Below are 55,508 nucleotides of genomic sequence, written 5' to 3' on the forward strand. Positions count from 1 at the left end.
ACGGCGCACGCGCGGGTGGCGCGCCCCGGCGCGGCGGCTCGTCCGCGCAGGGCTCGTCCGCGGGCCGCGGCGCGGGCGAGGGCCGGGAGCAGGGCGCCGGTCGTGGCCAGGCCGGTCGGGCGACCGGTGCGGGCCGCGGCGCGGCCGCCGGTCGGGGTCGCCCTGCCGCGGGTCGCGGCACGTCGGCGCCCCGCGCCGGCCAGGCGGCTGGCCGGCCGCGCCGTCCCGTGCGCGGGCAGCCCAGCGAGCCCCAGCGCGACGTGCACGTCGAGGACGGCGTGCGCCTGCAGAAGGTGCTCGCGTCGGCCGGGCTGGGCTCGCGTCGCGCGTGCGAGGACCTCATCGCGCAGGGCCGCGTCGAGGTGGACGGCGTGCGGGTCACGGAGCTGGGCGTGCGGGTCGACCCGGCGCGCGCCGTCGTGCACGTGGACGGGATGCGCCTGCAGCTCGACTCCTCGCGCGTGACGCTCGCCCTCAACAAGCCGCGCGGCGTCGTGTCGACCATGCACGACCCGGACGGCCGCCCGTCCGTCGCGGAGCTCGTCGCCGACCGGCCCGAGCGCCTGTTTCACGTGGGCCGCCTCGACGCGGACAGCGAGGGCCTGCTGCTCCTCACGAACGACGGCGAGCTCGCGAACCACCTCGCGCACCCCTCGCACGAGGTCGCCAAGACCTACCTCGTCACGGTGCGCGGCAAGGTCGCGGGCAACGTCGCGAACAAGTTCCTGCACGGGATCGAGCTCGAGGACGGGGTCGTGCAGGCGGACGCGTACCGCGTCGTCGACCAGGTCGCGGACCAGACGATGATCGAGGTCGTGCTGCACTCCGGCCGCAACCGGGTCGTCCGACGCATGTTCGAGGAGGTCGGCTACCCCGTGACGCGCCTCGTGCGCACGCGCATCGGCCCGATCGCGCTCGGCAACCTGCGCCCCGGCACGACGCGCGTGCTCGGTCGCACCGAGCTCGGCACGCTCATGGCGGGCGTCGGGCTCTAGGTCCGCGCGTCCCGCACACCACCCCGACGGACCGCCGCGAGGCGGGCCGTCCCGCACGAAGGAGCACCATCCATGCCGGTCCGGGCGATCCGGGGCGCGACCCAGCTCGACGCCGACGAGCGCGAGCACCTGTTCGCGCGCACGCGCGAGCTCGTCCAGGAGGTGCTCGACGCGAACGCCGTCGACACCGGCGCGCTCATCTCGATCCTCTTCACGTGCACCCCCGACCTGGTGGCCGACTTCCCGGCCGCCGCGGCGCGCGAGATGGGCCTCGGCGACGTGCCGCTCATGTGCGCGACGGAGATCGCGGTGCCCGGCGCGCTGCCGCGCGTGGTGCGCCTCATGGCGCACGCCGAGCTCGACGTCGACCGCGCGGCGGTCCAGCACGTCTACCTGCACGGGGCGACGGCGCTGCGCAAGGACCTGGCCCAGTGAGCGCGGGGACGCCGGGTGCGGGGGAGGGTCGCGCCGACGGCGCGCTGACGGTCGCGATCGACGGGCCGTCGGGTTCCGGCAAGTCGAGCGTGTCGAAGGGCGTCGCGCGCCGCCTCGGCCTCGCCTACCTCGACACGGGCGCGATGTACCGCGCCGCCACCTGGTGGTGCCTGCACCGCGGCGAGGACCTCGCCGACCAGGACGCCGTCGCGCACGCCGTGCGCGTCATGCCGCTCGTCATGGGCCTCGACCCGTCCGGTCCGACCGTCCACGTGGACGGGACGGACGTCGGCGAGGCGATCCGCTCGACCGAGATCTCGACGGCCGTGAGCGCCGTCGCGACCAACCTCGCGGTGCGCGCGGAGCTGCGGCGCCTCCAGCGCGCGGCCATCGAGGCCGAGCGCACGCCCGCGGGCTTCGCGGGCGGCCGCGGCGTCGTGGCGGAGGGCCGGGACATCACGACGGTCGTCGCCCCCGACGCCGACGTGCGCGTGCTCCTCACCGCGAGCGAGGAGGCCCGCCTCGCGCGCCGCTCGCTCGACGTGCACGGGACGGCCGACGCGGCCGCCGTCGAGGCGACGAAGGACCAGGTGCTGCGGCGCGACCGCGACGACGCGACGGTCTCGCAGTTCCAGGTCGCGGCCGACGGCGTCGTGACCGTCGACTCGTCGGAGCTCGACCTCGAGCAGACGATCGACGCGGTGCTCTCCGTGGTCGAGCAGGTCACCGGGCGGGCGGTCGGCCCGCGCCAGGGCTCGTGAGCCGCGGCACGGGAGACGGCGTCCCGTCGCCCGCCGGGCCGGCGTGGTCGCGCTGGGTGGGTCGCTTCCTCGCCCGTGTCGTGTGGGCGACCGAGGTCATCGGGGCGGAGCACGTCCCGGCTGACGGCCCGGTCGTGCTCGCCGCGAACCACACCGGCGTCGTCGACGGGCCGCTCGTCCTCGGGGTCGCGCCCCGCCTGCTGCACGTCCTCGTCAAGGAGGAGATGTTCACCGGGCCGGTCGGCTGGGTGCTGCGTGCCGCCGGGCAGATCCCCGTGGACCGCACCGGCGGACGCCCGGCGCTCGCGGCCGGGCTCGGCGTGCTCCGGCGCGGCGGGGCGGTCGGCGTCTTCCCCGAGGGCGCCCGGGGGCGCGGCGACGCGACGTCCGCGCGCGCCGGGGTCGCGTGGCTCGCGCTCAACGGCCACGCGCACGTGGTGCCCGTGGCCGTGCTCGGCACGCGCCGCGCGGGCGAGGGCGTCAACCGGGTCCCCGGGCTGCGCCGTCGGCTCGTCGTCCGCTTCGGCGCGCCGCTCACCGTCGAGCGCGTGCCCGGGGTGAGCGGCAAGCAGGCGCTCGAGGACGCGAACGAGCGCATCCGCACCGCGCTCGCCGAGCTGGTCGCCGACACCGTCGCGCTGACCGGTGTGGCGCTGCCGCTGGACGACCCGCGCGGGGACCGGCCGAGGCCATGAGGACGGACCGGCCGGTGGCGCACGTGGTGGGCGACCGCCCGGGCACCGGTCTGCTCGTCGGGCTCGCGTCGGCCCTCGCGTTCGGCGCGAGCGGACCGTTCGTCAAGCCGCTCCTCGAGGCGGGCTGGACGCCCGGCGCCGCCGTCTTCGCGCGCGCCCTGTGCTCGGCGCTCGTCCTCGCCCCGGTCGCGGCGGTCGCCCTGCGCGGCAGCCACCGGCTCCTGCGCGAGGAGTGGCGGCTCGTCCTCGGGTTCGGCCTCGTCGCCGTCGCGGGCACCCAGCTGTGCTACTTCGCGGCGGTCGCGCGCATGCCCGTCGGGATCGCGCTCCTCATCGAGTACCTCGCGCCCGTGCTGCTCGTCGGCCTCGCCTGGGCCCGCACGCGCCGCGTGCCGCCCCGGCTCACGCTCGCCGGCTGCGCCGTCGCGGTCCTCGGGCTCGTGCTCGTCGTCGACCCGGGCGGCGCCCGCCCCGACCTCCTCGGCGTCCTCCTCGCGCTCGGCGCGGCGGTAGGGCTGGGCGCCTACTTCGTGCTGTCCGCGCGCCCGACGCGCCTGCCGCCCGTCGCGCTCGCCGCGAGCGGGCTCGGCGTCGGAGCGCTCGCGCTCGGCGCGGCGGCGCTCGCGGGCGTGCTGCCCTTCGCCGCCCCGCTCGTCGACGTCACGCTCCTCGGCTCGCCGGCGCCCTGGTACGTCCCGCTCGCGGTCGTCGTGCTCGTCGCGACGGCGTTCGCCTACGTCTCGGGCGTCGCCGCGACCGTGCGCATGGGCGAGCGCCTCGCGTCGTTCGTCGGGCTGTCCGAGGTGCTGTTCGCCGTCGCCATCGCGTGGCTCCTGCTCGGCGAGGTGCCGAGCCTCGTGCAGGCCGCGGGCGGCGTGCTCGTCGTCGCCGGGGTCGTGCTCGTGCGCCTCGCGGGCACGCCCGCCGCGCGGTAGGTTCGCGCTCAGGCGCCGGCGCCCCGTCGCAGGGCCGGGCAGGCGCCGCCCGCGGGGGAGGGAGCACGCATGGCCGAGCCGCCCGGCAAGCCCGCGACCGTCGACGAGTACCTCGCGACGCTCGCCCCGGATGCGCGCGAGGTCGTCGCGCACCTGCGCGCCGTGGTGCACGACACCGTGCCCGGCCTGGGCGAGCGCATCAGCTACGGCATCCCGACCTTCACGCGCGACGGCCGGTACGTCGTCTACCTCGCGGGCTGGGCCCACCACGTCTCGCTCTACCCCGTGCCCGAGGTCGACGACGCGCTCGCGCGCCGCATCGCGCGCTACCAGGACGGCAAGGGCACGCTGCGGTTCCCGCTGGCGGAGCCCGTGCCCGACGACGTCGTGCGGGCCGTCGTCGCGCGGCTCGCCGCCCGCCGGGACGGTGCCGCGGGCTGACGCCGGGCGCGCCGGACGGGCACCCGCACGACGCGCCCGCGGCCCGGTTCGGAGCCTGGCCCGCGGCCTGGGAGAATGGACCCCATGACCACACCCGACCCCGCCCAGCCCGGCACGCCCGGACGGACCGACGCCGTCGGTCAGGCCGAGGAGCCCCTGGCGCCCGCGGACGCCGCGGACGACGAGGCGCGCGAGCGCGCGCTGCGCGCCGGACTCGACGACTACGAGCTCGAGGACGCCGACCTCGCGCTGCTCGACGCCGACGAGGACGCGCTCGACGGCGCGGCGCCCGAGGCGCCCCTGCCCGTGCTCGCCGTGGTCGGGCGCCCGAACGTCGGCAAGTCGACGCTCGTCAACCGCATCCTCGGCCGCCGCGAGGCCGTCGTCGAGGACAAGCCGGGCGTCACGCGCGACCGCGTGAGCTACCCCGCCGACTGGGCCGGGCGCCGCTTCACGCTCGTCGACACCGGCGGCTGGGAGGTCGACGTCGCGGGCATCGAGTCCAAGGTCGCCGAGCAGGCCGAGGTCGCGATCTCCCTCGCCGACGCGGTGCTCTTCGTCGTCGACGCGACCGTCGGCGCGACCGCGACGGACGAGCGCGTCGTGCGCCTCCTGCGCGAGTCGGGCAAGCCCGTCGTGCTGTGCGCCAACAAGGTCGACGGGCAGTCGGGCGAGGCGGACGCCGCGTACCTGTGGAGCCTCGGCCTCGGCGAGCCGCACCCCGTGTCCGCGCTGCACGGCCGCGGGACGGGCGACCTGCTCGACGCCGCGATGGCGGCGCTGCCCACGGAGTCCGAGCACGGCGAGGTGCGGCCGACCGGGCCGCGTCGCGTCGCGCTCGTCGGGCGCCCGAACGTCGGCAAGTCCTCCCTGCTGAACAAGCTCGCGGGCGCCGACCGCGTCGTCGTCGACGAGATCGCCGGCACGACGCGCGACCCGGTCGACGAGCTCGTGACGATCAAGGACGTCCCGTACGTCCTCGTCGACACCGCCGGCATCCGGCGCCGCGTGCACCAGACGAAGGGCGCCGACTTCTACGCGTCGCTGCGCACGCAGGCCGCGATCGAGAAGGCGGAGCTCGCCGTCGTGCTCGTGGACGCATCCGTGCCGCTCACCGAGCAGGACACGCGCGTCATCTCCCAGGTCGTGGACGCGGGCCGCGCGCTCGTCATCGCGTACAACAAGTGGGACCTCATGGACGACGACCGTCGCCCGTACCTCGAGCGCGAGATCGAGAAGGACCTCGTGCAGGTGCAGTGGGCGCCGCGCGTCAACGTGTCGGCCCGCACCGGCTGGCACACCGACCGCCTCGCCCCGGCGATGGAGCGCGCGCTCGACTCCTGGGACACGCGCATCCCGACGGGCCGCCTCAACGCGTTCCTCGGCGAGCTCGTCGCCGCCCACCCGCACCCGCTGCGCGGCGGCAAGCAGCCCCGCATCCTCTTCGCGACGCAGGCCTCCACGCGCCCGCCGCGGTTCGTCGTGTTCGCGACCGGGTTCCTCGAGGCGGGCTACCGCCGCTTCATCGAGCGCCGCCTGCGCGAGACGTTCGGGTTCGAGGGCTCGCCCATCGAGATCAGCGTCCGCGTGCGGGAGAAGCGCAAGCGGTGAGCACGGGCACGGGGCGCGCCTCCGCCGGGGCCTCCCGGCGGAGCCGCGCCCTGCGCCTGGGCGCGGCCCGGGACACCGCGGCCGTGCGGCACGTCGTGACGTTCCTCGTGGTCGCCGTCGCGACGGTGCTCGTGACGCGGTTCTTCCTCGCGGCGTCGGGGTACCCGCAGGTCGGCGGGGGAGACCTGCACGTCGCGCACGTGCTGTGGGGCGGGCTCGGCATGGCGCTCGCCCTCGTGCTGCTGCTCTCCTTCGTCGGCCCGGCCCTGCGCTCGCTCGGCGCGTTCGTGGGCGGGATCGGGTTCGGGCTGTTCGTCGACGAGATCGGCAAGTTCGTCACCGCGGACAACGACTACTTCTACGAGCCGACGGCGGCGCTCATCTACGCGACGGTCGTCGTGCTCGTCCTCGTCGTCGAGGCGCTGCACGGGTGGCGGCGCCACCACCCGGCCGAGTACCTCGCGGTCGCGACCGACCGCGCCGTCGCGGGCGTCGCCGGCGGGTTCACCGACGACGCGCGCGACGAGGCCCGCGCGCTCGTCACGCTGGGTCGCGGCGAGCCGGCGGCCGACGAGGTCGCGGCGCTCGTCGAGGCCGTGCCGCGCGACGACGTCGACGTGCCCGACCCGGTGCGCGCCCTCGTGCGGCGCTCGTCGGCCTGGTTCGCGCAGACGCTCCAGCGCCGCTGGGCCGCAGTCGTCGTGGTCGTGCTCGTGCTCGGGACGGCGCTGGGCTCGCTGCTCGCGGGGCTGCGCGTGCTGGTCGGCGACGTCGACGTGCCCACCTGGGTCGGGGCCGGCATCGCCGCGGGCGTCGCCGCGACGGTCGCGTGCGTCGTCGCGTGCGTCGTGGTGTCCCGCCGCGGGCGGCCCGAGGACCGTCGGGCCGGCGCCGTGTGGGTCCGGCGCGGCGTGCTCGTCTCGCTCCTGCTCACCCAGCTCCTCGTGTTCCGCGCGCTGCAGTGGGTCGGCGTCGCGGGCCTCGTGGTGGACCTGCTCGTGCTCGCGGCGCTCGGTGCCGCGCTCGGTGGCGACGACGAGCGCCGTCGGACACCGCGCCGCTGACGCGTCGTCGCCGTGATGGGCGACCTCTCCTGACCGACGACGGCGGCCGCCCCCGGGAGGGGACGGCCGCCGTCGGCGCTGGTGGTGGGCCGCTCAGCCGAGCGGGCCGTAGAGCGCGGGGGAGGTGCGGGCCTGCGTGGCCTGCTCGAGCGCGTACGCGAGGCCGAGCAGCGGGCCCTCGTCGAAGTCGCGACCGAGCAGCTCGAGGTTGACGCCGCCGCCGGTGACGGTGCCGTCGGTCGCGACCGCCTGGCCGACCGGGACGGTCACCGCGGGCAGCCCGGTGTTCGGGCTGAGCCGCAGGTTGGTGCCGATCGTCCCGTACGGGTTGGCGCTCGGGTAGACGAGCGCGTCGAGGTCGGCGTCGTCGAGCATCGCGGTGACGAGCACCTTGCCCTCGGCGAGCACCTTGGTGTGCGACCCCTCGGGGCCTGCCCACGCGTGGTACGCCTCCTCGGTGACCGCGTCGCGCGAGACGTACGTGCTGCGGCGGGACGGCACGTAGCGGCCCGAGCCGACGATCCCCTGGAGCGTCCGGGCCTCGACCTGCGGGGCGAGGTGGGTCGCCACGTACGCGTCGAGGTCGTGCTTGAACTCGTTCGTCGAGCCCGACCCCTCGGAGAGGACGCTCGCGAAGCCGTTCGGCAGGACCGGCGACCACGTGGTCGGCGGCGTGACCTCGACGACGGTCGCGCCGAGCGACTCGAGCGTCGCGCGGGTCTGCGCCCACAGGCGGAGCGTCGCCGCGTTGCTGCCGAGCATGGACGGCACGTAGCCGATGCGGGCGCCGTCGAGCGCCCCCTCGTCCAGGTACTGCGTGTACGACGCCGGGACCTCGCCCTCCTGGCGCGACGTCACCGGGTCGGCGGCGTCGACCCCCGCGACGGCGTCGAGCGCGACGGCCGCGTCGAGGACGGTGCGCGCCATCGGCCCGCCCGTGTCCTGGCTCAGCGCGAGCGGGATGATGCCGTCGCGGCTCGCGAGGCCGACCGTCGGGCGCAAGCCGACGAGCTGGTTGTACGACGACGGGACGCGGATCGACCCGCCCGTGTCCGTGCCGAGGCCGAGCCCGGCGAGGTTCGCCGCGACGGCCGCCCCCGTGCCGCCGCTGGACCCGCCGGCCGTGCGGCTCGTGACGTACGGGCTCGCGACGAGCGTGCTCGTGCCCGCGTCCTGGAACGAGGAGAACTCCGACGCGAACCCGAACGCGAACTCGTCCAGGCTGGCCTTCGCGAGGATCACCGCGCCGTCGGCGCGCAGGCCCTCGACCATCGTCGCGTCGGTCGTCGTCCGGTTGTCGTCCCAGCAGCCGCAGCCGCCCGTGGTCGGCATGTCCTTCGTGTCGTAGTTGTCCTTCACCGCGACGGGCACGCCGAGCAGCAGGCTCGTCATGCCGTCCGTCGCGCGGACCGCGTCGGCGCGCGCGGCGGCCTGCAGCGCGACGTCGCTCGTGCTGATGATCGAGTGCAGCGGCCGCCCGCCGGCGCCCGTGTCGACGAGCGTCGTGTCGTACGCCTCGATCCGGTCGAGGTACTCCTGGGTGATCGCGACCGACGTCGTCGTGCCCGCGTTCATCGCGGCCTGCATGTCGAGCACGGACGCCTCGACGAGCTCGAACGGGCCGTCGTCGTACACGATGCGCTGCGAGACGGCGGCGAGGTCGGTCACCGTGATCGTGCCGTCCCCGTCCGTGTCGGCGGGCGCGACGTCGTCCCACACGGCGTCCGCCGACGTCGCGCCGAGCGCCGCGGCGACGACCGCGAGGTCGTCCGTCGTGACCTGCTGGTCGCCCGTGAGGTCGAGCGCGGTCCAGTAGGGGGCGAGGAGCGGCGCGGGCTCGGCGCCGGGCGCACCGGTCGCGGCGGGCGCCGTCGTGACGCCGAGGACGAGGCCGCCGATCGTCAGGGCGGCGAGCCCGCCGGTGGCGGCGCGCCGGTGGGTGGTGGTCACGGACGGCTCCTTCGAGGGGACGGGCGCGAGGTGCGCGAGCGGCTTGTCGGGGCGGGGCAGCGGGCCGGTCATCGCGTGGCCGCCCGACGCCGCGCGAGCAGGATGCCCGTGCCGACGGCGACCGCGAGGAGCGCGGCGCCGACGAACCACGCGACGCTCGCCCCGGTCGACGCGAGCGCGCCGCCCGAGGTCGACCCGGACGGGGACGACGACGAGTCGGACGCGCCGTCGTCCCCGGGGGGCGTGGTGCCGCCGTCGTCGACCGGCGGCGTGGTGGTCCCGCCCGTCGGCTCCGCCGTGGGCGGGACGTCGGCCGCCGTGACGGTCGTCGTGGCGCTCGCGCCGTCGGTGAGCGTCGCCGTCCCGGCGTCGGCGCCCACCAGCGTGGCGGTCGGGACGGCGAAGGCCGCCGCGCCGTCGGACACGGCGGTGAACGTCAGGGTCGCGAGGGTGACGTCGCCCTCGAGGCCGGGCGACGTGCCGAGCCGCGTGTGCGTGACGGCGACCGTCCCGGCCGCGTCGTCGGTCGCGTCGGCGAAGCCGCCGTCCGGGGTCACGACGGAGTCGTCCACGAGCGCGACGAGGTCGGGGTCGTAGGCGACGGCGAGGTCGTAGGCGTAGAGGTCGACGGCACCGGTCGCGGCGATCGTGACGGTGATCTCCGCGCCGACCTCGACCGACGCGGGCGCCGTGAGGGAGACCTGGGCGACGGACGGTGCGGCGTGCGCGGGGGCGGCGAGGGCCGCCGCGGCGACCGCGAGACCGCCGACGAGGGCGGCGCGGGCGCGGAGCCGTCTGCGGGGGACGGGACGGGTCATGGGCGAGCGGTCCTTCCTCCGGGCGCGCGGAGGTACGGCGCGACCGGCGGTCGTGTGGTGGGGCCCCCTGCCGTCAGCGATGCTCACAAGTCGCTGTTTCCCCGGCGTTTCGCGACGGTTAGCACGAGCAACGAACCGGGTCTCGGTCCGGTCACGAACCCGACGACGCGGGTCAGCCGAGGACCGGCGGCTCGCCCTCGCGCACCTCGGGGTCCGGCAGGCGGCGCATGCGCAGCGCCGCGACGACGCCGAGGAGCCCCGCGACGAGGGGCACGAGGAGCGCGACCTGCAGCGCCCGCGCCCGCACGTCGTCGTTGATGGCCACGACCTCGGCCCGCACCGCGGGCGGCTCGTCGGCGAGGAGCTCGACGAGCTGGGCGTCGCTCATGATCTCGGCGTCGTCCTCGAGCACCCGGGCGACCTGCTCCTTGTCGTCCGGGGGCAGCACGTCGCTCGCCTCCGCCCGCGCCGTGAACCCCGCCGCGAGCGACGCCAGCATGACCGCGCCCGCGACGGCGAGTCCGAGCGAGAGGCCGAACGACCCGGCGGCCGAGCTCACGCCTGCGGCCTCGCTCGCGCGCTCCTCCGGCACGGGGGAGAGCGTGTACGCGTTGAGCTGGGAGATCAGGAGCCCCAGCCCGGCGCCCGCCACGACGAGCGGCAGCGCGAGCCACCAGCCCGACGACGCCCGCGGCACCACCGCGACGAGCGCCACCACGCCCACGACGAGCAGGAGGAAGCCCGCGAGCACGCGGGAGGCCGGCCGCCGTCGGCCGGGGCGCTTGCCCGCGACGAGGGCGGCGGCGAACATCGTCAGCGACAGCGGGGCGAGCGAGAGGCCCGCGAGCAGCGCGTCGTACCCGAGCGCCATCTGCAGGAAGATCGGCAGCGCGATCATCGCCCCGCCCAGCGCGACCTGCTGCAGGAGCTGCTGCGACACCCCGATCCGGAACGCGGGCGAGCGGAACAGCCCCGGGTCGACGAGCGTCGTCCGCCCCGCCCGCGCGCGGCGCACGAGCCACCACGCGAGGCCCACCAAGCCCAGCGCACCGACGAGGACGAGCGCCCCGACCGCCTCGCCGCCCTCCTGCCACACCAGCACGCCCAGCACGACGCCGCCCATCCCGACGACGGACAGGACCGTCCCGACCACGTCCACCGCGCGGTCGCCCGTGTACGGGACGTCGCGCACGAGCCGCACGCCCACGAGGACGACGACGATCACCACGGCCTCGAGCCCGAACGCCACGCGCCACGACAGCGTCGTCGTGATGACGCCGCCGAGCAGCGGCCCGACCGCCGCCGCGATCGACGCCGCCGCGCCCACGAGCGCGTACGCCGCCTTGCGCGCGGTGCCCTCGAAGTTGCCGTGCACGAGCGACTGCATCGCCGGCAGCAGCAGCGCGGCTCCGAGCCCGCCGATGACCGACCAGAAGATCACGACCGCCACGAGGCTCTGCGCGAGCGTCATCGCCACCGCGCCCGCCCCGTACGCGAGCAGCCCGACGACGTACGCGCGCCGCCGGCCCACGAGGTCGCCGACCTTGCTGCCCACGAGGATGAACGACGCCGACACGAGCGCCTCGAGCGCGATCGCCGTCTGGACGCCGCTCACGGTCGTGCCCAGGTCGCGCACGACGGCGGAGATCGACACGTTCATGAACGACGTGTCGACCACGAGCACGAACATCGCGGCGGCCAGGAGCAGCGCGAGGCGCCGGTCGGCCGCCGTCGGCCGACCCGCGGTCCGACCCGTGCTCTGCTCCACGTCGACCCCCGTCCGGCGTCCATGCTCGCCGCCCGGGTCGTCCCGGCGCCTCACCCGTCGCGGGTGCTCCGCCGCCCGCGCTGCCGAGGTCGGCGCGGGGGACTGGGAGGATCGCGGTATGGCCGCAGAGGGGTGGACGTCGCGCCACGTCACCGTCGAGGGCCGCGAGGTCTTCGTGCGCTCCGGACCCGAGGTCGCGGGCGCCGTGCCGATCGTGCACGTGCACGGCTTCGCCATCTCCGGCACCTACCTCCTCCCGACGGCCGAGCGTCTGGCCCACCGCGCGACCGCCGTCGTGCCGGACCTGCCCGGGTACGGGCGCAGCGAGGAGTGGGGCCACCCGCTCGGCATCCCGGCCCTCGCGTGGGCGCTCCTGTCGACGCTCGATGCTCTCGGGCTCGACCGGGTCGTCCTGCTCGGCAACTCCATGGGCGGGCCCGTCAGCCTCGAGGTCGCGCACGCCGCCCCCGACCGGGTCGCCGGCGTGGTGCTCGCCTCGCCGGCCGGGGGCGTGCACAACCAGCCGTTCGGGCGCGCCCTCACCCAGCTCGCGCGCGACGCCGTGCGCGAGAGCCCGCGCATGGCGCGCGTCGCCGTGCCCGACTACGTGCGGTTCGGGCCGGTCAACGCGCTCCAGCTCTTCGCCGAGCTCGCCCGGTTCCCCTCGCTCGAACGCGTGCTGCGCGTCCCCGTGCCGACGCTCGCCGTCCTCGGCACGCGCGACCCGCTCATGCCGCCGCCGTGGCGGGTGCGGGAGGTCGGAGCGCTCGCGCCCCCGCACGTGACCGTCGCGGCGATCGAGGGCGCTCCGCACGCCATGAACTTCAGCCACCCCGGCGAGCTCGCGCACGTCGTCGGGTGCTGGCTCGACGGGCGCGACATCACCGACGACCCCGACGAGCCCGGCGTCGCCCGGGTGCTCCAGGTCGCGCGGGGGGCCGGGCCGGTCGTGTGAGCCGTCGTGTGCGCCGCGGGCCGGGTCGTGGGTCGGGACGTGAGGGTGCCCGGCTCGGTACGGTGCTCGCAGGGCGTTCCGCGTCCTGGCCCGGACGGGAGCGCGCGAGAGCGAGGAGCGAGCGGTGACGACGACGGCGGCTGCGGTCGAGCTGAGCATCGAGGACCTGCGGGCGGTCACGGGGTACGCGGCCCGGTGCGCGGAGCCGGCGCTGGAGCTCGTCGAGGCGGTCCGGCCCGACGACGCACGCCCCCGCGAGGCGGTCGACGCGGCCCGCGCGTTCGCCGACGGCGGTGCGCGCGGCAAGGTGCTGCGCGACACCGCCTGGGCGGCACTGCGCGCGGCGAAGGAGGCGGGCGATCCCGCCGCGGCGGAGGCAGCCCGGGCCGCGATGGCGGCGGCCGGCGCCGCGTACCTGCACCCGATCGCCGACGCCCACCAGATCAAGCACGTCCTCGGCTCCGCCGCCCACGCTGCGCACGCCGCCGCGCTCGCCGCGGGCGGGGACGGGTCCGACGAGAGCGTCGCGAGCAGGTGGCTCGACACCGCGCGGGCGCTCGCGACGCCCGAGGTCGTCGCGGTGCTGCGTTGCTACCCGCCCGCGCCGGGCGGCGGCGATCGCCTCGGCGAGCTGGTCCGACGGCTCGACGCGGCGCTGCGGGACGGCACGGGGCCGTCGGAGGGCCTCGTAACGGACGAGCGGACGTAGTCGGCACCCGCCGGGACCTCCAGGCGTCGTCAGCTGCGCCGGATCCGCTGGGCGAACAGGTCCAGGACGGCGAGGATCCCCTCGTGCTGCCAGACCCGGTTGCGCCGGAGGCCGCTGCGCTCGCGGAGGACACCCGCATCGGCGAGCTGGCTCAGCGCTCGCTGGGCGGTGACGTCGCTGAACCCGAGGTGGTCGCGGAGGAACGCCGCGTTGATCACCGGATGGGCCACGAGGTGCGGCACGACGCTCCAGGCGGAGGCCTGGGGCCGCAGCCCGGAAAGCTGTTCCCGCGCTGAGGCGACCTGTCCTGCGAGGTCGTCGACGAGCCGCGCTCCGGCCGTCGCGGCGAACCGGCTCGCGCGGGAGAGCTGCTCGACGATCGGCCAGGCGTCACCGGCGCGGAACGCGGTGAGCGCGTCGAAGTAGGCCTCGGTGTCGATGAGGAGGCCCGCGGAGACCGGGGCGATGGTGTTCCGCGTGAGGCCCTTCGAGCGCAGCATGGCGTGCACGAGGGCCCGGCCGGTGCGGCCGTTGCCGTCCGTGAACGGGTGGATCGTCTCGAGCTGCGCGTGCGCGACGGCGGTCTGGACGAGGACGGGAAGGTCCTCCCGGCGGACGAAGGCCATCAGGTCCGCCATCGCTCCAGGGACGAGCTCGGGCTGGGGCCCGACGTGGGTCGCGCCTCTCGGGCTGATGCTCGACGAGCCGACCCAGACCAGAGTGCCTCGGTAACGCCCCGCGTGCTCCTCCCATCCGGGCTGCCCGGCGAGGAGCTCGCGGTGCATCGTGAGGATCGAGGCCTCGTCGAGCCGGTCGGCGAGGTCGATCGCGGCTTGCATGGCCCGGACGTTCGCGACGACGGTGCGTGCGTTGGTGCTCGCCGTCAGGTCGATCTCGGCGAGCGCGAGCTGCTTGGCGCCGACCGTCAGGTTCTCGATCTGCGACGAGGAAGCGGACTCGGTGCGCAGCAGGATCGAGGACATCGGACCCAGGGTGGGGTTGTCCGGCCCGAGCGTTGCGCTGGCGTACGAGTCGAAGCGTGCGAGAGCGGCGGCTGCTTCCTCGGCGGCGGCGGACTGCTGCGGCGTCAGTACGGGGGAGTAGTCCGCGATGGCGGTCGGGATGGTGGACTCGTAAGGTCCCGAGCCAGCCGCCACCTGCGCACGTGTCGAAAGGCCGTCGTTCTCTGCTGTCCAGTAGTGGCTCACGTGAGCTACCGCTGGGACTGCGAGCGCCTGAACTGCTTCCATGACGTCACCTTACTTACAGTTTCGGCGAAACTGTAAGTAACGGGCGGCGTCAACTACCACTTGAGGGTTCCGCGCTCGGTGTGTCGAACCGCACGGCCCCGGAGAGCGGTTGCGGTCGATGTCGTGCACACGATAGATGCATCATGTATCTATGCCACGCACCACCAGCGCTTCTGCCACGGAGCAGGCGTACCGGCACGTGAAGTCCCGCGTCCTCGACGGCAGCCTGCCCGGCGGGTCCATGACGAGCGAGGGCGAGATCGCCGAACAGCTCGGCGTGAGCCGCACGCCGGTCCGGGAGGCGTTTCTGCGCCTGGAGGCCGAGGGCCTGCTCCGGCTCTACCCGAAGCGCGGCGCGCTCGTCGTGCCGGTCGCGGCCGGCGAGGCCGACGACGTCCTCGACGCGCGCCTGCTCGTCGAGACGCACGCCGCCCAGTTCGTCGTCCGCCTGCCCGACACCGAGCTCGCCACCCTCGTCGCGCTCCTGCGCGACCTCGCCACCGCCCAGGAGGCCGCCGTCGCCGACGGCGACGTCGCGGAGTACGCGACGCTCGACGCGCGGTTCCACCAGGAGATCGTCGCGGCCGGGGGCAACGCGCTGCTCACCACGTTCTTCGTGAGCCTGCGCGAGCGCCAGCAGCGGATGGTCGCGCACAGCGTCCGGTGGGACCCGGGCCGGGCGACGACGTTCGTCGCCGGGCACCGCGCGCTCGTCGACGCGCTCGAGGTGCGCGACACCCGCACCTACAAGCGCCGCGTCCAGCGCCACCTCGAGGACGCGAGGGTCGGCCTGTGAGCGCGGCTGCCTCGGACCCCACGACCGAGGCCTCCGCGCCGGGGGTGAGCGCCGCCGTCGGGCCGCGGGCGTGGCTCGCCGTCGCGGCGGTGATGTTCGCCGTCGCGTGGGGCGGCAACGAGTTCACGCCCCTGCTCGTCATGTACCGGGAGGTCGGGCACTTCTCCGCGGTGACCGTCGACGCGCTGCTCGCCGCGTACGTGCTCGGGATCGTCCCCGCGCTCCTGCTCGGCGGGCCGCTCTCCGACCGGTACGGGCGCCGCCCGCTGCTCCTGCCCGCCGCGCCGATCGCGCTGGCGGGGTCGCTCGTGCTCGCGGCGGGGGAGTCGTCCGCCGCGCTGCTCGCGACGGGCCGCGTCCTGTGCGGCGTCGCGCTGGGCCTCGTCATGGCCGTCGGCACCACCTGGGTCAAGGAGCTCAGCGACGCGACCGCCCGCGCGTCCGGCGTGCCCGACGGCGGCTCCGGCGCCCGACGCGCGGGCCTCGCCCTCACGCTGGGCTTCCTCGTCGGGGCCGGCGTCGCCGCGGTGCTCGCCCAGTGGGCACCCTGGCCCACGCACACCGCCTACCTGCTGCACGCGGCGCTCGCCGTCGCGACCGGCGTCTGGCTGCTGGGCGTCCCGGAGACGCGCGTCGTGCCCGACGGCGGGGCCCGCGGCCGGCTGCGCGACGACCTGCGTGTGCCGGCGGTCGCGCACCGGCGGTTCCTGCGCGTCGTCGTACCCGTGGCGCCGTGGGTGTTCGGGTGCGCCGGCAGCGCCTACGCCGTGCTGCCCGGCCTCGTGTCCGCCAGCGCGGGCAGCGCCCCCATCGCGTTCTCCGGGCTCATGACCGTGCTCGGCCTCGGCTGCGGGGTGGGCATCCAGGTGCTCGGCCGCCTCATCGACACCCGGCACAGCGCGCGGGCGTCCGTCGTGGCGATGTCCATCGTCGTCGTCGGCATGGGCTTCGGGGCCTACGCCTCGGCGCGGCTCGACCTCCCGACGGCGCTCATCGCCGCGATGGTGCTCGGTGCCGGCTACGGGCTCGCGCTCGTCGCCGGGCTCAGCGAGGTCCAGCGCATCGCGACGCCCGACGACCTTGCCGGCCTGACGGCCGTCTACTACTCGCTCACCTACATCGGGTTCTGCGTGCCCGTGGCGCTCGCGGCGCTGTCCGTGCGGTGGACGTACGCGCAGATGTTCCTCGGCGGCCTGGTCATCGCCACGGTCTGCCTGGTGATCGTGGCGAGCGCGTGGCGCGCGCACCTGCCGACGGGGGAGCGGGACGCCGCGGCGACCTCCGGCGAGACCGACCGCACAGCCCCGACCGGGGCAAACGGTGCGCTGGAGGCGTCACGGATGGGGTAGAGTATCCGAGGCTTCACGGGGTCCGATCCGGTCGGATCTGGCTCGGTGATCCAGCCACGGGCTGTGGCGCAGCTTGGTAGCGCACTTGACTGGGGGTCAAGGGGTCGCAGGTTCAAATCCTGTCAGCCCGACACACGAAGAGGGACCGGCACCTGTCGGTCCCTCTTCTCGTCGTGCCGTGACCGGACCGGGTGGCCGCTTGCTAGGGTGGCGGCGACATGCAGCTCATGGCCGCACTCCGTTCGCTGCTCGCCGGGCGCCGGCGAGGGCTTTCGGGTGCCCTGCTGATCGCTGCGCTGCTTCTCGGCGTCGTGACGATGCACGCGATGAGCGGGTCGTCGACGGCCCACGTCGGGCCTGCGGCGGTCATCGCCGAGACGAGCCACCCTGCGGGCGCACCGGTGGCCGACGACGGCCCCGGGCACCACGAGCAGGGTGGCTGCCTCGACTGCGGCGGGCACGAGATGGCGTCGGCCATGTGCCTCATGGTGCTGGTCGTGCTGCTCGCTCTCGTGCGCCCCGGGCGCGGCCTCCTGGCACGCCTCACCCCCGTCTGGTCCCGCCTCGTCGAACCGGGGCGCGCTCAGCCCTTCGTCGGCCTCGCGCCGTCGCTGCACCTTCTCGGCATCTCTCGGACGTAGGAGCCGCACGCCGTCGACGCACCCTGCGTCGACCGATACGCCCCGCACCGGGGCGCATGTGGTTCCTGAGTACCGAGACGAGAGGTCTGTCCCATGAAGTTCAAGAGTGTGCTGGTGCCGGCGATCGCGCTGGTGACCGTCGCGAGCCTGGCGGCGTGCTCGACCGACGACGAGCCCGGGAGCGGGACGGCGCCGTCATCCGCCACGACCGGGGCCGAGGAGCAGGACGGCACGGCGGAGGACGGCACGTTCAACGACCAGGACGTGATGTTCGCCCAGATGATGATCCCGCACCACGAGCAGGCGATCGAGATGTCCGACGTCATCCTGGCCAAGGACGGCGTCGACCCTGAGATCACGGACCTGGCGAACCAGATCAAGGACGCCCAGGGGCCCGAGATCGAGCAGCTGACCACGTGGCTCGAGGAGTGGGGCTCCCCGATGGAGGAGTCCGGCGACATGGACCACGAGGCGATGGGCCACGGGTCCATGGACGGGATGATGAGCGAGGAGGACATGCAGGCCCTGGACGCCGCGCAGGGCGCGGAGGCGGGGCAGCTGTTCCTCGAGCAGATGATCGTCCACCACGAGGGTGCCGTCGAGATGGCGCAGACCCAGGTCGACGAGGGCGAGAACGCGGACGCGGTCGCGATGGCGCAGGAGATCGTCGAGACCCAGCAGGCCGAGATCTCCACCATGGAAGACCTGCTCGCCTCGAGCTGATCCCGCCCGCGGGGCGTGCGCACCGACGTGCGCGCGCCCCGCGGCCCATGCCGGAGGGTCGAGCAGCGCGCCGAACGTGCACGGCGGCCAGGTCGTGCGCGGCGACCCTTCACTGCTCATCGGAGCCTATTTCGGGGGTTCGAACCCAGGGCAAGCCGATCCAGGACGGTGTCAGCCCGGTCGAGCGAGCGGGCCCTCCCCTCAGGCGATATACCCTTACCGGGTATATGCGGCGGTGGGCCGCGGGTTCCGCCAGCACGACAGGAAGTAGGGCAGCCAGGATGTCCCGAGCACATCGCAGCGGGCACGGTGCGACGGCGGTTCGTGACCGAGGTTTTGGCGCGTGACGGCGTCGATCCCGACCGACGAGCGGGGGCGTCGTCCCCGCCCGGCGCGCACGGTGCCCGGCATCACGGCGTGCGGGCTGTGCGCGGGGGAGACGCTGGGCGCGACCGACACCCGCCCGGGCGGACAGCTCGAGCGTCTGCGCCGGATCGCCGAGACGGGGGACGCGCGCCTGACGGTCGTCGACTGCCTCGACGCGTGCGAGCGCGGGGACGTCGTCGTGGTGCGGCCGGTGCCCGCCGCGCGCGCCGCCGGCCCCGCCTGGTTCGAGCAGCTGGCGGGCGACGAGCTCACCGCCGCCCTGCACTCCTGGATCCGCGCGGGCGGGCCGGGCCTGGCGCCCCTGCCCGACCAGCTGGCCCCGCGGGTGATCTCGACCCAGGCCGAGGTACCACCGCCCCCGGACGTCGCCGCCACGGGGTGAGGGCCCTGTCACCTACGCTCGGGGCATGCCGACCGTCCTGCTCGTCCGTCATGGCCGCACCACCGCGAACGCGAGCGGCATCCTTGCCGGGCGGGCCGACGGCGTCGCGCTGGACGCCGTCGGGCGCGAACAGGCAGCCCGGGCGGCCGAGCGCGTCGCGGGCGTGCCGCTCGTGCGGGTCGTCACCAGCCCGCTGGAGCGGTGCCGGCAGACCGCGCAAGCCGTGCTCGACCACCAGACGGACGACCTGGAGCCGGTGACCGAGCACGGGATCACCGAGTGCGACTACGGGCAGTGGCAGGGTCGTGCGCTGAAGGACCTCGCCCAGGAGCCGCTGTGGTCGGTCGTGCAGGCGCAGCCGTCGGCGGCCGTCTTCCCGGGCGGCGAGTCGCTGGCCGCGATGCAGGCCCGGGGCGTCGAGGCGGTCCGGCGGCACGACGCGGAGGTCGCCGCCCGCCACGGCGCGGACGCGGTGTGGGCGGCGGTCTCGCACGGCGACGTCATCAAGTCCGTGCTCGCCGACGCGCTGGGGGTGCACCTGGACCTCTTCCAGCGCATCGTCGTCGGCCCGGCATCGATCTCCGTCGTCCGGTACGGGCCGCACCGCCCGGAGGTCGTGGCGGTGAACACCGACGCGGGCGACCTCTCCTGGCTGCGCAGCGCGGCGCCCGCGGGCGACGCGCCGGTGGGCGGCGGCGCCGGGCCGGGCCAGGCCGACGCCGCGCGGTAGCCGAGCCGACGTCCGACCCGTGGCCGTCCCGTGCGGACGGGCCGTGCGCTCGTAGAGTGAGGTCATGCCCACTCTCGTCCACGAGTACGACTGGCCGGACCGCGTCGTCGTGGGGACCGTCGGGTCGCCCGGCTCCCGCACGTTCTACCTGCAGGCGCGCGAAGGCACGCGGACGACGAGCGTCGCGCTCGAGAAGGAGCAGTCCGCCGTCCTGGCGGACACGATCCAGCGCCTGCTGGACGAGCTCATGGAGGAGCCCGACAACCGGTACAGCGTCCCCGCCGACGTCCCGGCCGAGCTCGTCGACGACGACCCGCTGGACCTCCCGGTCGAGGAGGAGTTCCGCACGGGCGCGATGCGGCTGACCTGGGACCCGCGCACGGCGCAGGTCATCGTCGAGGCGTTCCCGCTCGTGGACGACGACGACCTCGATCCCGAGGCCGACGAGCCGGAGCCCGCAGAGTCGCTCCTCGTCAAGATGCCCGTGGGGACGGCGCGCGCGTTCGCGCAGCGCACGCGCGCCGTCGTGAGCGCGGGCCGCCCCCTGTGCCCGCTGTGCGGCCGGCCGGTCGACCCCGACGGGCACGAGTGCGCGCTGCCCGGCGAGGCGTGACGACCCCGCACGACGACGCCGCCGCGCCGTCCGACGTCGACCCCGCCAGCCCGCCGTCCGGCCTCGGCCCTGCCGTCCCGCCGTCCGGTCTCGACCCTGCCGGCACCCCGCTCGACGCCGCCCTGACCGAGGGTCCGCTCGACGTCGTCGGGCGGATCCGCGCCGCGTCGAACGCGACGTTCCTCGCCCGGCTGGGCGACGTCTCGGTCGTGTACAAGCCGGTCGCGGGCGAGAAGCCGTTGTGGGACTTCCCGGACGGCACGCTCGCGGGCCGCGAGGTCGCCGCGTACCTCGTCTCGGAGGTGTTCGGCGGGGGAGTCGTGCCGCGCACGTGGCTGCGCGACGGGCCGCTCGGTCCGGGCATGGTGCAGCTCTGGCAGGACGTCGACGCGGCACAGTCGCCCGTCGACGTCGTGCCCACCGACGAGGTGCCGCCCGACGGCGTGCGGACGGTGCTGGAGGGCGTCGACGAGGACGACCGCCCGGTGAGCGTCGTGCACGAGGACTCGCCGGCGCTGCGGCGCATGGCGGTGCTCGACGCCGTCGTGAACAACGCCGACCGCAAGGGCGGGCACGTGCTGCCGCTGGCGGACGGGCGGCGCCTCGGCGTCGACCACGGTGTCACCTTCCACGTCGAGCCCAAGCTGCGCACCGTGCTCTGGGGCTGGCTCGGCGAGCCCTTCGCCGACGACGAGCTCGCGGGCGTCGAGCGCGTGCGCGCGGGCCTCGACGGCGACCTCGCCCACCGCCTGCGCGGTCTCCTCGCACCCGACGAGGTGGCCGCCCTCGCGGAGCGCTGCGACCGGCTGCTGCGCACGGCACGGTTCCCCGCACCGGAGGGCGACATGCCCGCCGTCCCGTGGCCGCTGTTCTGACCTCCCGGGCGAGCGGCACGCGCCCCGGGTAGCGTCACGACGGATGAGCCATCTTCCCGACCCGTGGGTCTCCACCGGTACCCTGCCCGGGCGCGACGTCGTCGAGGCCGCTCTCGACGACGCGTACGAGCGCTTCCGCGACCTCGACGAGGGCACTGTCATCGAGGACGTCCCGGCGCTCGCGGGTGCGGAGCCGGACCTGTTCGGTGTGGTCTTCACCGACACGGCGGGTGCGGAGCACGCGCGCGGCGACGTGCGCCACCGGTTCTCGATCCAGTCGATATCGAAGGCGTTCGTGTACGCGCTCGTCTGCCAGGAGATCGGGCACGACGCCGTGCTGGAGCGGGTCGGCGTCGACAACACGGGCGTGCCGTTCGACTCGGTCCTGGCCATCGAGCACGGCGAGGGGCACCCGATGAACCCGATGGTCAACGCGGGCGCGCTCGCGACGACGGGTCTGGTCCCCGGCGACACGGACGACGCCCGGTGGGACTTCCTCGTGCACGGTCTGTCGCGGTTCGCCGGGCGCGCCCTCGACGTCGACGAGGAGGTCTACCGGTCCGAGTCCCGGACGAGCCGGCACAACGAGGGGCTCGCCTCGCTGCTCGCGAGCCACGGGCGACTGCACGGTGACCCCGGGGCCGTCGTCGATCTCTACACCCGGCAGTGCGCGCTGCGCGTCGACGCCCACGACCTCGCCGTCATGGGCGCCACGCTCGCCAACGGCGGCGTCAACCCGTCGACCGGCGAGCGCGTGGTCGAGGCGGGCATGGCCCGCGACGCGCTCAGCGTGGTGGCCTCGACGGGCATGTACGAGAGGTCGGGCGAGTGGCTCTTCGAGGTCGGGGTGCCGGCCAAGAGCGGCATCTCCGGGGGCATCGTCATGATGTCGCCGGGGAAGGGCGCGGTGGCGGCGTTCTCCCCGCGGCTCGACGACGCGGGGAACTCCGTGCGCGGCCGCCGCGCGGGCGCCCTCCTGTCGCGCGCTCTCGGGCTCGACCTCTTCGCGTCCCGGCCCGCTGGTACGCGCTCCTGACCAGGCTCCCGCGTCGCCCGTCCTGCGCCGTCACGGACCAGCCCGCTCAGCGCCCGTGAGGGTCGGACGCGTTCAGGGTCCGCACGACGTCGTCGTAGTCGCCGCGCGCCTCGCCGAACCGCAGGAGCTTCACGCGCTCGACGAGGATCTCGTGCGCGTCGGGCTGCGTGCGCAGCAGCTCGACGACCTCGGTGACGAACTCGTCCAGCGGCATGGCGATCGCGCTCTCGCGCTGACCCGGCATGAGGTCGGTCGCCACCGACGGCGGGACGAGCTCGACGACGTCGACGCTCGTGTCGGCGAGCTGGAGCCGTAGCGCCTCGCTGAGCATGTGGATCGCGGCCTTCGACGCGTCGTACGTCGGCGTGGCCGCGAGCGGCGCGAACGCCAGCCCGGACGACACGGTGACGATCGTCGCGCGCGGCCGGGTCTGCAGGTGCTCGACGAACGCGCCGACGAGCCGGATCGGGCCGAGCACGTTGGTCGTGACGATCTGCTCCGCAGTGTCGAGGAAGCCCTCGGGGTGGTGCCAGTCCTCGGTGCGCATGATGCCGGCCATGGTGACGAGCGTGTCGAGGTCGGGGTGGCGGTCGAGGACCTCCTTCGCGGCCGTGGCGATGCTCTCGGGGTCGGTGGTGTCGATGCGCACGGTGTCGAGACCGGGGTGCTCGACGGCGATCCGCTCCAGGAGGTCGGTGCGGCGCCCGCCGACGACGACGGTGCTGCCCTGCTCGTGCAGCGCGACCGCGAGCGCCAGCCCGATACCGCTCGTCGCGCCGGGGATGAAGACGGTGCTGCTCGTGATGTCCATGCCTCGATCCTGGGCGCCGTGCGCGGGGCGCGGCAGAGTCCGGTGGACGGGGGACCGGCGATCCCTGGCACGGGCGCCGCGCACCCCGGACGATGGGCGCATGGACCGCGCCGCGCTCGCCGACTTCCTCCGCCGTCGCCGGGAGGCGCTGCAGCCGGGCGACGTGGGGCTCCCGGCCGGGGTGCGCCGTCGGGCACCGGGCCTGCGCCGCGAGGAGGTGGCGCAGCTCGCGCTCATGTCGACGGACTACTACACGCGCCTCGAGCAGCAGCGCGGGCCGCAGCCGAGCACGCAGATGCTCGCGTCGATCGCGCGAGCCCTGCGCCTGTCCGACGACGAGCGCGACTACCTCTACCGGGTCGCCGGGCACGGGGTGCCCGACCGGGCGACCGATCCCGGGCACGTGGCTCCCGCGCTGCAGCGCGTGCTCGACCGCCTGGACGACACCCCCGCGCTGATCCTCGACCCGCTCGCGCAGACGCTCGCGCAGAACGACCTGGCGCGCGCGCTCTACGGCGACGCGTCGGCGTACGCGGGGTGGGACCGCAGCGAGATCTACCGGTGGTTCGCCCACCCGGGGACGGCGCGGGCGATCTACCCGGCACACGACCGAGACCGGCAGGGCCGCGCCCTCGTCGCGAGCCTGCGCTCGGCCGTGGCGGTGCTGGGCGCGTCCTCGCGCGCGGGGGAGCTCGTCCGCGTGCTGTCGCGCACGAGCCCGGAGTTCGTCGCGCTGTGGGACCGGCAGGAGGTCGCGCGCCGGTTCGTGGACCACAAGACGCTCGTGCACCCGGTGGTGGGGGAGATCGAGGTGGACTGCCAGGCGCTCACCACGGAGGACCAGCTCCAGGTGCTCCTCGTGCTCACGGCGGCGCCGGGCACGGAGGCGGCGGACCGGATCCGCCTGCTCGGGGTCGTGGGCACGCAGGACCTCGCGGTGCCGTCACCCGGCCCGCAGCCCTCCTGACGCCTCAGGGGTCGAGGCGCCGGCGCAGCAGGCAGAACACGTTGCCCTCGGGGTCGGCGAGGACGTGCCACGGCTCGTCGCCCGTCTGGCCGACGTCGGCGGGCCGCGCGCCGAGGGCGAGGAGCCGCTCGAGCTCGGCGTCCTGGTCGCGGTCGGTGGGGTTGACGTCGAGGTGCAGCGGGAGCTTGCCAGTGCGCGGGTCGGTGCTCGGGCTGAGGATCAGCGTCGGCTGCGGGCCGCCGAACCCGACGTCGGGAGGGCCGATCTCGATCGACCCGTCCTCCTCGCGGTCGAGCTCGACGTAGCCGAGGACGTCGCACCAGAACCGAGCGAGCAGCTCGGGGTCGGCGCAGTCGAGGACCAGCTCGCTGATGCGGGACGCCATGCCTCGCAGCCTACGGGGCGCCCGGTCCCGGCACCCGGCGGGTGACGCCCGATCGTGGCACCCTGGCCGTCACACGTGCGGCGAGAGAGGGAGCGGGATGGGTCTGGGCAGACGGCGGTCGGGCAAGCGGGCGGACGAGCGCGCCGAGGAGGCTCCCGCCGCGGAGCGGGTCGCCGTCGCGCAACGTGCCCCTGACGGGGAGACGGACGCCGCCGCGGACCGGGCCGACGCCGTCGAGCCCGCGCGGCCGGCGGGGGCGTCCGCGCTCTGGTCGGACGGCCTCGGTCGCGCGGGCACGCGCTCGGTGCAGGTGCTCGCCCTCGTCGCGCTCGTCGCCGTCGCGGTGTTCGCCGTGACGCGGCTGACGCTCATCGTCATCCCGGTCCTCATCGCGCTCGTGCTCGCCGCGGCGATCTCGCCGCTCGTCGGCCTGCTCCGACGCAAGGGCGTGCCGTCGTTCCTCGCGACGGTCGTCGCGCTGCTCGCGCTCGTCGTCGTGCTCGGCGTGGTGGTGTGGCTCGTCGCGGCGGCGGTCGTCAAGCAGTGGCCGGAGCTGCGCGACCAGGCCGTCGAGGGCTTCGACGAGCTCCAGACCTACGTGCAGAACCTGCCGTTCGACATCACCGAGGAGCAGATCGCGTCGGTGCGCGACTCGCTCGTCGGCCTGCTCCAGTCCGACGCGGTCGGCGCCGGGGCGCTCGCGGGCGCCTCCCAGACGGTCGACTTCGTCGCCGGGTTCTTCGTGATGATCGTCGTGCTGTTCTTCTTCCTCAAGGACGGCCCGGCGATCTGGGAGTTCCTGTTGCGTCCGTTCGAGGGCGCCCGGTACGCGCGCGGGCAGCGCATCGGCGAGACGACGGTCCGCACCCTCGGCGGCTACGTGCGCGGGACGGCGATCGTCGCCGCGGTGGACGCCGTCGCGATCGGTATCGGCCTCGCGATCGTCGGGGTGCCGCTGGTCCTCCCGCTGTCCGTGCTCGTGTTCCTGCTCGCGTTCATCCCGCTCGTGGGGGCCACGCTCGCGGGCGTCCTGTGCGCGCTCGTCGCGCTCGTCGCCGTCGGGCCGGTCGAGGCGCTCATCGTGGTCGCGATCGTCATCGCGGTGAACCAGCTCGAGGGCGACCTGCTCCAGCCCGTCGTCATGGGCCGCACGCTGCGCCTGCACCCGCTCGTCATCCTCATCGCCCTCACCGCGGGCACCGTGCTCGCGGGCCTCACCGGCGCCGTGCTCGCCGTGCCCATCGCGGCGTCCATCTGGCGCGCGATCCAGGTCTGGGACGGCCCCGACCTGCCCGCGCGGTTCGCGCGCCAGAAGCGGCACGAGACCGTCGACGGCGCGCCGGCGTCGTCGTCCTGACGGCGGGCGCGGGGCGGGCTCAGGTCGCGACGTCCGCGGTGGAGGCCGCGACCCGGTCGGCGACCGCCGACGCCACCTCGACCGCGGCGTGCGCCGGCAGCCAGTGCCCGGTGTCGAGCTCGACGAAGCGGTACGGCGCCTCGACGTGCCGCTCGGTGTCCTCGGCGGCCCACCGCCCGAGCGCCGGGTCCGCCGCGCCCCACAGGTACGTCGTCGGGACCCGGACGGCTCCGACGGGACGCGCGCCCAGGGGCAGCGCGCGGTACCAGTCCAGGGCTGCGGTCAGGGCGTCGGGCTCGCGCATGAGCGCCCCGCACCGCTCCGCCTGCTCGGCGGGCAGGCCGGAGCGACGCAGCAGCGCGGGCAGCCGCGGCCGCAGGAACGCCTCGGGCAGCGCGGGGAGCTGGAACAGGGCGACGTAGAGCGACCGCAGCGCCTGGTCCGACCGCACGAGCCCGCGTGCCATCGCGCGCGGGTGCGGCGTCGAGAGCACGGTCAGGCTGCGCACGCGCTCGGGCGCCCACGCCCCGAGCGCCCACGCGACGCCGGCGCCCCAGTCGTGCCCGACGACGTGCGCCGGCCCGGTGCGCTCCAGGAGGGCGAGGACGTCCGCGACGAGGAAGGGCAGCCGGTACGCCGCCCGGGCCTGCGGGCGCGCGCCGGGGGAGTAGCCGCGCTGGTCCAGCGCGACCGTGCGCAGCCCTCGGTCGTGCAGGAGCGGTGCCACGCGGGACCACGTCGACGAGTCCTCGGGGAACCCGTGCAGGAGCACGACGGGCGCTCCGTCGGCCGGACCGTCGTCGTGCACGTCGAACGTCAGGGTGCCGCGGCGCATCGTGGTCGGTCGGGTCTCGGTCATCGTCCCAGGGTGCGGCGGGGCCGCCGCACCGGCAATCGGCGGGCGGGGCCCGCGCCGCCGCGTCAGGATCGGAGCGGGACGTGCGCGTCGCCGTCCGCCCGCAGGAGGAGGAGACATGACCCACCCCGACGGCCCGCGGGGAGCCGGCACGCTCGACGACCTCGCGCGCGGCACGACGACGGCAGGGGCGCTCGCGTTCTTCGACACGCTCGCGCTCGTCGACGGCGAGGCGCTCCCGGGGTTCTGGTGGGGATCCGGGCTGCCGACGGGGCACGTGCTCGACGGCGCGCTCGAGGCGCTCGGCTGGGCGGGCAAGCGGTTCGAGCCCGGCGGCGACGCGCACCCCCTCCTGTTCGACGGCGCGGGCGGCGGCCTCGTGGACGTCAACCCCGCGCTCGTCCCGCTCCCGCTCGTGCTGCGGTCGGCGCCGGCGCTGCGCCGACCACCGGTCGCCCGGATCGCGCGGGCGCTCCTGCCGCTCACCCGGACGCGTGCGCCCCGGGCGCGGGTGCGCGCCGTCGTGCACCGGGGCGTGGTGACCGCGGCGATGACCTACGACGCGCTCCCGGTCGAGGACGCGCTGCGCGCCGTCGACGACGACACGCTCGTCGGGTGCATGGAGGCGCGCGGCATGGGCCGCCCGTTCTTCTTCGTGCTGCGGCGTGCCGCGGGTCAGGACACATTGCCCTGGAGCAGCCGCCGCCAGTAGATCGTGGGCTGCAGGTAGCGGTCGAACAGCAGCAGGCTGCGGCGCGGGCGCGCGAGGTCGACGACGCCGAACCCCGGGTCGGGCCGACGGTCCCGGTCGAACTCCGCGAGGAGGAGGCGGTCGCGCGACGTCGTGACGGGCGCGACCGAGTAGCCGTCGTAGCGCTGCATCGGGGTGCCGCGCCGTCGGGCCTGGATGTTGCGTGCCACGACGGGCACCTGCCGGCGCAGGGCGCCGCCCGACGGCATCGCGTCGACCGCCGCGGCGTCTCCGAGCCCCCAGACGCGCGGGTGCGCGGCGTGCTGGAGGGTCTCGGGGTCGACCGCGACGAACCCGTCGCTCTCGGGGGTCGCGAGCCCGCTCGCGGCGACCCACGCCGGGGCGCGGTGCGGCGGCGCGACGTAGAGCGCGTCGTAGGAGACCTCGTCGGTCCCGTGCGGCCCGCGGAGCCGGGCCGTGCGGTGGGTCGCGTCGACGGACACGAGCGACGTCGCGGTGCGCACCCGCACGCCGTAGCGCCGGGCGGCGGCACGCAGCGTGGGCTCCGCGCGCGGGTCGTCGACGAGGCGCGGCGACTCGACCGCGAGCTCGACCCGGATCGCGTCCAGGACGCCGGCATGGCGCCAGTGGTCGGCGGCGACGAACAGCGGCTTGAGGCCCACGGGGAAGCACGGCACGTGCCGCGCCGAGATCGCGAACACCACCGTGCCGGAGGTGAGCGACGACAGCAGCTCCCACGTCTTCGGCGCGAGGTCGGGCAGGTAGCTCGTCGCGGCGAACGGCGTGCCCATCGCCTGCTCGGCGCCGGGCACGGCGTCCCAGTCGACCTCCGACCCGGGGCAGACCGCGAGGTCCCCGTAGCCGAGCGTGCGCCCGCCCGCGAGGTGCACGAGCGAGCGCTCGGGGTCGACGCCGACGACGCGGTCGGGGTAGACGCGCACGCCGTCGGGCACGACGTCCTCCTGCGGCCGGGTGAGGTCGTCGAGGGTCGCCATGCCCGACGCGACGTAGGAGAGCAGCGGCCGGTACTGGTGCGTGGTCCGCGGGTCGACGACGGCGACGTCGGGGCAACCGTCGCGGCGCAGGCGCCCGGCGAGCGAGAGCCCGGCGTTGCCGCCGCCGAGGACGAGCACGTCGTGGCGTGCCGGTGCGGTCATGGCGGGTCCGATCTGCCGGGGGCGGGTCGCTCCACGCTACGGCGGGGGCCGCCCGCACGCCCTGTCAGACGGATGCAACCAGGGGGTTGCGCTGAACCGCGGCGATGTGCAACCCTGAGGTTGCATCATGAGCGCCGGTCGCGGGTCGCGCCGGCGGGACCGAGACCCGTTCGACGGGACGCACCGGGAGGGCGACATGACCAGACTGCTGGAGGACAGGGTCGCCGTGGTCTACGGCGGCGGAGGCGCGATCGGCGGGGCCGTGGCCCGGACCTTCGCGCGGGAGGGCGCGCGCGTCTTCCTCGCGGGCCGCACGCAGGACCACCTCGATGCCGTCGCGCGCGACATCGCCGCGGCGGGCGGTCGCGCTGAGACGGCGCGGCTCGACGTGCTCGACGAGCGGGCGGTCGAGGCCCACGCCGCGGCCGTCGCCGCGGCCGCGGGCGGGATCGACGTCGTGCTCGACGCGGTGAGCGTCCCCCACGACCAGGGCACCCTGCTCGGGGACCTCTCGTTCGAGGAGTTCTGGCGCCCGGTCGAGGGTTTCCTGCGCGGCCTGTTCCTCACGAGCCGGGCCGTGGCCCCCTACCTCGCGCGCGACCGGCCCGGCGTGCTCCTCACCCTGTCCGAGCCGGGCGCGCGGCTCGTCGTACCGGGCATCCTCGGGCACGGCGTGAGCGCCGCGGGCAAGGAGACGCTCACCCGGCTCCTTGCGGCGGAGCTCGCCCCGGCCGGCGTGCGCGTCGTCGGGCTGCGGCCCCACGCGGTCGTCGACGGGCCGGCCCACGGCTCGTACACGCGCGAGCTGTTCGCGCCCGCCGCGGCCGCGGCCGGGCAGACCGTCCAGGAGCTGCTCGACGACGGCCCCCTCGCCGCGGGGACGCTGCGGGGACGGCTCCCGACCGTCCAGGAGGTGGCCGACGCCGCCGCCTTCCTCGCGTCCGACCGCGCCGCGGCGATGACGGGGGCGATCGTCAACCTCACCGGTGGCGCGGTGCCCGACTGACCGTCACGACGCGGCGACCGCGCCGAGGCGTCGGGCGACGGCGTCGCACGCGGCGACGAGCTCGGCCGGGCCCGCGGCGAGCACGTCGGCGTCGAAGGCCGCGACACGCGCCGCGAGCGCCACCCACGACCACGACCCGAGCCGGACCCGGCAGCGCTCCGGGCCCGCCGCCTCGACCGCGCCGTCCTCGACGAACGGCGCGACCGCGCGCGCTGGGGCGCCGAGCTCGACCCAGCCCTGGCAGGGCCACCCCGGAGCCGGGGTCCCCGGGGCCCGCGTCGCGCCCGAGCCGCGGGGCGCCGCGCTACCGGCGTCCCGGAGGGTCTGCGGACCCGCTCCCGGGTCGGTGCTCGGGAGAGCGCCGACGAAGCGCGCGGCGACGAACGCGGCGACGTCCCCGCCCGGCACCTCGCGTGCCGCGAACCGCGGTCCCGTCGGGGTGCGCGGCGTCATCCGGTCGAGCCGGAAGGTCCGCCAGTCGTCGCGGTCGAGGTCCCACGCGACCGCGTACCAGCGGCCGCCCCGCACGACGACGTGGTGCACCTCCGCGCGGCGCGGCGGCAGAGCGGTGCGCGGGTCGTCGGGGAGCGCAGTGCCGGGTGGGGCGTCGGACGGCGCGCCCGGCGCCGCGAGCGCGTAGTCGAAGCGCAGCACCTCCCGGCGGCGGGCCGCCGCGCTCACGGCGAGCAGGACGTCGAGGTCGACCTGCGCGGCGGGGCGCCCGGGTGCCGCGGCGACGGTCGTGACGTCCACCGCGTCGACGCGGTGCCGGAGCCGTGCGGGGAGCACCTGCCGCACGGTCGTGAGCGCGCGGACGGCGGCCTCCGCGAGGTCGTCGCCGACGCCGCTCGCGGTGATCGTGCGCAGCGCGACCGTGAGGGCCACGACCTGCTCGTCGTCGAGCAGCAACGGCGGGAGCTCGGCGCCCGCGTCGAGACGGTAGCCGCCCACGCGTCCCCGCGTCGCGACGACGTGGTAGCCGAGCTCGCGCAGCCGGTCGACGTCGCGCCGCACCGTGCGGGCGTCGACGCCGAGGCGGGCGGCGAGCTCGGGCCCCGTGCGGTCCGGGCGCGCCTGGAGCAGCGCGAGGAGCAGGAGGGTGCGGCGCGACGTCTCGGTCATGGCTCCATGCTCGCGCAGAATGCGGACACCATCCGTCCTGATGGAGCGCGAGAGTCGTGGGGTGCGCACGGGTCGTCGGCCCGGCGCACGGCCCCCGGCGACCGTCGCGGGCCACGAGCCTCCCGAGGAGAGCCCATGTCCGTCCAGACCACCCCGCACCTCAACTTCCGCGGCGACGCCCGTGCCGCGCTCGAGCTCTACCGGTCCGTGTTCGGGGGCGAGCTCGTCGTCACCACGTACGGCGACCTCGGCCAGGCCGCCGACCCGGCGGCCGCCGACCTCGTCGTCTGGGGCCAGGTCAGCGCCCCGAGCGGGTTCCGCGTCATGGCCTACGACGTCCCCTCCGACCGGCCGTGGAGCCCGGGCGAGGCGCCGTTCTTCGTGTCCGTGCGCGGCGACGACGTCGAGGAGGTCCGCGGCTACTGGGACGCGCTCGTCGACGGCTCGACCGTCGTCGCGCCGCTCGCGTCGTCGGACTGGGCGCCCGCGTACGGCATGCTCACCGACCGCTTCGGCGTGACCTGGGTCCTGGACGTCGCAGCGCCCCGCTGACCCTGGGCCACCGGCCACCGGCCGGCAACGTCCACCGGCGAGCACGGGACGGGCGACCGGATCTCCCCGGATCCGGTCGCCGGTCCCGTGCTCGGGCGCGAGAGGGGCGCGGTGTACGTGCCGAGGCACAGGGGCCTCCCTCCAGGTGCAGGGGGACCGAACCGAGGGGGAACCCATGCCCGGAAGCAAGAAGTCGGCACCGCGGAAGCCGAGCCGGCGCGAGGTGCCGCAGACGCCCGACACCGTCGACGCGCTGTACCCGCCGCTGCCCGAACGCATCCCGTTGACGCTCGAGTCCATCGCGGGCGACGAGCCCACGTACGCGGAGATGCTCGAGTCCATCTGCGACGCGACCGACGACTCCCAGCCCGTCGAGCAGTACGACGGCACGCTCGGCGTCACGCGCGCGTACGTGGACGCCCACCAGAAGCAGGCCGTGCAGGTCCAGTGGAACGCAGGGCTCGGCGGCGTCTTCACCAATCCCGGCAACGTCGACGGCGTGCGCTGGGGGAGCGGCACCCTGATCGCGCCCGACCTCGTCCTCACGTGCGGTCACCTGTTCGACCAGAGCGCCGACGGCTGGGTCCTGCCCCGGCAGAACGGGTCGATGCAGGTCCTCACGCCGCAGCAGATCGCGACGAGCATGCACATCAACGTGCTCTTCCAGGTGGACCCGTCCGGTGTCCTGCGCACCGAGCAGAGCTTCCCGATCGTCGCGCTCGTCGAGTACCGGCTCGGCGGCCTCGACATGGCCGTCGTGCGCGTGGGCGGCAACCCGGGCAGCACCTACGGGTTCACGGCCGTGGCCACCGCCAACCCGGCCGTGGGCGACATGCTCGCGATCATCGGCCACCCCGCCGGGATGCCCAAGCGCGTCGAGGCCGGCCCGGCGACGGTCGTCACGACGAACCAGGTCCGCTACGACGACATCGACACGCTCGGTGGCAACTCTGGGTCCGGGATCCTCGGGCCCGCGGGCGAGCTCGTCGGCGTCCACACGAACGGTGGCTGCAACGCGGCCGGGACCGGGTCGAACTTCGGCACGGCGATCGCGGGCATCCGCGCGGTGTCGCCGACGCTCCAGGCCCTGCCCCACGGGGCGCGCACCGCGACCGCCGACGACGGCTTCACGTCCCTCGCGCAGGACGTCATCGCGACCGTGAAGGCCGCCGACCAGGTCGGCACGCTCCTGGGCGCCGACACGGCCCGCGCCGTCGACGTGCTGACGATCCGGCAGGCCGACTCGCACACGGTCGCCGACCAGATCGGGACGTCGTTCCTCCGGGACCAGGGCGGCACGCCGCGCGCCCTCGACTCGGTCTTCCAGGGCGACACCCGCTTCGCCGCGGACAACCCCGTCGGCACCGGGCTCGCGGGTGACGTCGGCTCCGGACCCGGCGACACGCTCCAGGAGGGGATCGTCGACCCCGGCGACCTCTTCGACCCCGTGGTCAACCCCGTGATCGGGCGGCTCGTGCAGGCGGGCGCGCTCGCCGGGGCGCGGCCGTTCGTCCAGGGCGCGGAGTCGCTCGTGGACGAGGACGGTCCGGGCGAGGCGGTCGACGTCGTCGGCGCGCTCGTCGAGGCCGTCGCCGAGGCGCGCGCGACCCTCGAGGCCGTCGAGGCGACGCTCGCCGCGCTCCAGGCGGGGCAGTGACCCGGGCGACCTCGCCCACGGACCGGACCGGGAGACCGCGATGATCGGCATCGTGTCGCACGCGGACGACCTCCACACCACGGAGGTCGTCCGCCACCTGGACGCGCTCGGCGCGCGCCACGCGCTCCTCGACACGGGGCACGCGCCCCGCGACGTGGCGCTGACCTCGACCCAGGACGCCGCCGGGTGGCGCGCCGACTGGGTCGACACGAGCGCCGAGGGCGTGAGCGCGGTGGACACCACCACGCTGCGCGCCGTGTGGTGGCGCCGACCGCAGCCGTTCGCGCTGCACGACGACCTGCGCTCCGCCCAGGACCGCGGCTTCGCCCACGGCGAGGTCGCCGCGGCGGTCTCCGGGCTGTGGTCGTGCCTGCCCGCGACCTGGGTCAACGACCCGGACCGCGACGAGGCCGGCTCCCGCAAGATGTGGCAGCTCCAGGTCGCCGCACGGCTCGGGCTGCGCGTTCCGCGCACGTGCATGACGAACGACCCCGCCCGCGCCCGGGAGTTCCTGCACCGGGAACCGGGACGGGTGATCTTCAAGCCGTTCAGCGGCACGCCCGCGACGTGGCGCGAGACCCGCCCCGTGCGGGACTCGGACCTCGCGCTCATCGAGAGCGTGCGGTACGCGCCGGTCATCTTCCAGGAGGCCGTCGCGGGGTCGGACGTGCGCGTGACGATCGTCGGCACGGAGCTGTTCGCGGCGGAGCTGCGCACCGAGGAGTCGGCGTACGCGTACGACTTCCGCGTCGACACCCACCACTGCCCGACGTCCGTGCACGACCTCCCCGAGCACGTCGCCACCGCGCTCCTGCGGCTCATGGAGGTGCTCGGCCTCTGGTACGGCGCGGTCGACCTGCGCCGCACGCCCGAGGGCGACTACGTGTTCCTCGAGATCAACCCGGCCGGGCAGTGGCTGTTCGTCGAGTACGCGACCGGGCAGCCGATCGCCGCGGCGCTCGCGGCGCTGCTGGCCCGTCTCGACCGCGAGGAGGCACCGGGCGCGACGCGGCGGCGCACCTGGCGCGGCAGCGCGGACTGAGCTCTGGCCTGTCGCCGGCCCGTCGCCGGCCCGTCGCCGGCCCGTCGTCGGGCCGTCGCCGGCCGGTCGCAGGCGGGGAGGTGTCCGTGCGCGTCAGCGCCAGCGGTCGCGCCACCGCTCCCACGGTGGCGCGACCGCCCAGTTGACGCGCAGCGTGCGCCACGCGCGGTCCATGCGCCGACGGCGCTGGCGTCGCCCGCGCAGCGAGCGCGCCGACACCCCGACGCGCCACGACCGGTCGAGCACCGTGCGCCGGCCCGGGCCGAGGCGGAACGACAGGTCGAGGTCGTCGTGCACCTCGGGGTCGTCGCGCACGACGGCGTCGCGCACGGCGGTCCACGCCGAGCGGCGCAGGGCCATGCACGAGCCCCAGAGCGCGGTGTGGCCGAGCGCGAGATGGCACAGCACGTAGTACGCGCCGAGGTAGACGATCGCCACGGCGGCGCGCGCCCCGCGCGGCAGGTCGTCGAACGTGCCCGTGCCGGTCATCGCGTCGAGCGTCGGGTCGGCGGCCATGCGGTCCACGACGCGCTGCACCCACCCCGGATCAGGGAGAGAGTCGGCGTCGAGCCGCGCGATGACGTCGCCGCGCGCGGCGTCGTACCCGGTCGCGGCGGCGGCCGGGATGCCGACGCGGTCCTCGCGCACGACGACGGCGCCCCAGCGGCGCGCGACGAGCGCGGAGTCGTCGCGCGACGCGTTGTCGACGACCACGACCTCGAGCGGCGCGACGGTCTGCCGCGCGATGCGCGCCAGGCAGCGGTCGAGCGCGGCGGCGTCGTCGCGGACCGGGACGACGACCGACACGGTCGGGGCGGTGCGGGGCGTCACGGCCGGTGCTCCCGGGCGGCGGTGCCGCGCGCGAGGAGGACCCCGGCGACGACCGAGCCGAGCAGCCCCGTCGCGAGGTCGGTGACGGTGTCGCCGTAGCCGACGCCGATCCGGTCGTCGAGGAACGTGTGCCCGGCCCACTCGCCGAGCTCCCACAGGATCGCGAGGACCGCCCCGAGGCCCGTCGTCACCACGACGACGCCCGTGCGCCACGGCCGGGCGTCGGCGTGCGGGGCGGGCAGCGCCCCGACCCGGACGAGCGTCACCGTCGCGAGCGCCGCGATCAGACCGGTGCACACGGCGTGCACGGGCAGGTCGAGCCACGGCACCGCGCGGTACCACTCGAGCTGGGCGGCCCAGGCGGAGGCGAGCAGCGCGGCCCCGTAGCCGACGTCGAGCACGCCGGTCACCCCGAGGGCGCGCGGCACCATCGTCCCGCCGAGCACGAGCAGGAACAGCGCGACGCCGACGCCGTCGAGCGTCGCGCCGGCCACGACGACGCTGAGCGCGGCACCGGCCCGGACCGCGTCGCCCGCGAGGATCGCGCCGCGTGCCGGGGCGGCGAGGGAGGGGCCCGCCGTGGGGGCGGGGGAGGCGGGCATGCGGTGCTCCTGGGAGGGTGGTGCGGCGGCGGGGATCACAGCCTCACACCCCGGCGTCGCGCTCGCACGCCCGTCCACCGGGAGCGCACGTGGTGGCGCCTCCCGCCGCGCTCGTCGCGCTCGTCGTCGCGCCTCCCGACGTGTTCGTCCCGCGAGCCCGTCCGCCGTGCCCCTGCGGCACGGCGCAGGGGGTCAGTCCCAGGTGGCGGTCGCCGGGTCCACGCCGCGGGAGCGCGCGTTCGCCTCGACCGCGGCGCGCAGCCACGCGGCCAGGCCCGGGGCGGGGCCGTCGTAGTGGGCACGGAACCCGGCGTCGTCGACGAACCGCCGCGCGAGGCACACGTGCCGCGCGGGCGAGCAGTCGAAGTGCGCGCCCATCGAGGCGCGGTGCCGCTCGGCGAGGGCGGCCGCCCGCGGCGTTGCCGGGTCGACACCCGCGCGGCACGCCGTCGCGAGGTCGGCCTCCAGGGCCGCGACGTCGTCGGCCAGGCGCTGCCAGTCCTCGGGCGTGCGTTCCGCCGACCGCTCGGCGTACTGCGCCCACTGCGCGGTGTCGCCCCAGAGCTCGCGCGCCTGCCCGGGGCACGCGGGGTCCCAGCCCTCCCCGAACAGCGCGACCTGCTCGGTGGGCGTGAGCAGGAGCCCGCGCTCGCGCGCCGCGACGAGGCGGTCCAGCGCGCGGGCGGTGCGCTCCATCCGGGCGATCCGCTCCCCGAGCAGCGCCCGGTGCCTGCGCAGCGCGTCCACCGCCTCGGCGCCGGTCGCGTCGAGGAGCGCCGGGACGTCCTCGAGCGCCACGCCCAGCTCCCGGTACGCCACCACCCGCCGCAGCCGCGCGACGTCGGCCGCCGCGTAGAGCCGGTAGCCCGCCGGGGTGCGTGCCGAGGGGCGCACGAGGCCGACCGCGTCCCAGTGGTGCAGCGTGCGGACGGTGACGCCCGCGGCCGCGGCCGCGTCGCCGACCGTCAGCGGGTCGGTGACGCGGCCGGGCGTCGGGTCGGTGGTCACGTGACCCAGTGTCCACCGCGGAGCCGCGTTGCTCACGGGGCGGGCGCCTCGATCCCGATGCCCTCCAGGAACCGGGCGGAGTCGCTCCCGGCGACGAACGGGCGCGCCGCCGTCATGACGACGCGCGCGTTCTCCGGCGTGCGGACCTCGACCTCGACGGACCCCCACGGCATCTCGCGCGGACCCGTCGTGCAGCCGGGCGTCACGGCCTCGCACGCGGCGACGATCGCGTCGACCTGCGACAGCACGCACGAGAAGCTCACCGTCAGGGCCGGCAGGTCGGGCGCGGGGGTGCCCGGGACGAGGAGCACGTCCTGGAACGCCCAGCGGCGCAGGTGCACCACGCCGCCCGGCACGGAGAACAGGTCGAAGAACCCGAGCCCGCGCGTCCAGAGCTCGACGGACGCCGCGAGGTCGTCCGTCGGGACGGTCACGAACTGCGGCATCCCGTAGATGCCGCGGAACGGCTCCGGAGCGACGGCGTCGGGCCCCGGGACGGGGACGGGGGAGAGGTCGAAGGCGGGGAACGTGTCGGTCATGCGGGCAGCCTGCGCCCTGACGTCGCGTCAGGGTCAAGTGCCCGCGCGCGCCTCGTCGGCCAGCAGCGCGTACACGACGCCGTCGACCCAGCCCAGGTCCCGGTGCAGCGAGTCGCGCACCCCCACGCCCTCGCGCCGCATCCCTACGCGCTCCATGAGCCGCCACGACGGCTCGTTCGCGAGGAACGCGCTCGCCACGACGCGGCGCAGCCCCAGGTCCTCGAAGCACACCCGCAGCAGCGCCCGCACGGCCTCGGTCGCGTAGCCGTGCCCCTGGTGCGCCGGGTCAAGCACCCAGCCGATCTCCGCCTCGTCGTCGTGCGGACGGTCGACGACGTCGCGCTGCGCCCACCCGTCGCGCACCGCGAGGTAGAGGTCCCCGACCACGGCACCCTCGCGCTCCACGACGAGGGTCGTCGCGAGCCGGCCCGGCTCGACGTGGTGCTCGCGCCACTCCTCGACCGCGGTGAACCGCTGCGTGAGCCACCGGTCCACCTCGGGCAGGCCGCGGTAGGCGAACAACGCGTCCGCGTCGTCCGGCCGGGCGCGGCGCAGCGTCAGGCGAGCGGTCCGCACGGGCCACGCGACCCGCTCGAGGGCGTCGGGGCGCACGTCGGTGGCGTCGGTCATGCGCCCACCCTGGCACGTGCGTGGCCTGCGCATCGAGGGGATTCCCGCGGCGCGGGAGCGTCGGCCCACGCCGCGGTCCCGACGACGGGCGCGTACGACGGCACGCCCCGCGCCGGTCTAGGGTCGCCCCCATGACGCTGTTCCTCGACGACCCCGACGAGGGTCTGTCGCCCGCGACGAGCCACCCCGCCTTCGTGTCCCTCGCCCCGGAGCCGTTCTACGACGAGGGCGAGGACCTCGCGCCGTTCGGCAACGACGCCGGGCACGACGCGCTGCGCGACCTCGAGGAGTGGTACGCCGCCGACGGGCGCGACGACGCGCTGCCCGCCTTCGTCGACGGCCTCCTGGCGGCGTGGGACCTCGGGGTCCCCGAGGACGTCTGGGCGTCCGGGCGGCAGGGTGCCGCGGACCGGCTCCGCGGCGGCGACGTCGACGAGGCGGCGCTCGCGGCCGAGGCCCGCGCGCAGATCGCGATCGTGCTCGGCCAGCTGAAGATCCGCGGCGGCCTCACACCTCATGCGCGGGCCCTGGGCGTCGCGGTGCTCGACGTGCTCGCCGCGCTCAACGACCACGCGCGGGTCGTGAGCCCGGGCTGGCGGCACGCCGACGCCGACGCCGCGGCGACCGCCGCGATGGCCGCCGTCGTGCGGGCCGCACCCGACCTGCCCTGACGGCCCGGCCGCCCGAGGTCCGGGACGACCCGTCGAGCGGGCCGCCCCGGACCGCCGCTCAGCGGGCCGGGTCCTCCGCGCCCGGCGCCACCTCGTGGAGCCCGCCGTCCCGGTCGAGCTCGAGCCGCACGTCGACCCCGAGGCGGGCGAGGAACCCGTCGTCGTGGCTCACCACGAGCAGCGCGCCCGCGTAGCCCGACAGCGCCTCGACGAGCCGTTCGACGCTGCGCACGTCGAGGTCGTTCGTCGGCTCGTCGAGCACGAGGAGCTGGGCGGGCGGGTCGGCGAGCAGGAGCCGCGCGAGCGCGACGCGGAACCGCTCGCCGCCCGACAGCGTGCCCACCGGGCGGTCGACGGCCGACCCGCGCAGGAGCAGGCGCGCGAGATGGTTGCGGACCGTGCCCGGCGCGACGCCCGGGGCGCCGTCGCGGACGGTGTCGAGCGCGCTGCGCGCGTCGTCGAGGCCGTCGCGCCGCTGCGGGAGGTAGCCGACCCGGTCCGTGAGGAGCGTCCCGCCGGCGCGTCCCGGCTCGGGTGCGCGCCCGGCGAGCAGGTTCTCCAGGAGCGTCGTCTTGCCGGTGCCGTTGGCCCCCACGAGCGCGACCCGCTCGGGCCCCTGGACGACGACCGTGCGGTTCGTCCCGTGCAGCTCGGCGAGCCGACGCCCGCGCGGGACGTCCGGGTCCGGCAGCACGAGGTGCACGTGCTCGTCGTCGCGCACCCGGGCCGCCGCCGCGTCGAGCGCCTGCTGCGCGGCCTGGACCTTGGCGTCCAGGCCCTGGCGCATCGAGCCCGCCGAGACCTGGGCGGCGGACGCGCGCAGCCCCATGGAGATGCGGGACCCGGTGCGGTTCGCCTGGGCGGTCCGCGCCGTCCGCTCGCGGCGCGCGAGCTTGGTCTCGGCCTCGACGCGCTGGCGCTTCTCGGCGCGCAGGGTCTGCTCGGCGCTCCGCGCGGCCTGCGCCGCCGCGGCCTGGTCGACCTCCAGCTGCGCGCGCCACGCGCTGTACGGGCCGCCGAACGTGGTCAGCGCGCCCGCGTGCAGCTCGGCGGTCTCGTCGACGTGCTCGAGCAGCTCCAGGTCGTGGCTCACGACGACGAGCGCCCCGGGCCAGTCGTCGACGAGCGCCGCGAGCCGGGCCCGGGTGGCGCGGTCGAGGTTGTTCGTCGGCTCGTCGAGCAGCGTGATCGCGCTGCGCCGCACGCGCAGGCCGCTGATCGCGACGAGCATCGCCTCGCCGCCGGACAGCTCGCCGACGCGTCGGTCGAGGCCGACGCCGTCGAGCCCGATCTCGGCGAGCGCCTGGGCGGCGCGCGCCTCGACGTCCCAGTCGTCGCCGACCGCGTCGAAGTGCCGCTCGTCGACGTCGCCGGACTCGATCGCGCGCAGGGCGTCGAGCGTGGTGTCGATGCCGAGCAGGCGCGCGACGCTCGCGTCGCGGCCGAGCGTGAGCGTCTGGGGGAGGTAGGCGACGTCGCCCGTGGTCGTCACGCGCCCGGACGTGGGCGTGAGCAGGCCGGCGACGAGGCGCAGCAGCGTCGACTTGCCGGCGCCGTTGTCGCCGACGAGGCCCGTGCGGCCGGCGCCGAACGTGCCGGAGAGGTGGGAGAGCGCGACGGTGCCGTCGGGCCACTCGAACGTGAGGTCGGTCAGCGTCACCGCGGACCGGTGCAGGGTGGACATGGGTGTGCTCCTCGGCCCGCGGTGCCGCGGGCGTGGTCGTGCCGGGAAGGTCGGGCGGGCCGTCGTCGCGCGGGCGCGCGGACGGGCCGCCGGTGGCGGGAGCGGTGGGGCGTCGTCCAGGCACGCCGAGGCCGCGGCACGAGCCGGGCAGGGGTCGCCGACGAGGGCTCCGACGGGTCGGAGCGGGGGCGAGGGGTGCGCTGGGGCGGGCCGCCGACGGCTCGGCGGCTAGAGTCTGTCGACCTCGATGAGCACGTGCCGATGCTAGCAGCGCGGCCCGGCCGGGTCCGCGGGCGTGGGGTTCGCGGGCGCGGGTCCGGTCACCCCGCCGGAGCCTGCTCCCGGCCCGTGACGAGCGAGGCGACGAGCGAGGCGACGAGCGCCGCGACGGCAGCGCCCGGGTGCGGCCGCGTCACGAGCCCGAGCGACCACGCCTCCGGCGCGTCGAGCGGCACCGCGACCGCGCCCGGCGCGGGCTCGTACATGTCCGCGGGAACCACCGCGACGCCGAACCCGGCGGCGACGAACGCGGGCAGGTCGCCGACGTCGGCCACCTCCGTGTCCGCGCGCGGCGCGACGCCCGCGTGCGCGAACGCGCGCTCGGCGACCACCCGGTTGCCGAACCCGCGCGGCGTCGTCACGACGTGCTCGTCGGCCAGGTCGCCGGGCGCCACCGACCGCGCCCCGGCGAGCGCGTGGCCCGCGGGCAGCACCGCGACGAACGTCGACGACGTGAGCCGCGTGTAGCGCAGGCCGGGGTGGTCCTCGGGCCCGAGCCCGGTGAACGCGACGTCCACGACGCCGCGCCGCACGTCCTCTCCCAGCCCCGTGGACCCGGCGGGCGACGGGGTGAGGCGCAGCACCACGCCGGGGTGGCGGTCCCGGAACGCGGCGAGGGTGCGCGGCAGCCCGAGGTACCCGAGGTTCGTGAACACCCCGAGCCGCACGGTGCCGCGCACGTGGTGCGGCCCGGGGGCGACGGCGGCACGGGCCTGGTCGACGGCGTCGAGCACCGCCCGGGCCCGGGGGAGCAGCGCCTCGCCCTGCGACGTGAGCGCGACCGAGCGCCGCGTGCGCTCGAACAGACGAGCGCCGAGCTCCGCCTCCAGCGCGCGCACGCCCGCCGAGACGCTCGACTGGACGGCGAAGACGCGCGCGGCGGCGCGCGTGAAGCTCAGCTCCTCGGCCACGGCGACGAAGTACTCGAGCTGGCGCGTCTCCATGCCGCTCACCCTACGACGTCTCATCGCTGACATCGATCAGACGGATCGGTACAAGTCGTTGGACACGATCAAGCGCGCAGGCGCACGGTGGACGCATGACGACGACCTCGGCACCTCCGACCCGCCCCGCACCCGCGCGACCGGACGACGCGCAGCGGCCCTCCCGGCCGCCGCGTGCGCGGCGCGCGCGGCCGCTCGTCTCGCACGGGTCCGGGTTCCTCGTGGTGGCGCTCGCGTTCGCCACGGCCATGGCGTTCTCGACGGTCCCGACGCCGCTCTACCCGCTGTACCAGGCGCGCGACGGCCTGCCGACCGTCGCCGTGACCGTCGTCTTCGCCGCGTACGCCGTCGGGGTCGCCGCGAGCCTCTACCTCGTCGGGCACCTCAGCGACCGGTTCGGGCGCCGCCGCGTCCTGGTCCTCGGCCTCGTGGCCGAGCTCGTCGCGGCCGTGCTGTTCCTGCTGCTGGACGGGCTGGGCGGCCTCGTCGTCGCGCGGCTCGTCTCGGGCGTGGGGATCGGGGCCGTCACCGCGACGGCGACCGCGCACCTCGCCGAGCTCCGCGCGGCAGCCCGGCCCGGCGGCCCGACGGACACGAGCGCCGTCGCGGGTCTGGCGAACATCGGCGGCCTCGCGCTCGGACCGCTCGTCGGCGGGCTGCTCGCCCAGGCCGCGCCCGCGCCGCTCACGACGCCGTACGTCGCCTTCGCCGTCCTGCTCGCCGCGGCGGTCCTCGCCGCCGCGCTCGTGCCCGAGACCGTGCCGCCCGCCGCCGCCCCGTACCGCTACCGCCCGCAGCGCGTCGCCGTGCCGCGAGGCGGGCGCGGCACCTTCGTCGCCGCGGGTGCCGCCGCGTTCGCGGGCTTCGCCGTCTTCGGCCTCTTCACGTCCCTCACCCCGAGCGTGCTCGCGACCGTGATGCACGAGGAGTCGCGCCTCGTCGCCGGGCTCGTCTCGGCCACGGTCTTCGCCGCGGCCGCCGTCGCGCAGCTCGCCACGGGCCGGCTCGCCCGCCGGCGCCAGGTCGCGCTCGCCGTCGCGCTGACGCTCACCGGGCTCGCCGTGCTCGCCGTCTCCGTCGGCACCGCGAGCCTGCCCGGGTTCGTGGCGAGCGCCGTCGTCGCGGGCGCGGGCGTGGGCATCCTCTTCCGGGGCGCGCTCGCCACGGCGGGGGCCCTGGCGGAGCCCGGCCGCCGGGGCGAGGTCCTGGCGGGGGTCTTCCTCGTCGCGTACCTGGGGCTCGCCGTCCCCGTGCTGCTCCTGGGGCTCTCGCTCACGGTCGAGCCGCTGCGCCTCATGGTCGTCGTCTTCGCGGCGGCCACCGCGCTGCTCGTCGCGGCGGCCGCGCCGGGCTTGGCACGCCGGTCCTGAGCGGGCGGGGCGGACCGCGGTCCGCCCCGCCGTGCCGTGGGTCAGCGGGCGAGCTCGACCCGCGCGACGCCCCAGCCGAGGGCGTCGTGCCCGACGACGCGCCACCCGGCGCGCGCGGCGAGCCGGGCCACGTCGTCGGGCGTGCGGGGTCCGGACCCCGTCGTCGCGAGGGACAGCAGCGCGTGCTCGTGCGCGTGCGGGCTCAGGCCGTCGGGCGTGAGGTCCTCGACGAGCACGGCCCGACGCGCGGCCGCCCCCATCGCGGCGAGGAGCGCGACCACCTCGTCGTCGGTGCGGTGCCCGGTCCCGAGCGCGCACACGGCGAGGTCGGCGCCGGGCCAGGAGCCGGACGTGGCGTGGGGCGAGCCCGTGCCGGCCTGCTCCCGCAGGACGGCGAGCGGCACGGGGTCCTCGACGAGCGTCGTCGTGCGGTCACCGGGCACGTCCGCGAGCAGGTCGGCCACGACGAGCGCCCCCGGCCCTCCGACGGCCACCGACCGCGCGCCCGACCACACGGGCCACGTCGGGAGGCCGGTGAGCACGTAGGGCAGGACGTCGGCGCCCTCGACGACCTCCGCGGCGAGGTCGACGTCGGCCTCGACCTCTGCGCGCAGGGTCCGGCCGCGCGAGCGCGCCCACGCCGGGGCGTCCTCGCGCAGCGCCGGGGCGAGCGCGGCGAGCGCGAGGACCGCGTCGGCCTCCAGGCCCTCGTACTCCTCGCGCGCGTGCTCGTCGTCGAGGAGGTCCTCGCCGGCGTCGGCCAGGGCCACCCTGTCACCGTCCGAGGTCACGACCCCCGACGCCGTGAGGACGTCCACGAGGACCCGGACCGCCGCGGGCGCGACGCGGGCCGCCTCGGCGAGCGCCGCGACGTCGCGCGGGCCGTCGCCGAGCGCGTCGAGCAGCCCGAGCTGGAGTGCGGCGCGCGTCGCGAACCACGGCACGGGGGACGGCACGCCCGCGGGCTGCGCCGCGGGGACGGTGCCGGTCGCGGTGCTGCCGGGCACGTCGCTCGCGGTGCTGCCCGGGACGCCGCCCGAGGTGTCGCCGACGGTGCTGCTCGCGGAGCCGCCCGGCCCCGCGCCCGAGGGCGCCGGCCGCGCGTGCCAGTACCCGGTGACGTCGACGTGCGTGCGGGGCACGCCGCGCTCGCGCGTGAGGTGGCGGCGCACCGGCAGCAGGGCCCGGCTCTCGCTCGCAGCCCACGCGTAGACGCGCCCGGGCCACCACGTGATCGCGCGCACCGCCTCGCCGAGCGCGCCGCGGTCGCCCTCGGGCGCGACGACCCAGCGGACGGTGTCGCCGTCGCGCAGCGCGAGGTCCTGGCGCGCCGACGCGTCGCCGACCGTCACGACGACCTGCACGGGCGCGTCGACAGGACGCTCGTCGAGGAAGCGGCCGATCGCGGGCAGCGCCGTCTCGTCGCCCGCGAGCAGGGCCCAGTCGACGTCGTCGGGCCACACGGTGGAGGCCTTGGGGCCGACGAACCACAGAGCGTCGCCGGGGCGCGCCGCCCCGGCCCACGCGGCGGCGGGCCCGTCGCCGTGCAGCACGAGGTCGAGGTCGAGCTCGCCCGCCACCGGGTCCCAGCGGCGCGGCGTGTAGTCCCGACCCTGCCGGTTCGGCGCGGGCGGCCAGTCGATGCCGTGCGCGCGCTGCACGGGCAGCGCGGACGCTACGTCGCCGTCGGACGCGAGGACGAGCTTCACGTGGTCGTCGAACCCCGGGGCGTCGAACGCCGGCATCGGCAGGCCGTCGCGCTCGAACGCGCCGAGCTCCGGCCCGACGAGCGTCACGCGGCGCATGCGGGGCGTGACGTCGACGACGCGCGCGACCTCGACGCGCCGCAGGACGAGGGGGTGGGTGCGCAGGCGGTGCTGGGCCATCAGGAGAACTGCTCCTCGACGACGTCGAGCAGGGCCATCGCCTCGTGGTAGTCGCTGCGGATCGTCCACGTGGGCAGCTCGTGCGCGGTCCCGGCGGCGAACGACGGCAGCGCGGCGAACACCGGGTCGGCGGCGAGCGCGTCGAGGTCGACCTCCGCGCCGTTGAAGCCGATGACGAACACGTTCGGCGCCGTGACCACCGACGTCACCTGCTCGGCCGACACCTCGAACATGTCACCGCCCGGCGTGTACGGCTCGGCGCCGGTCTGCTCCTGGATCGGCTGGACCGCGAACCCGAGCCGCTCGAAGATCGCGGGCAGCCCCTCGCCCTCCTGGAGGGCGTACGTGGTGCCCTCCGCCGTGCGGGCGAGGAACGCCGTCTCGCCCGCGGGCACGGTGATCGCGTCGCGCACCTCCGTGAGCCGGTCCTCGTACCCGGCGGCGAGCTCCTCGGAGGTCTCCGCGTCGTTGAACACGTCCTCGGCGAGGAATGCGAGCTGCTCCTGCCACGTCGTGTACGTGCCGCTCACGAGGACGGTCGGGGCGATCTGGCTCAGGCCGTCGTAGACGTCCGTCGCCTGCTTGAGCGGGAAGCCCCACCCGCCACCGACGATGAGGTCGGGCTCGAGCGCGAGGATCGCCTCGAGGTTGAAGCCGTCGGCGCTCCACTCCAGGAGCTCCGTGCCGTCGGCCTCGGCCTCCTGCGCCCAGAGGGGGGAGAAGGCCGGCTCGGGGTCGTCGGTCACCTCGGGCACGGTGGCGAGGACCGGGACGTCGAGCGCGTAGAGGTACCCGGCGAGCGCGTGGTTGAGCACGACGACGCGCTGCGGGTCCGTCGGGACGGTGACGTCGCCCTGGTCCGTGGTGACGACGCGCTCGGCCGCGGACGAGCCGGTGGGCGTATCTGAACCCTCGGCCCCGGCGTCGGACGTGGTGGTGCCGCCCGAGCACGCGGAGAGTGCGAGCGTCGCGGCGGCGACGAGCGCGGCCAGCGCGGTGAGGGGGCGGCGGGTGGGACGGCGGGACGGCAGCATGGGACCTCGCACTCGGGAGCAGGGACGCGGGGGCCGCACGGCGTGACCGGGGCGCACCTCGCGAGGTTAGGCTAACCACACCTGCGCGCCGTGCCGTGTCCGGACATGACACGGACGCTCCCGGACGCGACACGACCGGGCGCGCGACGTCCGCACGGTGCGCCGCGGGATACGTCCGAGGTCGTCCCGCAGGACGGCCGGACCGGAGGGTCCGGCCGAGGAGAGGAGCGCCGCATGACCCCGACCGCGCTGGGCGCCGTCGTCCCGGAGAACGCCGTCCGCTTCCTCGGCCACGACACCCACGCGCACGACGAGCCGCACCTGGTCCACGTCGTCGCGGGCACCGCGGAGCTCGTGGCCGACGGCGCGCCCCTGACCCTGCGCACGCACGAGAGCGTGTGGCTCGCCCCCGGCGTGCCGCACTCCGTGCGCCTGCCGGGCGGGGCGATGGCCCTCGGGCCGGTGCTCTCGCCGGGCGTCGAGCCCCCCGTCCGGGTGCACCGGCTCGGCGTCGTGCCGGCCGTCACGGACGTCCTGACCGCCGTGCTCTGCGCGGGCCCGGCGACCCCGGAGCAGGTCGCGCCGTTCCGCGCAGCCCTCGAGGAGGTGCTCCGCGGGGTCACGGGCGACCACTTCGTGCTGACGCTCCCGTCGCACCCGGTCGCGCGCGCCGTGGCCGAGGACGCCCGGCGCGGGGGTGCGACGCTCGACGAGCTCGCCGACCGACGGCACGCGAGCGCGCGCCACGTCCAGCGGCTCTTCGTCGAGGAGACGGGGCTCCCGTTCGGGCGCTGGCGCACGCGCGCCCACCTCAACGTCGCGATCGCGCGGCTGCGCGGCGGCTCGCAGCTGGACGCGGCGGCCCGCGCCGCCGGCTACGCCACGCGGGCCGGCCTGCTGCGCGCCCTCAGCCGGGAGACCGGGCAGCCGGTCGCCGACCTCGCGCGGGACCCCCTGGCGGTCCTCGCCCGCGCGCCGCGGGACACGGGTCCTGGTACCCGGGCGGCTCGCGTCGACGAGCGCCTGAGCGCCTGAGCCGGATCAGCGGTCGCGCACGACCCGGTAGCGCAGCGCGGTGCGCACGCCCACCTCGTCGACGCTCACCTTCTCCAGGGTGGCGGGGACGCCGCCGTCGAACAGCCGGACGCCGCCGCCGAGCAGCACCGGCATGACGTCGACGGCGAGCTCGTCGACGAGGTCCGCCGCGAGGAGCTGGCGGAAGAGGTCCGCGCCGCCCACGAACGTCACGTCGCGGTCGCCGGCGGCCTCGACGGCGCGGCGCACCGCCTCCTCGACGCCGTCGGTGACGAACTCGATCCACAGCCGCTCGTTGCGGCGCGGCGCGACGGGCAGCGGGTGGTGCGTCACGACGAAGATCGGCGCCTGGAACTCGTAGTCCTCCGCGTAGCTGTCGGGGTCCTCGGCGCCGTCGAACGTGCGTCGCCCCATGAGCACGGCGCCGGTCTCGTCCTGGAGCCGGCGCATGTAGTCGCTGCCCACGAGCGTGTCGAAGTCCGCGTAGAGCGCGGCGCTGCTCCCGGCGGCGTCCTGCACGAACCCGTCGAGCGACACCGTCGCCCCGGCGATCACCTTGGCCATGGATCCTCCTCGTCCCTGTTGCGCGGTCGAGGGGGAGACCCGGGGCGGTGCGCGGACTCATCGGTCGGCGGGCGGCCTCCGGGTCGGCCCGCTCCCGGACGGCGCCCGCCGTCGGGCCGTTCGGCAGTTCTCATTATCGTGTTGACCCTGGTCACGGGCCGTCGTGAGAGTGGCTGCCGTCCCACCCGCTCTCTCACTGTGGAGGCAGCATGCCGGACGACCCTCGCCCACCCGCCCCTCGTCCCCTGACCCGTCGCGCGCTCCTGCGCGGTGCCGTCGTGCTCGGTGCGGCGACCGCGACCGGCACGCTCGCCGGCACCGTGGGCGGTATCGCCGCCCCTGCACCCGCGCACGCGGCGGTGCCCGGTTTCCCGACCTTCCGCTACCTCGGGCAGCCGCTCGACCGGAGCACGTTGCGGTACAACCCGACGAACGAGCTGATCTTCCCCTCGGTCCGGTACGTCGCCGGGCGCGTCGAGAACCCGCTCGGCCGCTGGTACATGTACTACGCCCCGCACGACGCCCCGGGCGGCATCTGCCTGGCCTACGCGGACTCCGTCACCGGCCCGTGGCGCGAGCACCCCGCCAACCCGATCATCCCGCGCACGTGGGCGGGCTTCGACGTGAGCCACGTGTCGAGCCCCGACGCGTTCTGGAACCCGGCGGACCGCCGGATCTACCTGTTCTTCCACGGCGAGAACCACACGACCCGGGTCGCGAGCTCCGCCGACGGCCGCAGCTTCACGTACCACAACCGGGTCGTGGGCACGTACATGCTCCCGGGCGTGAGCGAGACGTCGTACGCGCGCGTCTTCCCGCACCCGACGCAGTCGGGGGTCTACGTCATGCTGCTGATGGGCAACCACGGCGGGACGCGGAAGATCTACGTCGGCTGGTCGCAGTCGCTGACGTCCGGCTGGCAGGTCAAGCCGGAGCCGCTCATCACGCCTGCGGCCGGGGAGGGCGGGCAGGTCTCCGGGGCGCACTACTGGTCGCGCAACGGCGGGGGCCACGTCGTCTACCACGCGGGCTCGGGCAACATCCACGTCGCGCGCGTGGGGACGGGCTTCGACCGCGAGGACCACCTCGGGGTCCTGTACGACTCGGGGTCCGCCGCACCGGACCACGGGCGCGCCGCGGCGCCGTCGTTCGTGGAGGTCGACGGCCGCCTGCACATGTTCTACGAGGCCGGCCAGCGCGGCTCCACGACGATCGCCCTCGCCCGCGCGGACTGACGCCCCGGCCGGGCGCCCACCGCCCCGGGCGCCCGGCCGGGCCCGTCACGCGAGGTTGACGTCGGCCCACAGGGCGGCGTGGTCGGACGCCGCGTGCACGGGCGACGTCATCGTGTCGTAGTGCGGGAACAGGGTCCCGTCCTTCCCGCCCCACACGCCCCGGCGGAAGACCGACCCGCCGACGGTGCGCTCGAACAGCGCGGGGGAGAGCAGGACGTAGTCGATCTTCTGGCTCGCGGTCCCGTTGCCGTACGTCCCGGGACGCCCGTCGCCCCGGAACTCCGGGTGCACGCTCACGTCGCGCAGGTCGGTCCCCTCGAGGAGCGGGCGCAGCGGCACCGACCCCGGTGTCGTTGAGGTCGCCGACGACCACGACGTGCTCCTCGCCGCGGGCGCGCAGGCCCGCGTAGATCGCCGTGGTGCGGGTCGCCTGGCGGCGCCGGGTCGCGTCCGACTCGGCCTGCGTCCCGTACCCCTTGGACTTGAAGTGGTTGACGAGCACGGTGAGCGTGCCGCCGCCCGGCAGCACGACGACGTACTCGGGGCAGTCACGACCGAAGACGAGGCGTCCGCGCGAGTCCCGGTCGTCGACGTGGGAGCGCACCGTCCCGATCTCGTAGGGCCGCCGCGTGAGCAGCCCGACGTCGATCCCGCGGTCGTCGTTGCCGTCGATGACCATGACGTGCGGGTAGAGCGCGCGCCCGGAGCGGGTGACGCCCGCGTCGGTGAACCGCTTGAGCGCGACGCGGCTCTCCGCCTCGACGACGGCGAGGACGTCGGCACCGACGTCGGCCACGACGCGCGCCGTGTGGGCCATCGCGAGCTCGTCGACCCGGTCCTTGACGAGGTCGACCCAGCCGACCCAGTCGCCCCGCCCGGTCGCGACCACCTCGGTGCGGGCCGTCCCGGCGGCCTGCGACCCGGTGCGGCGCACGAGCCGCCCGCGCACCTGGCGCAGCACCGCGAGCGCGGCGGCGTCGGCGCGCAGCAGGCCGAGCGTCTCCAGGTGCTCCAGGATCTCGGCGCGGGCGTCGGGGCCGTACCGCTCCTCGGCGATCAGGGCGTTGACCCGGGCGTGCGCCGCCAGGACCGCGTTCCCCGCGGTCAGCGGGCCCGCCATCGCGCGCGGCCGCTCGAACAGGTTCTCGACGTTGAACGTCCCGATCCGGACCGTCGCCATCGTGGGCTCCCTCGCGCGGCCCGGGACCCGAGGTGGGTGCGCGGCGCGGACCGGCTCCACCAGGAGGGAGGGCCGCGGCCGGTGTCCCGGACGCCGCCGCGGGCGCGGTCGCGGTCGCGGTCGCAGGACCGCACCAGGCGGCCGGCCCGGCCGGTGTCACCGCCACCGGCCGGGCCGCCCGTGGCCGGCCGGGCGCGCCGGCCGGTGACCCGTCAGCGTCTGCGCGGGGCGGGCGCCGACGGGTAGATGTCGCGGAACGCGGGCTCGAACGGTCTGGACAGGAGCGACAGGCCTGCCTGCTCGGGCGTGCGCCCGCCCTTGGCCGCGTTGCACGGCTCGCACGCGGCGACGGCGTTGAGCCACGTCGTCGTGCCGCCCTGGCACCGCGGGACGACGTGGTCCATCGTCGTCGCGGTGCCGCCGCAGTACGCGCACCGGTAGCGGTCGCGGCGCAGGAGCGCGGCGCGCGAGTACGGCACGCGGCCCTGCCGCTCGTACACCCAGCGCGCGTGCACGTACCGCACGAGCGCGACCGACCGGGGCCGCTGGTAGGGCCCGAACGTCTCGCCCTCGACGGCCTCCAGCACCTCGGCGACCTGCCGGTGCAGCATGCGGATCGCGTGGCGCAACGACACGCGGCCGAGCACCTGGCTGCCGCCGAGGTTGTAGATGACCACCTCGCTCATCGTCGCTCCTCCTGTCGTGCGTTCGCGTGCCGTGCCCCGGGACGACGAGAGCCGCCCCAGGACGGTGCCCCAGGACGGCTCTGCAGGTGGACGACGCACGTCGTCTACCTGAGGAGCGCCCTTCGGGACGGGTCGACGGACCACTCGTGCGTCACGCGGGTCCACCTGCCCTTCACCGGTCGTCATGGTCGAGCGTCCGGGCGGGTGTCGACCGGACGCCCCGAGGCTATGCCCGCGAGCCCCTGACGTCCACGGTTTTGCGCCCGCGCGGCGTCAGGCGTCGTCCCGCGCGCCCGTCTCCGACGCCGCCGCGCCCGGCTCGGCGCCCGGCCCCGTGCCGAGGTGCGTGCCCGCCGCGTCGCCCGACGTCGGCCGGTGCGCGCGCCCGGCACCGGAGAGCTGGACGAGCAGCGCGCCCGACAGGACCCACACGAGCCCGGCGGCCGAGACCGACCCGCCCGCGAGCGCGGCGACCGCTCCCGCGGCCACGACGGGCACGGCGAGGACCAGCGCGGTGCGGACGTCGCGCAGCACCGCGTGGACGCCCGCGGACACCAGCCCGTGGACGGCGAACGCCCCGACGAGCAGCGCGAGCTCGGCCGGCTCGAGGGCGCGCGCCGGGCGGTCCAGCACGCCCCCGAGCGCGCCCGCGAGCGTGGCGAGGGCCCCCGTCGTCACGAGGTGCAGGAACCACGCGACCCGGGGCGGCACGCCGGCCGGGCGCAGGAGCGCCACGCCCGCGTACCCGGAGCGCACCGTGAGCGCCCACAGCCCGACCAGCAAGGTGAACGCCCCCGCGCCCGCTACGAGCAGGGTGCGGTCCCACTCGGCCTCGCTCGCGGCGTCGATCGCCTGGATGAGGCCCTCGCCGAGCACGATGATGACGAACAGCCCGAGCCGCTCGCCGAGGTGGGGCACGTCGCTCGCGGCGGCGTCGACCGTCGTCGGGACCTCCAGGTCGCGCCGCCGCCCGCGGTCCGGCGCGCCCGGTCGTGCACGACGGCCGCCGAGCGCACGACCCCGGCCCCGGCGCTCGCGGACCTCGTCGAGGCGTTCCTGCGCGCGCCGCACGAGCCGCTCGCCGGAGAGCGTGAGGAGCAGCAGCAGGTCGATCGCGAGGCCGACGCCCCACAGCACGTACCGGGTCTGGCCGTCGGCCCACCACGACACGACCCACGGCACGACGCCGGCGAGCGCCTGCACGACGGGCAGGTCCACGACGACGGTCGTGCGCCGCCACGGGCGTGCGGCCACGAGGCGGCCCACGACGTAGGCGACGGCGAACGCCCGGGCGTGCTCGTCGTGGATGCCGGGGACGGCGGCGATCATCACGGCGAGCGCGGCCATCCCGGCGAGGATCGGCAGGGACCGCGCGCCCTCTCCCGCGACGTTGCCGTACGTCGTGAAGCACGCCCACACGAGCCAGAAGGCCGTGTACGCCACGACGTACAGCGCGAGCCCGCCGCCGTCGTGGTCCTCCTGGAGGAGGTGGGCGAGCATGCCGATGCCCGCGACGACGACGAGGTCGAAGAACAGCTCGAGCCAGGAGGCGTGGCGCTCCTCGCCGACGGGCGAGGTCCCCGCCGCGGGGGCGGCCGTCACGGGCGGCCGTCGGGCGCGTCGGGCGAGGTGGGCGAGGTGGGGACGGGCGCGGGTTCGAGCGGGAGCCGCACGACGAACCGCGTGTCGCCCGGCACGGACGTCACGGCGAGGTCGCCGTGGTGCTTGTTGACGACGATGCGCCACGAGATGTCGAGACCGAGCCCGGTGCCCTGCCCGACGGGCTTCGTCGTGAAGAACGGCTCGAAGATGCGCGGGCGCACGGCGTCGGGGATCCCGGGGCCGGTGTCGGTGACCTCGACCTCGGCGTGGTCGTCGACGCGCCGGGTGGTCACGGTGAGGGTGCCGGTGCCGGCCATCGCCTGCGCGGCGTTCTCGACGAGGTTGGTCCACACCTGGTTGAGCTCGGCGGCGTACACGGGCACGGGGGGCAGGTCGGGGTCGTAGCGACGCACGACGTCGATGCCGTCGAGGGTGTGGTCGAGCATCGTCAGGGTGGAGTCGAGCAGCTCGCGCAGGTCCACGGGCCGGAAGGGCGCCCGGTCGAGCTGGGAGTACTGGCGGGCGGCCCCGACGAGGGAGGAGATGCGCACGGTGGCGTCCTCGATCTCGGCCATGAGCTGCTCGGTCTCGATGGTGTACGCGAGCCAGCTCACCGCGCCGGTGAGCGCGCCGGCGTCGACCCGTCCGGCGACGCGGTCGAGCCACGGCTCGTCGATGCCGGCCTGGACGAGCGCGGGGGAGACCCGCCACCCCTCGGGCAGGCCGTGTTCGTCGAGCCAGTCGGTGAGGCGGTCCTCGAGGTCGGAGGTCTCCAGGGCGCCGACGGCGTCCGCGGTGCGCGTGTCCGCGTACCGCTCGAGCGCCTCCTCCTGGAGCCGGATCAGCTCGGCGAGCGTGGCGCGGTCGTAGGGGCCGTCGGCGATGAGCGCGAGCTTGTGCCGCATGGCCGCGACGCGCTCGCGCAGGGTCCCGGTGGCGCGCACGGCGGCGGCGGCCGGGTTGTTGAGCTCGTGGGTGAGGCCCGCGGACAGGGACCCGAGCGCGAGCAGCCGCTCGCGCTGCCCGACGAGCTGCTGCGCGTCGCGCGTGCCCCAGAACACGCCCTCGAGCAGGTGCACCGCCATGGGGAACCACTCGGTCATGAGCTTGGCGAAGTCGGGCGCCGCGAGCACGAAGAAGCGCGAGGGCTCGAGCGCGCGCGCCGAGTGGAGGTAGGTCTGGGGCAGCCGGTCGCCGAGGTAGGCGTTCCAGGCGCCGAGGTAGACCCCGACCTGACGGGTGCGCGAGACCTCGACCTCGTCCTCGCCGACGCGCCGGTAGAGCGCGACGCCGCCGTCGAGCAGCACGTAGAACGCCTCGGCGGGCGCGCCCTCGTGGAAGAGCCAGCCTGCGTCGTGCCGCTCGACGTGCCCGGTCGCGCACAGCCAGGCGAGCTGGTCGTCCGTGAGGTGCTCGAACAGGAACGTGGCGCGCAGCTCGTCGACGTCGCACGGCAGCCAGCCGCGCGCGGCGGCGGCCGCGGCGGTGCCGGGCCTGGTGGTGGGTGGGGTGGTGGGCGCGGTGGTGCCGGGCGCGGTGCTCGCGCCGCCCGCGGGCGGGGTCGTGGTGGGGTCCTCGGTGCTGGTCACGGTGTCGCCTCCGGGTCGGTCGGGGCTGTGTCGTCGGGGCTGTGTCGTCGGTGCTGTGTCGGCGGGAGCGTGGCGGGTCGGGGTCAGAGCTGTTCGAGGTAGCGGTGGACGAGCATGACGGCCATCGCGCCCTCGCCGACGGCGGACGCGACGCGCTTGGCCGACTCCGCGCGCACGTCCCCGGCGGCGAACACGCCGGGCACGGACGTCTCCAGGTGGTAGGGCGGGCGGTCGAGCGTCCACCCGGCGGGCGGGGCGCCGTCGTGCAGGAGGTCGGGTCCCGCGAGCACGAACCCGCGGGGGTCGCGCGCGACGACGCCGTCGAGCCAGTCGGTGCGGGGCGCGGCGCCGATGAACACGAACGCCCACCCGCACTCGACGCGCGACGTCGTGCCGGCGTCGAGGTCGCGCAGCTCGAGGTGCTCCAGGTGGTCGTCGCCCGACGCCGCGACGACCTCCGTGCGGGTGAGGACCCGCACGCGCGGGTGGGCCTCGACCTGCTCGACGAGGTAGGACGACATGGACCGGGCGAGCGAGTCGCCGCGCACGACGAGCGTGACCTGCTTGGCCTCGCGCGCGAGGTAGAGCGCCGCCTGCCCGGCGGAGTTCGCGCCCCCGACGACGTACACCTCCTGGTCCTGGCACGCGGACGCCTCGGTGAGCGCCGAGCCGTAGAAGACGCCGCGGCCCACGAGGTCGGCGAGGCCCGGGCCGTCGAGCAGCCGGTAGGAGACGCCGGACGCGAGGATGACGGTGTGCGCGTCGATCGACGTGCCGTCGGGGAACCGCACCGAGCGCGCCGGGCCGTCGACGTCGAGCTCGACGGCGTCGCGCGTCGTGACGATCTCGGCGCCGAACCGCACGGCCTGGCGGCGCGCGCGCTCGGCGAGCTGGGCGCCCGAGATCCCGTCGGGGAAGCCGAGGTAGTTGTCGATGCGCGAGCTCTGGCCGGCCTGGCCGCCGGTCGCGGTGCGCTCGACGAGCACCGTGCGCAGCCCTTCCGACGCCCCGTACAGCGCCGCGCTGAGCCCCGCGGGCCCGCCGCCCACGACGACGAGGTCGTAGAAGTCGGCCGCGGGGCGCGTGGCGAGCCCGACGCGCTCGGCGAGCGTCGCGTCGTCGGGCGCGACGAGGGGCTCGCCCTCGGGCGTGACGACGAGGGGGAGGGTCTCGCCGTCGGCCTGCGCGGCCGTGAGCAGGCGCGACCCCTCGGCGGACTCGGACGGGTACCACCGGTAGGGGACGCGGTTGCGCGCGAGGAACTCGCGCACCTGCGACGAGCGCGCCGACCACCGGTGCCCGACGACGACGGTCTCGGCGGGCCGGCGCCGGTCGGTCGCGGACCACGCCTCGAGCTGGGCGTCCACGACGGGGTAGAGCTTCTCCTCGGGCGGGTCCCACGGCTTGAGCAGGTAGTAGTCGAGGTCGACGACGTTGATCGCCTCGATCGCGGCCTCGGTGTCCGCGTAGGCGGTGAGCAGGACGCGCCGCGCCGCGGGGAAGAGGTCCATCGCCTGCTCGAGCAGCTCGACGCCCGTCATGCCGGGCATGCGGTGGTCGGCGAGGACGACGGCCACGTCCTCGCCGCGCAGCGCGAGCTCGCGCAGCGCCGCGAGCGTCTCCGCACCGGACTCGGCACGCACGATCCGGTACCGGTCGCCGTAGCGGCGGCGCAGGTCGCGCGCGACCGCGCGCGAGACCCCGGGGTCGTCGTCCACGGTGACGAGGGCGGGGCGGGTCGTCGCGACGGTGGGTTCCACACGGCCTCCTCGGGCACCAGGACGGGCGACTGCCATCCTCTCCCCGCCGTGGCCGCGCGTCCACGGCGGACGTGGTGCAGGTCACTCTTGACGCGAGACCGCGCTGCGCTAGGTTAGGCAAGGCAAACCTCAGGTTGCCCCGCCGCGGTCCGTGGCGGTCCTCTCCCCGTCCTGGAGCCTCGCATGCTCTCAGCACGATCCGGCGCGCCCGCGCACGGTACCCCGACCGCCCCCGCGCTGCTCACCGGCGCGACCGCGGGCGCCTACGCGAGCACCCTGCACGCCGTGGTGGACGACGTCGCCGCGCGCGTGGCCGCCGTCGACCAGCCCTGGTCCGGCGCGAGCCGCACGCACCTGGCCGCGCTCGTCGACGCCGCCGACCTCGACGGCCCCGGCGTCGGGACCGACGCGGCGCTGCGCGAGGCCGCCGACCTCTACGCGACCCACGCCGTGTGGTTCCACCACCCCGCCTACGCCGCGCACCTCAACTGCCCGGTCGCGCTGCCCGCCGTCGGCGCCGAGGCTCTGCTCGCCGCGATCAACACGTCCGTCGACACCTACGACCAGTCGACCGTCGCGACCCTCATGGAGCGCCGCCTCGTCGCCTGGACCGCGGGCCGCGTCGGCTACGCCGCCGGCGACGGCGTCCTCACGTCGGGCGGCACCCAGTCCAACCTCCACGCGCTCTTCCTCGCCCGCGAGCGCGCCGTCGAGCGCGCGGCCCGCGACGGGCTCGGACGCTCGGCCGTCCTGCCGCGCCTGCGCGTCCTGGCCGCGGGATCCAGCCACTTCAGCGTCGCGCGCTCGGCCCTGCTGCTCGGCCTCGCCGACGACGC

55 protein-coding genes, 1 tRNA gene and 1 pseudogene (1 of these 57 running past the window's edge) are annotated in these 55,508 nt (G+C 76.1%); 32 read left to right on the forward strand and 25 right to left on the reverse strand.

All coding sequences use genetic code 11. The annotated features are described in order from the left end of the window. The 8 genes from ACI769_RS18255 to ACI769_RS18290 form a co-directional block, all read left to right on the forward strand. The coding region (locus ACI769_RS18255; RefSeq protein WP_409142057.1) for a pseudouridine synthase at positions 1-995 on the forward strand (995 nt) is incomplete at its 5' end. A gap of 72 nt (positions 996-1,067) precedes the next feature. Continuing rightward, positions 1,068-1,430 (forward strand): chorismate mutase, encoded by a 363-nt coding sequence (gene aroH, locus ACI769_RS18260; RefSeq protein WP_043660429.1) that lies wholly within the window; start codon positions 1,068-1,070, stop codon positions 1,428-1,430. Next, the gene (cmk, locus tag ACI769_RS18265; protein WP_409142058.1) at positions 1,427-2,191 is read left to right on the forward strand and encodes a (d)CMP kinase; all 765 of its coding nucleotides are present in this window, start codon (positions 1,427-1,429) and stop codon (positions 2,189-2,191) included. Before aroH ends, cmk begins: the two co-directional genes overlap by 4 nt. Beyond that, entirely contained in the window at positions 2,188-2,886 is a 699-nt protein-coding gene (locus ACI769_RS18270) for a lysophospholipid acyltransferase family protein (protein ID WP_409142059.1), read from the forward strand. The genes cmk and ACI769_RS18270 overlap by 4 nt, the downstream gene beginning before the upstream one ends. A gap of 14 nt (positions 2,887-2,900) precedes the next feature. Continuing rightward, complete coding sequence (locus tag ACI769_RS18275; RefSeq protein WP_409142060.1) at positions 2,901-3,821, forward strand: EamA family transporter; 921 nt, start codon at positions 2,901-2,903, stop codon at positions 3,819-3,821. Positions 3,822-3,890: 69 nt separating this feature from the next. After that, positions 3,891-4,262 (forward strand): iron chaperone, encoded by a 372-nt coding sequence (locus ACI769_RS18280; RefSeq protein WP_409142061.1) that lies wholly within the window; start codon positions 3,891-3,893, stop codon positions 4,260-4,262. A 75-nt stretch (positions 4,263-4,337) separates the two neighbouring features. After that, on the forward strand, positions 4,338-5,873 hold the full coding sequence (gene der / locus ACI769_RS18285) for a ribosome biogenesis GTPase Der (protein ID WP_082774637.1): 1,536 nt from the start codon (positions 4,338-4,340) through the stop codon (positions 5,871-5,873). After that, positions 5,870-6,937, forward strand: coding sequence for a hypothetical protein (locus ACI769_RS18290; protein ID WP_409142062.1), 1,068 nt, complete (start codon positions 5,870-5,872; stop codon positions 6,935-6,937). The genes der and ACI769_RS18290 overlap by 4 nt, the downstream gene beginning before the upstream one ends. A 93-nt stretch (positions 6,938-7,030) precedes the next feature. Here the strand turns inward: ACI769_RS18290 and ACI769_RS18295 are convergent, their stop codons facing one another. The 3 genes from ACI769_RS18295 to ACI769_RS18305 all read right to left on the reverse strand — a co-directional run bounded on the left by ACI769_RS18295 (position 7,031) and on the right by ACI769_RS18305 (position 11,395). Further along, on the reverse strand, positions 7,031-8,887 hold the full coding sequence (locus tag ACI769_RS18295; RefSeq protein ID WP_409142063.1) for an amidase family protein: 1,857 nt from the start codon (positions 8,885-8,887) through the stop codon (positions 7,031-7,033). 68 nt (positions 8,888-8,955) lie between these two features. Beyond that, positions 8,956-9,705 (reverse strand): cohesin domain-containing protein, encoded by a 750-nt coding sequence (locus tag ACI769_RS18300; protein WP_409142064.1) that lies wholly within the window; start codon positions 9,703-9,705, stop codon positions 8,956-8,958. 172 nt (positions 9,706-9,877) lie between these two features. After that, positions 9,878-11,395 (reverse strand): MFS transporter, encoded by a 1,518-nt coding sequence (locus ACI769_RS18305; RefSeq protein ID WP_085388757.1) that lies wholly within the window; start codon positions 11,393-11,395, stop codon positions 9,878-9,880. 196 nt (positions 11,396-11,591) lie between these two features. Between ACI769_RS18305 and ACI769_RS18310 the strand changes: the two genes are divergently transcribed. Beyond that, a complete protein-coding gene (locus tag ACI769_RS18310) occupies positions 11,592-12,428 on the forward strand; it encodes an alpha/beta fold hydrolase (protein ID WP_051028337.1) in 837 nt (278 codons plus the stop codon). Positions 12,429-12,552: 124 nt separating this feature from the next. Continuing rightward, on the forward strand, positions 12,553-13,137 hold the full coding sequence (locus ACI769_RS18315) for a putative immunity protein (protein WP_409142065.1): 585 nt from the start codon (positions 12,553-12,555) through the stop codon (positions 13,135-13,137). Between the two features lie 29 nt (positions 13,138-13,166). On the opposite strand, the gene ACI769_RS18320 is transcribed toward ACI769_RS18315, so the two are convergent. Further along, the gene (locus tag ACI769_RS18320) at positions 13,167-14,345 is read right to left on the reverse strand and encodes a Fic family protein (protein WP_409142089.1); all 1,179 of its coding nucleotides are present in this window, start codon (positions 14,343-14,345) and stop codon (positions 13,167-13,169) included. Positions 14,346-14,538: 193 nt separating this feature from the next. Here ACI769_RS18320 and ACI769_RS18325 point away from each other — a divergent pair, with 193 nt between their 5' ends. The 10 genes from ACI769_RS18325 (at position 14,539) to glsA (ending at position 21,919) form a co-directional block, all read left to right on the forward strand. Further along, entirely contained in the window at positions 14,539-15,183 is a 645-nt protein-coding gene (locus tag ACI769_RS18325; protein WP_409142066.1) for a GntR family transcriptional regulator, read from the forward strand. Then, positions 15,180-16,532 (forward strand): MFS transporter, encoded by a 1,353-nt coding sequence (locus ACI769_RS18330; protein ID WP_409142067.1) that lies wholly within the window; start codon positions 15,180-15,182, stop codon positions 16,530-16,532. Before ACI769_RS18325 ends, ACI769_RS18330 begins: the two co-directional genes overlap by 4 nt. Positions 16,533-16,589: 57 nt before the next feature. Continuing rightward, positions 16,590-16,663, forward strand: a tRNA-Pro gene (locus ACI769_RS18335). Between the two features lie 96 nt (positions 16,664-16,759). Next, positions 16,760-17,173 (forward strand): DUF6153 family protein, encoded by a 414-nt coding sequence (locus ACI769_RS18340; RefSeq protein ID WP_144723230.1) that lies wholly within the window; start codon positions 16,760-16,762, stop codon positions 17,171-17,173. Positions 17,174-17,266: 93 nt separating this feature from the next. After that, entirely contained in the window at positions 17,267-17,896 is a 630-nt protein-coding gene (locus ACI769_RS18345; RefSeq protein WP_144723229.1) for a DUF305 domain-containing protein, read from the forward strand. Between the two features lie 343 nt (positions 17,897-18,239). Beyond that, a complete protein-coding gene (locus tag ACI769_RS18350) occupies positions 18,240-18,665 on the forward strand; it encodes a hypothetical protein (RefSeq protein ID WP_409142068.1) in 426 nt (141 codons plus the stop codon). Positions 18,666-18,690: 25 nt separating this feature from the next. Then, positions 18,691-19,395, forward strand: coding sequence for a histidine phosphatase family protein (locus ACI769_RS18355; protein ID WP_114553577.1), 705 nt, complete (start codon positions 18,691-18,693; stop codon positions 19,393-19,395). Positions 19,396-19,459: 64 nt separating this feature from the next. Continuing rightward, positions 19,460-20,008: a DUF3090 domain-containing protein gene (locus tag ACI769_RS18360; protein ID WP_034652290.1), complete on the forward strand. Its 549-nt coding sequence runs from the start codon at positions 19,460-19,462 to the stop codon at positions 20,006-20,008. 122 nt (positions 20,009-20,130) lie between these two features. After that, complete coding sequence (locus tag ACI769_RS18365) at positions 20,131-20,883, forward strand: SCO1664 family protein (protein ID WP_409142090.1); 753 nt, start codon at positions 20,131-20,133, stop codon at positions 20,881-20,883. A 43-nt stretch (positions 20,884-20,926) separates the two neighbouring features. After that, the gene (gene glsA, locus ACI769_RS18370; RefSeq protein ID WP_085387907.1) at positions 20,927-21,919 is read left to right on the forward strand and encodes a glutaminase A; all 993 of its coding nucleotides are present in this window, start codon (positions 20,927-20,929) and stop codon (positions 21,917-21,919) included. A gap of 46 nt (positions 21,920-21,965) precedes the next feature. Here glsA and ACI769_RS18375 read toward each other — a convergent pair whose 3' ends face one another. Then, positions 21,966-22,730, reverse strand: a complete 765-nt coding sequence (locus ACI769_RS18375) for an SDR family oxidoreductase (protein ID WP_409142069.1) — start codon at positions 22,728-22,730, stop codon at positions 21,966-21,968. A 100-nt stretch (positions 22,731-22,830) separates the two neighbouring features. On the opposite strand from ACI769_RS18375, the gene ACI769_RS18380 reads away from it, so the two are divergent. Continuing rightward, complete coding sequence (locus ACI769_RS18380) at positions 22,831-23,697, forward strand: helix-turn-helix transcriptional regulator (protein ID WP_409142070.1); 867 nt, start codon at positions 22,831-22,833, stop codon at positions 23,695-23,697. A 4-nt stretch (positions 23,698-23,701) separates the two neighbouring features. Here ACI769_RS18380 and ACI769_RS18385 read toward each other — a convergent pair whose 3' ends face one another. Beyond that, positions 23,702-24,082 (reverse strand): VOC family protein, encoded by a 381-nt coding sequence (locus tag ACI769_RS18385; RefSeq protein WP_409142071.1) that lies wholly within the window; start codon positions 24,080-24,082, stop codon positions 23,702-23,704. A 97-nt stretch (positions 24,083-24,179) separates the two neighbouring features. Here ACI769_RS18385 and ACI769_RS18390 point away from each other — a divergent pair, with 97 nt between their 5' ends. After that, positions 24,180-25,439 carry an AI-2E family transporter gene (locus tag ACI769_RS18390; protein ID WP_409142072.1) on the forward strand — a complete coding sequence of 420 codons (1,260 nt, stop codon included), beginning with the start codon at positions 24,180-24,182 and terminating at the stop codon, positions 25,437-25,439. A gap of 19 nt (positions 25,440-25,458) precedes the next feature. Here ACI769_RS18390 and ACI769_RS18395 read toward each other — a convergent pair whose 3' ends face one another. Beyond that, positions 25,459-26,298, reverse strand: a complete 840-nt coding sequence (locus tag ACI769_RS18395) for an alpha/beta fold hydrolase (RefSeq protein ID WP_409142073.1) — start codon at positions 26,296-26,298, stop codon at positions 25,459-25,461. A 115-nt stretch (positions 26,299-26,413) separates the two neighbouring features. On the opposite strand from ACI769_RS18395, the gene ACI769_RS18400 reads away from it, so the two are divergent. After that, positions 26,414-27,007: a DUF4334 domain-containing protein gene (locus ACI769_RS18400; RefSeq protein ID WP_409142074.1), complete on the forward strand. Its 594-nt coding sequence runs from the start codon at positions 26,414-26,416 to the stop codon at positions 27,005-27,007. Here ACI769_RS18400 and ACI769_RS18405 read toward each other — a convergent pair. After that, positions 26,971-28,164 (reverse strand): NAD(P)/FAD-dependent oxidoreductase, encoded by a 1,194-nt coding sequence (locus ACI769_RS18405; RefSeq protein WP_409142075.1) that lies wholly within the window; start codon positions 28,162-28,164, stop codon positions 26,971-26,973. The two genes, ACI769_RS18400 and ACI769_RS18405, sit on opposite strands and share 37 nt — an antisense overlap. A 196-nt stretch (positions 28,165-28,360) precedes the next feature. On the opposite strand from ACI769_RS18405, the gene ACI769_RS18410 reads away from it, so the two are divergent. Then, complete coding sequence (locus ACI769_RS18410; protein WP_409142076.1) at positions 28,361-29,170, forward strand: SDR family NAD(P)-dependent oxidoreductase; 810 nt, start codon at positions 28,361-28,363, stop codon at positions 29,168-29,170. Positions 29,171-29,173: 3 nt separating this feature from the next. Here the strand turns inward: ACI769_RS18410 and ACI769_RS18415 are convergent, their stop codons facing one another. Beyond that, positions 29,174-30,292, reverse strand: a complete 1,119-nt coding sequence (locus ACI769_RS18415; protein WP_409142077.1) for a helix-turn-helix transcriptional regulator — start codon at positions 30,290-30,292, stop codon at positions 29,174-29,176. Positions 30,293-30,427: 135 nt separating this feature from the next. Between ACI769_RS18415 and ACI769_RS18420 the strand changes: the two genes are divergently transcribed. From ACI769_RS18420 to ACI769_RS18430, 3 genes are all read left to right on the forward strand, one after another. Beyond that, positions 30,428-30,844: a VOC family protein gene (locus ACI769_RS18420; protein WP_034652300.1), complete on the forward strand. Its 417-nt coding sequence runs from the start codon at positions 30,428-30,430 to the stop codon at positions 30,842-30,844. Between the two features lie 175 nt (positions 30,845-31,019). Next, on the forward strand, positions 31,020-32,501 hold the full coding sequence (locus ACI769_RS18425) for a trypsin-like serine peptidase (protein WP_409142078.1): 1,482 nt from the start codon (positions 31,020-31,022) through the stop codon (positions 32,499-32,501). Positions 32,502-32,541: 40 nt separating this feature from the next. Next, complete coding sequence (locus ACI769_RS18430) at positions 32,542-33,543, forward strand: MvdC/MvdD family ATP grasp protein (RefSeq protein WP_137280523.1); 1,002 nt, start codon at positions 32,542-32,544, stop codon at positions 33,541-33,543. Positions 33,544-33,636: 93 nt separating this feature from the next. On the opposite strand, the gene ACI769_RS18435 is transcribed toward ACI769_RS18430, so the two are convergent. The 5 genes from ACI769_RS18435 to ACI769_RS18455 form a co-directional block, all read right to left on the reverse strand. Then, the gene (locus ACI769_RS18435; protein WP_114554354.1) at positions 33,637-34,374 is read right to left on the reverse strand and encodes a glycosyltransferase family 2 protein; all 738 of its coding nucleotides are present in this window, start codon (positions 34,372-34,374) and stop codon (positions 33,637-33,639) included. After that, positions 34,371-34,976, reverse strand: coding sequence for a hypothetical protein (locus tag ACI769_RS18440; protein WP_255178877.1), 606 nt, complete (start codon positions 34,974-34,976; stop codon positions 34,371-34,373). Before ACI769_RS18440 ends, ACI769_RS18435 begins: the two co-directional genes overlap by 4 nt. Before the next feature lie 192 nt (positions 34,977-35,168). After that, positions 35,169-35,984: a MerR family transcriptional regulator gene (locus tag ACI769_RS18445; protein ID WP_409142079.1), complete on the reverse strand. Its 816-nt coding sequence runs from the start codon at positions 35,982-35,984 to the stop codon at positions 35,169-35,171. Positions 35,985-36,016: 32 nt separating this feature from the next. Continuing rightward, positions 36,017-36,523 carry a VOC family protein gene (locus ACI769_RS18450; RefSeq protein ID WP_114554159.1) on the reverse strand — a complete coding sequence of 169 codons (507 nt, stop codon included), beginning with the start codon at positions 36,521-36,523 and terminating at the stop codon, positions 36,017-36,019. A gap of 33 nt (positions 36,524-36,556) precedes the next feature. After that, positions 36,557-37,153, reverse strand: a complete 597-nt coding sequence (locus tag ACI769_RS18455; protein ID WP_409142080.1) for a GNAT family N-acetyltransferase — start codon at positions 37,151-37,153, stop codon at positions 36,557-36,559. Between the two features lie 131 nt (positions 37,154-37,284). Here ACI769_RS18455 and ACI769_RS18460 point away from each other — a divergent pair, with 131 nt between their 5' ends. Further along, positions 37,285-37,824 carry a hypothetical protein gene (locus ACI769_RS18460; protein ID WP_051028402.1) on the forward strand — a complete coding sequence of 180 codons (540 nt, stop codon included), beginning with the start codon at positions 37,285-37,287 and terminating at the stop codon, positions 37,822-37,824. A gap of 58 nt (positions 37,825-37,882) precedes the next feature. Here ACI769_RS18460 and ACI769_RS18465 read toward each other — a convergent pair whose 3' ends face one another. Together ACI769_RS18465 and ACI769_RS18470 are read right to left on the reverse strand one after the other, a co-directional pair. Beyond that, positions 37,883-39,508, reverse strand: coding sequence for an ABC-F family ATP-binding cassette domain-containing protein (locus tag ACI769_RS18465; RefSeq protein ID WP_409142081.1), 1,626 nt, complete (start codon positions 39,506-39,508; stop codon positions 37,883-37,885). Positions 39,509-39,828: 320 nt separating this feature from the next. After that, positions 39,829-40,731 carry a LysR family transcriptional regulator gene (locus tag ACI769_RS18470; protein ID WP_085387921.1) on the reverse strand — a complete coding sequence of 301 codons (903 nt, stop codon included), beginning with the start codon at positions 40,729-40,731 and terminating at the stop codon, positions 39,829-39,831. Between the two features lie 95 nt (positions 40,732-40,826). On the opposite strand from ACI769_RS18470, the gene ACI769_RS18475 reads away from it, so the two are divergent. After that, positions 40,827-42,101: an MFS transporter gene (locus tag ACI769_RS18475; protein WP_085387922.1), complete on the forward strand. Its 1,275-nt coding sequence runs from the start codon at positions 40,827-40,829 to the stop codon at positions 42,099-42,101. Positions 42,102-42,142: 41 nt separating this feature from the next. On the opposite strand, the gene ACI769_RS18480 is transcribed toward ACI769_RS18475, so the two are convergent. Both ACI769_RS18480 and ACI769_RS18485 read right to left on the reverse strand, forming a co-directional pair. After that, on the reverse strand, positions 42,143-43,987 hold the full coding sequence (locus tag ACI769_RS18480; RefSeq protein ID WP_085387923.1) for a siderophore-interacting protein: 1,845 nt from the start codon (positions 43,985-43,987) through the stop codon (positions 42,143-42,145). Continuing rightward, positions 43,987-45,021: an ABC transporter substrate-binding protein gene (locus tag ACI769_RS18485; protein WP_085387924.1), complete on the reverse strand. Its 1,035-nt coding sequence runs from the start codon at positions 45,019-45,021 to the stop codon at positions 43,987-43,989. The genes ACI769_RS18480 and ACI769_RS18485 overlap by 1 nt, the downstream gene beginning before the upstream one ends. Before the next feature lie 234 nt (positions 45,022-45,255). On the opposite strand from ACI769_RS18485, the gene ACI769_RS18490 reads away from it, so the two are divergent. Further along, positions 45,256-46,056 carry a helix-turn-helix domain-containing protein gene (locus tag ACI769_RS18490; protein ID WP_051028551.1) on the forward strand — a complete coding sequence of 267 codons (801 nt, stop codon included), beginning with the start codon at positions 45,256-45,258 and terminating at the stop codon, positions 46,054-46,056. Between the two features lie 6 nt (positions 46,057-46,062). Here the strand turns inward: ACI769_RS18490 and ACI769_RS18495 are convergent, their stop codons facing one another. After that, a complete protein-coding gene (locus tag ACI769_RS18495) occupies positions 46,063-46,620 on the reverse strand; it encodes a dihydrofolate reductase family protein (RefSeq protein ID WP_043659185.1) in 558 nt (185 codons plus the stop codon). Between the two features lie 209 nt (positions 46,621-46,829). Here ACI769_RS18495 and ACI769_RS18500 point away from each other — a divergent pair, with 209 nt between their 5' ends. Beyond that, complete coding sequence (locus tag ACI769_RS18500) at positions 46,830-47,855, forward strand: hypothetical protein (protein ID WP_085387925.1); 1,026 nt, start codon at positions 46,830-46,832, stop codon at positions 47,853-47,855. A gap of 45 nt (positions 47,856-47,900) precedes the next feature. On the opposite strand, the gene ACI769_RS18505 is transcribed toward ACI769_RS18500, so the two are convergent. The 6 genes and pseudogenes from ACI769_RS18505 to ACI769_RS18530 form a co-directional block, all read right to left on the reverse strand. Beyond that, positions 47,901-48,194 carry a hypothetical protein gene (locus ACI769_RS18505; protein WP_198163067.1) on the reverse strand — a complete coding sequence of 98 codons (294 nt, stop codon included), beginning with the start codon at positions 48,192-48,194 and terminating at the stop codon, positions 47,901-47,903. Between the two features lie 67 nt (positions 48,195-48,261). Beyond that, positions 48,262-49,035, reverse strand: a pseudogene (locus tag ACI769_RS18510) (endonuclease/exonuclease/phosphatase family protein); the annotation flags it as partial. A gap of 212 nt (positions 49,036-49,247) precedes the next feature. After that, positions 49,248-49,721, reverse strand: coding sequence for an HNH endonuclease (locus tag ACI769_RS18515; RefSeq protein WP_009863577.1), 474 nt, complete (start codon positions 49,719-49,721; stop codon positions 49,248-49,250). A 273-nt stretch (positions 49,722-49,994) separates the two neighbouring features. Next, entirely contained in the window at positions 49,995-51,323 is a 1,329-nt protein-coding gene (locus ACI769_RS18520) for a low temperature requirement protein A (RefSeq protein ID WP_085387927.1), read from the reverse strand. Beyond that, on the reverse strand, positions 51,320-52,912 hold the full coding sequence (locus tag ACI769_RS18525; protein WP_232322565.1) for an ATP-binding protein: 1,593 nt from the start codon (positions 52,910-52,912) through the stop codon (positions 51,320-51,322). Before ACI769_RS18525 ends, ACI769_RS18520 begins: the two co-directional genes overlap by 4 nt. Positions 52,913-52,995: 83 nt before the next feature. After that, positions 52,996-54,672, reverse strand: coding sequence for an FAD-dependent oxidoreductase (locus ACI769_RS18530; RefSeq protein WP_043656867.1), 1,677 nt, complete (start codon positions 54,670-54,672; stop codon positions 52,996-52,998). A 183-nt stretch (positions 54,673-54,855) separates the two neighbouring features. Here ACI769_RS18530 and ACI769_RS18535 point away from each other — a divergent pair, with 183 nt between their 5' ends. Next, positions 54,856-55,508 carry the beginning of a pyridoxal-dependent decarboxylase gene (locus tag ACI769_RS18535; RefSeq protein WP_085387928.1) on the forward strand. It continues 913 nt past the right edge of the window, so the window shows 653 of its 1,566 coding nt (coding positions 1-653); it begins with the start codon at positions 54,856-54,858; its stop codon lies beyond the right edge, outside the window.

The sequence above is a fragment of the Cellulosimicrobium sp. RS genome, assembly GCF_046159675.1.
GTDB lineage: Bacteria > Actinomycetota > Actinomycetes > Actinomycetales > Cellulomonadaceae > Cellulosimicrobium > Cellulosimicrobium funkei.

Coding starts and splice junctions, on each gene's coding strand:
- ACI769_RS18300 (WP_409142064.1), bottom strand. CDS start 9,705: ATGACCCGTCCCGTCCCCCGCAGACGGCTCCGCGCCCGCGCCGCCCTC.
- ACI769_RS18410 (WP_409142076.1), top strand. CDS start 28,361: ATGACCAGACTGCTGGAGGACAGGGTCGCCGTGGTCTACGGCGGCGGA.
- ACI769_RS18475 (WP_085387922.1), top strand. CDS start 40,827: ATGACGACGACCTCGGCACCTCCGACCCGCCCCGCACCCGCGCGACCG.
- ACI769_RS18515 (WP_009863577.1), bottom strand. CDS start 49,721: ATGAGCGAGGTGGTCATCTACAACCTCGGCGGCAGCCAGGTGCTCGGC.
- ACI769_RS18400 (WP_409142074.1), top strand. CDS start 26,414: ATGACCCACCCCGACGGCCCGCGGGGAGCCGGCACGCTCGACGACCTC.
- ACI769_RS18345 (WP_144723229.1), top strand. CDS start 17,267: ATGAAGTTCAAGAGTGTGCTGGTGCCGGCGATCGCGCTGGTGACCGTC.
- ACI769_RS18405 (WP_409142075.1), bottom strand. CDS start 28,164: ATGACCGCACCGGCACGCCACGACGTGCTCGTCCTCGGCGGCGGCAAC.
- der (WP_082774637.1), top strand. CDS start 4,338: ATGGACCCCATGACCACACCCGACCCCGCCCAGCCCGGCACGCCCGGA.
- ACI769_RS18360 (WP_034652290.1), top strand. CDS start 19,460: ATGCCCACTCTCGTCCACGAGTACGACTGGCCGGACCGCGTCGTCGTG.
- ACI769_RS18480 (WP_085387923.1), bottom strand. CDS start 43,987: ATGGCCCAGCACCGCCTGCGCACCCACCCCCTCGTCCTGCGGCGCGTC.
- ACI769_RS18390 (WP_409142072.1), top strand. CDS start 24,180: ATGGGTCTGGGCAGACGGCGGTCGGGCAAGCGGGCGGACGAGCGCGCC.
- ACI769_RS18500 (WP_085387925.1), top strand. CDS start 46,830: ATGCCGGACGACCCTCGCCCACCCGCCCCTCGTCCCCTGACCCGTCGC.
- ACI769_RS18280 (WP_409142061.1), top strand. CDS start 3,891: ATGGCCGAGCCGCCCGGCAAGCCCGCGACCGTCGACGAGTACCTCGCG.
- ACI769_RS18485 (WP_085387924.1), bottom strand. CDS start 45,021: ATGCTGCCGTCCCGCCGTCCCACCCGCCGCCCCCTCACCGCGCTGGCC.
- ACI769_RS18355 (WP_114553577.1), top strand. CDS start 18,691: ATGCCGACCGTCCTGCTCGTCCGTCATGGCCGCACCACCGCGAACGCG.
- ACI769_RS18310 (WP_051028337.1), top strand. CDS start 11,592: ATGGCCGCAGAGGGGTGGACGTCGCGCCACGTCACCGTCGAGGGCCGC.
- ACI769_RS18325 (WP_409142066.1), top strand. CDS start 14,539: ATGCCACGCACCACCAGCGCTTCTGCCACGGAGCAGGCGTACCGGCAC.
- ACI769_RS18470 (WP_085387921.1), bottom strand. CDS start 40,731: ATGGAGACGCGCCAGCTCGAGTACTTCGTCGCCGTGGCCGAGGAGCTG.
- ACI769_RS18415 (WP_409142077.1), bottom strand. CDS start 30,292: ATGACCGAGACGTCGCGCCGCACCCTCCTGCTCCTCGCGCTGCTCCAG.
- ACI769_RS18455 (WP_409142080.1), bottom strand. CDS start 37,153: ATGACCGACGCCACCGACGTGCGCCCCGACGCCCTCGAGCGGGTCGCG.
- ACI769_RS18420 (WP_034652300.1), top strand. CDS start 30,428: ATGTCCGTCCAGACCACCCCGCACCTCAACTTCCGCGGCGACGCCCGT.
- aroH (WP_043660429.1), top strand. CDS start 1,068: ATGCCGGTCCGGGCGATCCGGGGCGCGACCCAGCTCGACGCCGACGAG.
- ACI769_RS18395 (WP_409142073.1), bottom strand. CDS start 26,298: ATGACCGAGACCCGACCGACCACGATGCGCCGCGGCACCCTGACGTTC.
- ACI769_RS18430 (WP_137280523.1), top strand. CDS start 32,542: ATGATCGGCATCGTGTCGCACGCGGACGACCTCCACACCACGGAGGTC.
- glsA (WP_085387907.1), top strand. CDS start 20,927: ATGAGCCATCTTCCCGACCCGTGGGTCTCCACCGGTACCCTGCCCGGG.
- ACI769_RS18460 (WP_051028402.1), top strand. CDS start 37,285: ATGACGCTGTTCCTCGACGACCCCGACGAGGGTCTGTCGCCCGCGACG.
- ACI769_RS18385 (WP_409142071.1), bottom strand. CDS start 24,082: ATGGCGTCCCGCATCAGCGAGCTGGTCCTCGACTGCGCCGACCCCGAG.
- ACI769_RS18465 (WP_409142081.1), bottom strand. CDS start 39,508: ATGTCCACCCTGCACCGGTCCGCGGTGACGCTGACCGACCTCACGTTC.
- ACI769_RS18305 (WP_085388757.1), bottom strand. CDS start 11,395: ATGTTCGTGCTCGTGGTCGACACGTCGTTCATGAACGTGTCGATCTCC.
- ACI769_RS18425 (WP_409142078.1), top strand. CDS start 31,020: ATGCCCGGAAGCAAGAAGTCGGCACCGCGGAAGCCGAGCCGGCGCGAG.
- ACI769_RS18380 (WP_409142070.1), top strand. CDS start 22,831: ATGGACCGCGCCGCGCTCGCCGACTTCCTCCGCCGTCGCCGGGAGGCG.
- ACI769_RS18340 (WP_144723230.1), top strand. CDS start 16,760: ATGGCCGCACTCCGTTCGCTGCTCGCCGGGCGCCGGCGAGGGCTTTCG.
- ACI769_RS18495 (WP_043659185.1), bottom strand. CDS start 46,620: ATGGCCAAGGTGATCGCCGGGGCGACGGTGTCGCTCGACGGGTTCGTG.
- ACI769_RS18440 (WP_255178877.1), bottom strand. CDS start 34,976: ATGCCCGCCTCCCCCGCCCCCACGGCGGGCCCCTCCCTCGCCGCCCCG.
- ACI769_RS18490 (WP_051028551.1), top strand. CDS start 45,256: ATGACCCCGACCGCGCTGGGCGCCGTCGTCCCGGAGAACGCCGTCCGC.
- ACI769_RS18375 (WP_409142069.1), bottom strand. CDS start 22,730: ATGGACATCACGAGCAGCACCGTCTTCATCCCCGGCGCGACGAGCGGT.
- ACI769_RS18450 (WP_114554159.1), bottom strand. CDS start 36,523: ATGACCGACACGTTCCCCGCCTTCGACCTCTCCCCCGTCCCCGTCCCG.